This window comes from Streptomyces sp. NPDC019531 (assembly GCF_044903305.1).
Classification (GTDB): domain Bacteria; phylum Actinomycetota; class Actinomycetes; order Streptomycetales; family Streptomycetaceae; genus Streptomyces.
The window spans coordinates 244617-302287 of record NZ_JBJDQL010000005.1; the positions used below are offsets into that span (position 1 = coordinate 244617).

42 protein-coding genes, 2 tRNA genes and 2 pseudogenes (1 of these 46 only partly in view) are annotated in these 57671 nt (G+C 71.7%); 26 read left to right on the forward strand and 20 right to left on the reverse strand.

What is annotated here, in order from left to right; all coding sequences use genetic code 11:
• Nucleotides 1-2: 2 nt before the first annotated feature.
• Entirely contained in the window at nt 3-2057 is a 2055-nt protein-coding gene (malQ, locus tag ACI2L1_RS09050) for a 4-alpha-glucanotransferase (protein ID WP_404738642.1), read from the reverse strand.
• On the reverse strand, nt 2058-2270 hold the full coding sequence (locus tag ACI2L1_RS09055; protein WP_404738643.1) for a hypothetical protein: 213 nt from the start codon (nt 2268-2270) through the stop codon (nt 2058-2060). It lies immediately after the preceding gene.
• A gap of 197 nt (nt 2271-2467) precedes the next feature.
• On the opposite strand from ACI2L1_RS09055, the gene ACI2L1_RS09060 reads away from it, so the two are divergent.
• The 3 genes from ACI2L1_RS09060 to ACI2L1_RS09070 all read left to right on the forward strand — a co-directional run bounded on the left by ACI2L1_RS09060 (nt 2468) and on the right by ACI2L1_RS09070 (nt 5170).
• Nucleotides 2468-3001 (forward strand): PadR family transcriptional regulator, encoded by a 534-nt coding sequence (locus ACI2L1_RS09060; protein ID WP_404738644.1) that lies wholly within the window; start codon nt 2468-2470, stop codon nt 2999-3001.
• Nucleotides 2998-3696 (forward strand): ABC transporter ATP-binding protein, encoded by a 699-nt coding sequence (locus ACI2L1_RS09065; RefSeq protein ID WP_404738645.1) that lies wholly within the window; start codon nt 2998-3000, stop codon nt 3694-3696. Before ACI2L1_RS09060 ends, ACI2L1_RS09065 begins: the two co-directional genes overlap by 4 nt.
• A gap of 85 nt (nt 3697-3781) precedes the next feature.
• Nucleotides 3782-5170, forward strand: coding sequence for an ABC transporter permease (locus tag ACI2L1_RS09070; RefSeq protein ID WP_404738646.1), 1389 nt, complete (start codon nt 3782-3784; stop codon nt 5168-5170).
• Nucleotides 5171-5256: 86 nt separating this feature from the next.
• Here the strand turns inward: ACI2L1_RS09070 and ACI2L1_RS09075 are convergent, their stop codons facing one another.
• The gene (locus ACI2L1_RS09075; RefSeq protein ID WP_404738647.1) at nt 5257-5793 is read right to left on the reverse strand and encodes an HNH endonuclease; all 537 of its coding nucleotides are present in this window, start codon (nt 5791-5793) and stop codon (nt 5257-5259) included.
• 282 nt (nt 5794-6075) lie between these two features.
• On the opposite strand from ACI2L1_RS09075, the gene ACI2L1_RS09080 reads away from it, so the two are divergent.
• A complete protein-coding gene (locus tag ACI2L1_RS09080) occupies nt 6076-7179 on the forward strand; it encodes a mechanosensitive ion channel family protein (protein ID WP_404738648.1) in 1104 nt (367 codons plus the stop codon).
• 54 nt (nt 7180-7233) lie between these two features.
• On the opposite strand, the gene ACI2L1_RS09085 is transcribed toward ACI2L1_RS09080, so the two are convergent.
• Nucleotides 7234-7509 carry a hypothetical protein gene (locus ACI2L1_RS09085; protein ID WP_404738649.1) on the reverse strand — a complete coding sequence of 92 codons (276 nt, stop codon included), beginning with the start codon at nt 7507-7509 and terminating at the stop codon, nt 7234-7236.
• 660 nt (nt 7510-8169) lie between these two features.
• On the opposite strand from ACI2L1_RS09085, the gene ACI2L1_RS09090 reads away from it, so the two are divergent.
• The 3 genes and pseudogenes from ACI2L1_RS09090 to ACI2L1_RS09100 all read left to right on the forward strand — a co-directional run.
• The gene (locus tag ACI2L1_RS09090; protein WP_404738650.1) at nt 8170-8790 is read left to right on the forward strand and encodes a Uma2 family endonuclease; all 621 of its coding nucleotides are present in this window, start codon (nt 8170-8172) and stop codon (nt 8788-8790) included.
• 140 nt (nt 8791-8930) lie between these two features.
• Entirely contained in the window at nt 8931-9770 is an 840-nt protein-coding gene (locus ACI2L1_RS09095) for a hypothetical protein (protein WP_404738651.1), read from the forward strand.
• A 217-nt stretch (nt 9771-9987) separates the two neighbouring features.
• Nucleotides 9988-10110: pseudogene (locus tag ACI2L1_RS09100) on the forward strand (MarR family transcriptional regulator); the annotation flags it as partial.
• A 238-nt stretch (nt 10111-10348) separates the two neighbouring features.
• Here the strand turns inward: ACI2L1_RS09100 and ACI2L1_RS09105 are convergent.
• Nucleotides 10349-10446 (reverse strand) — tRNA-Leu (locus ACI2L1_RS09105).
• 57 nt (nt 10447-10503) lie between these two features.
• Between ACI2L1_RS09105 and ACI2L1_RS09110 the strand changes: the two genes are divergently transcribed.
• The 6 genes from ACI2L1_RS09110 to ACI2L1_RS09135 all read left to right on the forward strand — a co-directional run bounded on the left by ACI2L1_RS09110 (nt 10504) and on the right by ACI2L1_RS09135 (nt 16733).
• The gene (locus ACI2L1_RS09110; protein ID WP_404738721.1) at nt 10504-11151 is read left to right on the forward strand and encodes an ROK family protein; all 648 of its coding nucleotides are present in this window, start codon (nt 10504-10506) and stop codon (nt 11149-11151) included.
• 54 nt (nt 11152-11205) lie between these two features.
• A complete protein-coding gene (locus ACI2L1_RS09115; RefSeq protein ID WP_404738652.1) occupies nt 11206-12549 on the forward strand; it encodes an ABC transporter substrate-binding protein in 1344 nt (447 codons plus the stop codon).
• 2 nt (nt 12550-12551) lie between these two features.
• Nucleotides 12552-13520 carry a carbohydrate ABC transporter permease gene (locus ACI2L1_RS09120; protein WP_404738653.1) on the forward strand — a complete coding sequence of 323 codons (969 nt, stop codon included), beginning with the start codon at nt 12552-12554 and terminating at the stop codon, nt 13518-13520.
• Between the two features lie 2 nt (nt 13521-13522).
• On the forward strand, nt 13523-14416 hold the full coding sequence (locus ACI2L1_RS09125; RefSeq protein ID WP_404738654.1) for a carbohydrate ABC transporter permease: 894 nt from the start codon (nt 13523-13525) through the stop codon (nt 14414-14416).
• Nucleotides 14417-14505: 89 nt separating this feature from the next.
• The gene (locus ACI2L1_RS09130; protein WP_404738655.1) at nt 14506-15771 is read left to right on the forward strand and encodes a 6-phospho-beta-glucosidase; all 1266 of its coding nucleotides are present in this window, start codon (nt 14506-14508) and stop codon (nt 15769-15771) included.
• A complete protein-coding gene (locus ACI2L1_RS09135) occupies nt 15762-16733 on the forward strand; it encodes an N-acetylglucosamine kinase (protein WP_404738656.1) in 972 nt (323 codons plus the stop codon). The genes ACI2L1_RS09130 and ACI2L1_RS09135 overlap by 10 nt, the downstream gene beginning before the upstream one ends.
• Here ACI2L1_RS09135 and ACI2L1_RS09140 read toward each other — a convergent pair.
• A complete protein-coding gene (locus ACI2L1_RS09140) occupies nt 16721-17308 on the reverse strand; it encodes an AAA family ATPase (protein ID WP_404738657.1) in 588 nt (195 codons plus the stop codon). The genes ACI2L1_RS09135 and ACI2L1_RS09140 overlap by 13 nt on opposite strands.
• Before the next feature lie 254 nt (nt 17309-17562).
• Between ACI2L1_RS09140 and ACI2L1_RS09145 the strand changes: the two genes are divergently transcribed.
• From ACI2L1_RS09145 to ACI2L1_RS09175, 7 genes and pseudogenes are all read left to right on the forward strand, one after another.
• Nucleotides 17563-18978, forward strand: coding sequence for a hypothetical protein (locus tag ACI2L1_RS09145; RefSeq protein ID WP_404738658.1), 1416 nt, complete (start codon nt 17563-17565; stop codon nt 18976-18978).
• Between the two features lie 14 nt (nt 18979-18992).
• Nucleotides 18993-20057, forward strand: coding sequence for a glutamate ABC transporter substrate-binding protein (locus tag ACI2L1_RS09150; protein ID WP_404738659.1), 1065 nt, complete (start codon nt 18993-18995; stop codon nt 20055-20057).
• A gap of 52 nt (nt 20058-20109) precedes the next feature.
• Nucleotides 20110-21426, forward strand: coding sequence for a hypothetical protein (locus tag ACI2L1_RS09155; RefSeq protein WP_404738660.1), 1317 nt, complete (start codon nt 20110-20112; stop codon nt 21424-21426).
• Between the two features lie 22 nt (nt 21427-21448).
• On the forward strand, nt 21449-23944 hold the full coding sequence (locus ACI2L1_RS09160; RefSeq protein WP_404738661.1) for a tetratricopeptide repeat protein: 2496 nt from the start codon (nt 21449-21451) through the stop codon (nt 23942-23944).
• 3 nt (nt 23945-23947) lie between these two features.
• A pseudogene (locus tag ACI2L1_RS09165) lies at nt 23948-25254 on the forward strand (PP2C family serine/threonine-protein phosphatase).
• Nucleotides 25255-25354: 100 nt separating this feature from the next.
• Nucleotides 25355-26701 carry a VWA domain-containing protein gene (locus tag ACI2L1_RS09170; RefSeq protein ID WP_404738662.1) on the forward strand — a complete coding sequence of 449 codons (1347 nt, stop codon included), beginning with the start codon at nt 25355-25357 and terminating at the stop codon, nt 26699-26701.
• A gap of 49 nt (nt 26702-26750) precedes the next feature.
• A complete protein-coding gene (locus ACI2L1_RS09175; protein ID WP_404738663.1) occupies nt 26751-28610 on the forward strand; it encodes an FHA domain-containing protein in 1860 nt (619 codons plus the stop codon).
• Nucleotides 28611-28685: 75 nt separating this feature from the next.
• On the opposite strand, the gene ACI2L1_RS09180 is transcribed toward ACI2L1_RS09175, so the two are convergent.
• Nucleotides 28686-29672 carry a methyltransferase domain-containing protein gene (locus ACI2L1_RS09180; RefSeq protein ID WP_404738664.1) on the reverse strand — a complete coding sequence of 329 codons (987 nt, stop codon included), beginning with the start codon at nt 29670-29672 and terminating at the stop codon, nt 28686-28688.
• Between the two features lie 68 nt (nt 29673-29740).
• On the opposite strand from ACI2L1_RS09180, the gene ACI2L1_RS09185 reads away from it, so the two are divergent.
• From ACI2L1_RS09185 to ACI2L1_RS09200, 4 genes are all read left to right on the forward strand, one after another.
• Nucleotides 29741-30154 carry a globin gene (locus ACI2L1_RS09185; protein WP_404738665.1) on the forward strand — a complete coding sequence of 138 codons (414 nt, stop codon included), beginning with the start codon at nt 29741-29743 and terminating at the stop codon, nt 30152-30154.
• 170 nt (nt 30155-30324) lie between these two features.
• On the forward strand, nt 30325-33549 hold the full coding sequence (locus ACI2L1_RS09190; RefSeq protein ID WP_404738666.1) for an FtsX-like permease family protein: 3225 nt from the start codon (nt 30325-30327) through the stop codon (nt 33547-33549).
• Nucleotide 33550: 1 nt separating this feature from the next.
• Nucleotides 33551-36322, forward strand: a complete 2772-nt coding sequence (locus ACI2L1_RS09195; RefSeq protein WP_404738667.1) for an FtsX-like permease family protein — start codon at nt 33551-33553, stop codon at nt 36320-36322.
• 148 nt (nt 36323-36470) lie between these two features.
• On the forward strand, nt 36471-37433 hold the full coding sequence (locus tag ACI2L1_RS09200; RefSeq protein ID WP_404738668.1) for an ABC transporter ATP-binding protein: 963 nt from the start codon (nt 36471-36473) through the stop codon (nt 37431-37433).
• Here the strand turns inward: ACI2L1_RS09200 and ACI2L1_RS09205 are convergent, their stop codons facing one another.
• Genes ACI2L1_RS09205 through ettA form a run of 3 tightly spaced genes read right to left on the reverse strand, consistent with a single transcriptional unit; the run spans nt 37434 to nt 40186 of the window.
• Nucleotides 37434-38102, reverse strand: coding sequence for a hypothetical protein (locus ACI2L1_RS09205; RefSeq protein ID WP_404738669.1), 669 nt, complete (start codon nt 38100-38102; stop codon nt 37434-37436).
• Nucleotides 38099-38515, reverse strand: a complete 417-nt coding sequence (locus ACI2L1_RS09210) for an acyl-CoA thioesterase (RefSeq protein WP_404738670.1) — start codon at nt 38513-38515, stop codon at nt 38099-38101. Before ACI2L1_RS09210 ends, ACI2L1_RS09205 begins: the two co-directional genes overlap by 4 nt.
• Nucleotides 38516-38521: 6 nt before the next feature.
• Nucleotides 38522-40186 carry an energy-dependent translational throttle protein EttA gene (gene ettA, locus ACI2L1_RS09215; protein ID WP_404738671.1) on the reverse strand — a complete coding sequence of 555 codons (1665 nt, stop codon included), beginning with the start codon at nt 40184-40186 and terminating at the stop codon, nt 38522-38524.
• 264 nt (nt 40187-40450) lie between these two features.
• On the opposite strand from ettA, the gene ACI2L1_RS09220 reads away from it, so the two are divergent.
• Nucleotides 40451-41023, forward strand: coding sequence for a hypothetical protein (locus ACI2L1_RS09220; protein WP_404738672.1), 573 nt, complete (start codon nt 40451-40453; stop codon nt 41021-41023).
• A 281-nt stretch (nt 41024-41304) separates the two neighbouring features.
• On the opposite strand, the gene ACI2L1_RS09225 is transcribed toward ACI2L1_RS09220, so the two are convergent.
• From ACI2L1_RS09225 to ACI2L1_RS09245, 5 genes are all read right to left on the reverse strand, one after another.
• Nucleotides 41305-41688, reverse strand: coding sequence for a hypothetical protein (locus tag ACI2L1_RS09225; RefSeq protein ID WP_404738673.1), 384 nt, complete (start codon nt 41686-41688; stop codon nt 41305-41307).
• Nucleotides 41689-41721: 33 nt separating this feature from the next.
• Entirely contained in the window at nt 41722-43134 is a 1413-nt protein-coding gene (locus ACI2L1_RS09230) for a TQXA domain-containing protein (protein ID WP_404738674.1), read from the reverse strand.
• 265 nt (nt 43135-43399) lie between these two features.
• Entirely contained in the window at nt 43400-43861 is a 462-nt protein-coding gene (locus ACI2L1_RS09235; RefSeq protein ID WP_404738675.1) for a single-stranded DNA-binding protein, read from the reverse strand.
• A 220-nt stretch (nt 43862-44081) separates the two neighbouring features.
• The gene (locus ACI2L1_RS09240; RefSeq protein ID WP_404738676.1) at nt 44082-46199 is read right to left on the reverse strand and encodes a GTPase; all 2118 of its coding nucleotides are present in this window, start codon (nt 46197-46199) and stop codon (nt 44082-44084) included.
• A gap of 3 nt (nt 46200-46202) precedes the next feature.
• Nucleotides 46203-47810 (reverse strand): dynamin family protein, encoded by a 1608-nt coding sequence (locus ACI2L1_RS09245; RefSeq protein ID WP_404738677.1) that lies wholly within the window; start codon nt 47808-47810, stop codon nt 46203-46205.
• A 321-nt stretch (nt 47811-48131) separates the two neighbouring features.
• Between ACI2L1_RS09245 and ACI2L1_RS09250 the strand changes: the two genes are divergently transcribed.
• Nucleotides 48132-48204: transfer RNA gene (locus tag ACI2L1_RS09250), tRNA-Arg, on the forward strand.
• A 264-nt stretch (nt 48205-48468) separates the two neighbouring features.
• On the opposite strand, the gene ACI2L1_RS09255 is transcribed toward ACI2L1_RS09250, so the two are convergent.
• The 5 genes from ACI2L1_RS09255 to ACI2L1_RS09275 form a co-directional block, all read right to left on the reverse strand.
• The gene (locus ACI2L1_RS09255; RefSeq protein WP_404738678.1) at nt 48469-49734 is read right to left on the reverse strand and encodes a TIGR02679 family protein; all 1266 of its coding nucleotides are present in this window, start codon (nt 49732-49734) and stop codon (nt 48469-48471) included.
• A gap of 28 nt (nt 49735-49762) precedes the next feature.
• Nucleotides 49763-53914 (reverse strand): TIGR02680 family protein, encoded by a 4152-nt coding sequence (locus tag ACI2L1_RS09260; protein ID WP_404738679.1) that lies wholly within the window; start codon nt 53912-53914, stop codon nt 49763-49765.
• A 61-nt stretch (nt 53915-53975) separates the two neighbouring features.
• A complete protein-coding gene (locus ACI2L1_RS09265) occupies nt 53976-55202 on the reverse strand; it encodes a TIGR02678 family protein (protein WP_404738680.1) in 1227 nt (408 codons plus the stop codon).
• The gene (locus tag ACI2L1_RS09270; protein WP_404738681.1) at nt 55195-56829 is read right to left on the reverse strand and encodes a TIGR02677 family protein; all 1635 of its coding nucleotides are present in this window, start codon (nt 56827-56829) and stop codon (nt 55195-55197) included. The genes ACI2L1_RS09265 and ACI2L1_RS09270 overlap by 8 nt, the downstream gene beginning before the upstream one ends.
• A gap of 112 nt (nt 56830-56941) precedes the next feature.
• Nucleotides 56942-57671 carry the 3' portion of an McrC family protein gene (locus ACI2L1_RS09275; RefSeq protein ID WP_404738682.1) on the reverse strand. 593 nt of this gene lie beyond the right edge of the window, so the window shows 730 of its 1323 coding nt (coding positions 594-1323); its start codon lies beyond the right edge, outside the window; its stop codon occupies nt 56942-56944.

Genomic DNA, 57671 nt, shown 5'->3' on the forward strand with positions numbered 1-57671 from the left:
GCCTACGACTGCCGAAGCACCTCCACCAACGCATGCAACCGAGGCGACGACGCCAGATCCTCCAGCGTCACCACCCGCCCCTCCCCGTCCGCGATCGGCAGCCGCCAGTTCGGGTACTGGTCCCACGTCCCCGGCAGATTCTGCGGCCGACGGTCCCCCACCGTGTCCGGAAGCCAGATCCCCACCATCCGGGACGGCGTGTGCAGCAGAAACCGGTGCACGGCCTGGATCTGGGCCTCCTCCGAGGAGGGGTCGGCACCGCCCCCCGTGCCGTGCAGCAGCCCGAGGCGGGCCAGCAGCTCCAGCCACTCCCCCGTGTCCGCCGACGCCTCCGCCCGCTCCTCGTCCAGCGGCCGGGTCAACAGGCCCAGGCTGTCCCGGAGTTCGACGTGTTCCCCGGTGAGGCGAGAAGCCGTGGGCGGCAGATCATGCGTCGTCGCCGTCGCCAGACAGTCCGCGCGCCACCGCTCGGGCGGCAAGGGACGCCCGTCCCCCTCCCAGTCCCGCTCGAACCACAGCACCGACGTCCCCAGCACCCCGCGCTCACGCAACACCTCGCGCACCCCGGGCTCGACGGTCCCCAAGTCCTCCCCGATCACCACCGCCCCGGCCCGCGAGGCCTCCAGGACGAGGACCGCGAGCATGGCCTCGGCGTCGTAGCGGACATAGGTGCCCTCCGTCGGCGGGTGTCCCTGGGGGACCCACCACAGCCGGAACAGCCCCATGACGTGGTCGATGCGCAGCGCACCGGCGTACCGGAAAAGCGCCCTCAACAGCTGCCGGTACGGGGCGTACCCCGACTCCGCCAGCCGGTCCGGGCGCCACGGCGGCAGCCCCCAGTCCTGGCCGCGCGCGTTGAAGGCGTCCGGCGGCGCTCCTACGGACATCCCGGCCGCGTAGTACGCCTGCTGGGCCCACGCGTCCGCGCCCTCGGGATGCACGCCCACCGCGAGGTCGTGGACGACGCCCACCGGCATCCCCGCCTCCCGCGCGGCCCGCTGGGCGGCGGTGAGCTGGCTCTCGGTGAGCCAGGCGAGGCGGGAGAAGAAGTCGACGCGGTCCATCAACTCACCGCGCGCACGCGCCGTTTCGGGCGAGCCCGGGTCACTGAGGCCGGCCGGCCAGCCGCGCCAGTCCGAGCCGTGCGCCTCGGCCAGCGCACACCAGGTCGCGTGGTCCTCCAGCGCCTCGCCGCCCTCGGCGAGATAGTCGGCGTAGGCGGCACGGCGACCGGGCCCGAGGGGCACCTCGGCGACGAGCTCCAGGGCCTCCCGTTTCAGCTCCCACACCGCGTCCCGGTCGATCAACGCGCCCTTCTCCAGTACCGATTCACGCAACCGCTCGGCCCGTTCGCGCAGGGCCCGCAGCCGGTCGGGGTCGGCGACATGGGCGTACTCGGGGATGTCCTCGATCCGTAGGTGCACCGGGTCGGGGAAGCGCCGCGAGGAGGGCCGGTAGGGGGACGGGTCGGTGGGGGCGCCGGGCACGGCCGCGTGCAGCGGGTTGACCTGGACGAAGCCGGCGCCGAGGGCACGCCCCGCCCAGGAGGTCAGTTCGGCGAGGTCGCCGAGGTCGCCCATGCCCCAGGAGCGGTGGGAGAGAAGGGAGTAGAGCTGGACGAGGAGTCCGTACGACCGTCGGGGCGGGGCCGGCAGCCGGGGCGGGGCCACGATCAAGTGGGCCTCGGCGCTCCGGCCGTCGGGGGCTGTGGCGGTCAACCGGTGTACACCGGGCGGGAGTTGGTCGGCGGCGGCGCGCGTCTCGCCCTGTTCGGTCGCGATGCGCAGCCGGGTGCCCTCGGGCAGGTCGGCCACGAAGCCGGGCGGGCTGCCGCTCCAGCACACCACGGTCGGCGGCAGCAGGCGCTCGCTCAGCTCGCGCTCCCGGGCCGCGAGCGCGGCGGCGGGGTCGCCGGCGTCGACGCCGAGGGCGGCCAGGGCCAGTGTGACGGCGGTGGCGGAGGCGGCGACCGTACGGTCCGGAGCGGGCCGGTAGGAGGTGGCGACGCCGTACGACTCGGCGAGCCGGGACAGCTCCGGACCGGGGGGCTCCGCCATCTAGGGCTCCAGGTGGGCGTCGGACTCGCTGGTGAGGGGGGCGGCGTCGGCGAGGGGCGGTTCGCTGGTGAGGGGTTCGGCGTCGGGATGCGGCGGTTCGCTGGTGAGGGGGGTCTCGGTGCAGGCGCCTTCGGCGCTGAAGACACAGAAGTGTTCAGCGGGCGCCTCGGGTTTGGACAGGGCCGAGAGCAGAAGCTGAGCCGATGCGGCCACGGGGGCCTCCTTGTCGAGTACGACGACGGGATTACCGCAGCCCTACCCAGAGGACGCGACGGCAGACGTACAGGAGAGGAGAACGTGCTTTTCGTCATGTTCCGTGCCTCGGTCGCCGCCGTCCACCGAACGTCCGCCGGTCATCTACCTCTGATCACTATTCACTCAGTACATGTATGTGATGCATACTCATCGCCATGAGCACCCGCCACATCCTGTTGGGGCTGCTCGCCGGTGGGCCGAGCCATGGCTACGACCTCAAGCGACGCCACGACGACCGCTTCCCGCAGGCCCGCCCGCTGGCCTACGGGCAGGTCTACACGACCCTGCAACGCCTGGTGCGGGACGGTCTCGCGGAGATCGACGGCACCGACTCGGACGGCGGTCCGGAGCGCACGAAGTACCGCTCGACCGACGAGGGGACACGTGAACTGGCCGAGTGGGCCGGGCAGATCGCCCCGCCCGCGCCCTTCGTGACGAACGAGATCTTCGCCAAGGTCGTCGTCTCGATCCTGTCCGGCGGCGACCCGGACGCGTATCTCCGGGCGCAGCGCGCCGCCCACATGGAGCGGATGCGGGAACTCACGGCGGTCAAGACCGCCCGGGGGGCCGACCTCGCGACCGTGCTCTCGGCGGACTACGCCCTCAACCACCTCGATGCCGACCTCCGCTGGATAACCACCACGGCGGCCCGGCTCACCACCCTGACCGCGGAGGTCGACCCGGCATGAACACAGAGGGGGGAATCCCGGTGCCGCTTCTTACGGCCCGTGACCTCGTCAAGTCGTACGGCAGGACGGAGGCCCTGCGCGGTGCCTCGGTCGGTCTTGACGCCGGCGAGATCCTCGCCGTCACCGGTACCAGCGGCAGCGGGAAGTCGACGCTGCTGCACTGTCTGGCCGGGATCGTACGCCCGGACAGCGGTTCGGTGTCCTACGGCGGTGAGCGCCTCGACCGGCTGCCCGAGAAGCGGCTGAGCGAGCTGCGCCGTACGGAGTTCGGTGTGGTCTTCCAGTTCGGGCAGCTGATCCCGGAGCTGACGGCGCTCGACAACGTGGCGCTGCCGCTGCTGCTCGCGGGCGCCTCCCGGACGGACGCCCACACCCGGGCCGGTGAGTGGCTGGAGCGGTTCGGAGTGCGCGGCCAGGCCGGCCTCAGGCCCGGCGAGATGAGCGGCGGCCAGGCCCAACGCACCGCGCTGGCCCGCGCTCTGATCACCGGCCCGAAGATCGTCTTCGCGGACGAACCGACGGGCGCGCTGGACTCCCTGGCGAGCGAGCAGGTCATGACGGCCCTGGTCCACACGGCCCGCGAGTCCGGCACGGCGGTCCTGCTGATCACGCACGACGCCCAGGTGGCGGCGTACGCGGACCGCGAGGTCCGGATGAGCGACGGGGCCGTGGCCGCGACGGGGGTGACGGCGTGAACAGCGACGTCCTGGGCGGGCCGGGGGTGGCGAACTACGCCGTACCGGCCCTGCCGCTCACTCCGACCCCACTGGAGGTGGCCGCATGACCGCCGACCTCACGACACGGCCCAGCGGCACCCTGCGCGCCGATCTCCGTATGGCCTGGCTGCTCACCCGTGGTTCCGACCGGCGGGAGTGGTGGCGGGTCGCGCTGACGGCGGTCGGGGCGGCGCTCGCGAGCGGGTTCGCGCTGGCCGCCGTCACGCTCGCCTCGCTCGACGGGCGGTACGACGTCCCCGTGGGCGCGGGCATCCTCGACGAGCCCGGCACCCGCTCCGGCGTGATCGTCACTCTGCTGCTTCTGCTGATCCCCGTCCTCGGCTTCCTCGGTCAGTGCGCCCGTATCGGAGCCGTGCACCGCGACCGCCGTCTGGCCGCGCTGCGGCTGGCCGGCGCCTCGCCCGCCCAGGTACGGCGGATCTCCGCGCTGGAGACGGGGCCGGCCTGTCTGCTCGGCTCGGCGCTCGCGACGGTCGGCGCCGTCGTGGTGCTGCTGGGCCTGTGGCAGAGCCCGACCGCTCTCGCCTGGGCCGGGGTCGCGGTGGTCGGCCTTGGCGTGCCGGTACTGGGCGCAGCGGCCGGGGCGCTGGCGCTGCGCCGCGTGGTGACCTCACCCCTCGGCTGGGTACGGCGGACACGGCCGCGCTCGGGGCGGGGGCCCGGACTGCTGTTCGCGGCGGGCCTGCTGGTGGTGGCCGGGGTGGCGATGGCCGCCGACGGAGGCACGTCCCGCGGACTGTCGTACACGCGGGGCCCGCTGACCGTCGCCGGGGCGCTGCTCGTGGTCGGCGCGGGCGTGGTGGTGCTGACGGGGGCAGCGGCGGGGCTGCTGGGCCGGAGGCTGGCGGCCCGGGCCCGGTCGGCGGCGGTGCTGATCGCGGCGGAACGGCTGCGCGAGGATCCGTGGGCGGCGGCCCGTACACATGCCGCGGTGCTGCTGGTGACGGTCGTCGGCACGGGCTACCTGGGCATCCGCCGGGCGCTGCTCGCCGATCTCGACAGCAGGGGCCCTGATCATCTCGCCGCGAGCATGTCGTACTACGAGGCGGGCCTGGACCTGACCGCCGCCGCGATCCTCGTCGCCCTCGCGATCACCCTGTGCGCGCTCGCCGTCGGCACGGTGGAGTCGCTGGCCGCCCGGCGCCGAGGCCTGGCCGCGCAGACCGCCGCCGGGGTACCGCGGTCGGTGCTCGGCCGGGCGCTGCTCCTGGAGACCGCCCTGCCGCTCGCGCCCGCGCTGCTGCTGGGCGGTGCCGGGGGCATGGCGATCGGCGTCCGCTACGCCGGTCTCGCCGGCGACGGCGGCCCGGGGACGCCGTACGCCGCCCTCCTGGTGCCCCTCGCGGTGTACGCGGCCTGTCTCCTGGCGGCCGCCACCTCACTGCCCCTGCTGCGCCGCTCGCTCCGACCGGCGGAGCTCAGGTACACATGACCGGATGATCTTCCGGTCCCGGAGGTACGGGGGGCCTCCGGGGCCGGAGCCGGCCGTGTGCGGCTACACAAAGGCCCGGATCGTCGTCAGGCTGAGATGCCGTCGATCCGGGCCATGGCGTCTTCCGCGCCGTACGGCTGCAAGTAGGGCAGCCAACGCGGGTCCCTATGCCCGGTGCCGATGATGCGCCAGGCCAGACCGGTGGGTGGAGCGGGTTTGTGGCGCAGCCGCCAGCCGATTTCGAACAGGTGCCGGTCGGCCTTCACATGGTTGCAGCGGCGGCAGGACGCCACCACGTTGTCCCAGACGTGCTTGCCCCCGCGGCTGCGCGGAATGACATGGTCGACGCTGGTTGCGACGCCACCGCAGTACATGCACCGGCCCCCGTCGCGGGCGAAGAGCGCCCTGCGGGTGAGAGGAACGGGCCCCCGATAGGGAACCCGGACGAATCGCTTGAGCCGGACCACGCTGGGTGCGGGGACTGTGACGGTTGCGCTGTGCAGATAGGCGCCGGATTCCTCCAGGGAGACCGCCTTGTTCTCCAGAACGAGGATGAGCGCGCGGCGAAGCGGTACGACGCCGAGAGGCTCGTACGACGCGTTGAGTACCAGGACATGCGGCACGGATGCCTCCTTGGGCGTCGGCGGCGCGTGGCTCGCGCCGGGACGATCTGAGGTCAGTCTCCCCTCTTGGCCGGGAGAAACGCCACCATGTCCCGGTAACGGGCTGGGAGTGTTTTCGACCACACCCACCTGCATTCCCAGGTGAGTAGCGTCTCTCCCCCGAACATTGCAACGATCCACACACGATGCACCGTTAGTGTGGTGAGCCTGCCCTACCGGTGACCTTTTCGTGACCTTGACCGCTTGGCCGGGAGGCAGACGCAGCACCTGGAGGTACCTGCCGTGTCCTTGTCCGCCGTACTGCTGGCCGCGAGTCCGTCGCCGTCGCCGTCCCCCTCGGGCACCTCGACGCCGGTCGTGCCGAGTCTCCAGGACGCCCAGGAGAGCGCGACGAACGCCGCCGGCTGGGTCGAGCAGAACTGGTCGACGTGGCTGGCGATCAGTCTCAGGGTCCTGCTGATCCTGGTGATCGCCGGGGTGCTGAGAATGGTCGTGCGGCGGGCCATCACCAAGCTGATCGACCGGATGAACCGCACCGCCCAGGCGGTCGACGGCACCGCGATCGGCGGTCTGCTGGTCAACAACGAGCGGCGCCGTCAGCGCTCGCAGGCGATCGGCTCGGTGCTGCGCTCGGTGGCGAGCTTCATCATCATGGGCACCGCCGCCCTGATGATCCTCGGCGCCTTCGAGATCAACCTGGCCCCGCTGCTGGCGTCGGCCGGTGTCGCGGGTGTGGCCATCGGTTTCGGCGCCCGGAACCTCGTCACGGACTTCCTCTCCGGTGTCTTCATGATCCTGGAGGACCAGTACGGCGTCGGCGACAGCATCGACGCGGGCGTGGCCTCCGGCGAGGTCATCGAGGTCGGACTGCGCGTGACCAAGCTGCGCGGCGACAACGGCGAGATCTGGTACGTCCGCAACGGCGAGGTCAAGCGCATCGGCAACCTCTCCCAGGGCTGGGCGACGGCCGGTGTGGACGTGACCGTGCGGGCCTCCGAGGATCTCGACAGGGTGAAGCGGGTGCTGGGCGAGGTCGCCGAGAAGATGACCAAGGAGGAGCCCTGGAACGAGCTCCTCTGGAGCCCGATCGAGGTCCTCGGCCTGGACAGCGTCCTGCTGGACTCCATGGTCGTACGTGTCTCCGCCAAGACGATGCCCGGCAAGTCCCTCACGGTCGAGCGCGAACTGCGCTGGCGCATCAAGCACGCCTTCGACGTGGCGGACATCCGCATCGTCGGCGGCACAACAGTCCTCACGGCCGAGGAGGCCGGCGACCCGACCGCGGCGGTGGAGGCCCCGTCGGTCTTCGCCAACTCCGAGTCCGCCCAGTCGGCGGCGGCGTCCCCGATCGCCTCGACCCCGGCACAGCGGCCTGCGGCGAGGTAGGGCACGGAAGGCGGAGAAAGACCGCTTGTTCACACGACCGGCCACAACCCGCCTTCACGTTGCCACGTCTGTGCGTGCTTCCTGCGGTGACGCCCCCTCTGGCCCCATGACCAGGCCGGGCACCTTGGGAAGGGCAGCGCGGACAGCTTCGGTCACACAGGACATATCGACGCCGAGGCGGACGAGCCTGGGAAGAAGGTCGTCCAGGGGGAGGCCGGCGAAGCGGACAATGCGAAGGAAGTCATGGACCGGGTGCTCCAGGGCCAGGGGGAGGTATATGCCGTCGTCGCCCTGCTCATGTTCTTCGAGACACAGGCGGCGGTCGATCACGTCCAACTCGTCCGGAGGAACCGGTCGAGAAGGGCCACCCCCGTCTGGTCCGCCACCACCGCATCAGCGGGCCGCCCCGGGGCCGGCAGGCCCAGCCTGTGCATGCGTGACAGGACTTCCGTACGGCACTCCACAGGCCGTGGCCACGGAGAGAGCGTGCCCAGGGTGGGTCATGTCGTGGGCGTAGTCTTCCGGGTGGATCCAGTACCCGTGGTTCCACGTCCCGGAGACCGTGGAACGCAGCAGAACGTCCGAAGGCCGCGCGGCAAGCACCGCCTCCACCTGGGACAGTTCTGGAACGACCTCGGTAAGCGCGGACAGTTCGACGTTGGGCCTGTGCGCGAGAAGTCGCCACAGCGGTGTGACGTCGTCAGGGGGCTGCTGATCCGACCTGCCGGAGTCTCACCGCTTCTCGCGCTGTGCTCCGAAATCCCCGAATCCGCCCGATAGACGCGCATCGGCAACCTCCCCCAGAGCTGGGGCTCGCCGAACAGCGCTCCCCGGTCGGCGGCGCGGAGATCAGCGGAACGGGTTCGGCACGCTCGTTCGAGTGAACAGGTGGGGCATTCCGGCGCGGAGGGCACTCAGGGTGCCCCATCGTTCTGCCGGGGCACCCGGCGCGGGCTTAGCCTGGCATCAACGTGACGAGGAGAACCAGCGATGAGCGCCGAACCGATCTTGGAGCCGGTGATGACGCAGGTGGACCCCATCGATCTGTTGATCGCGATCGAAGAGGCATATCCCATGCCGATTCGACCCGAGTACGTCGAGGGGATGGCCATCGTGCCGCCGCAACCGAGCGACATCCACAACGACGGCGCCGGCGAGCTGTTCTACCAATTCCGCGCCGCCGGAATCCGCCTCGTGGGCTTCGGAAACGGTTACCGTGCCGCTCACAAGGACGGCAGGACCATGGCGCTGATCGTCCCGGACTTCTACGTCCGCCGCCGCAGGCCGACCGAACTCGACGAGTCGTACCGCAAGGCTCACAAGGGCTGGTATCCCATCGACATGATCGCACTCGTGGGCGAGGTCACCTCCACCAACCACGAGACGGACACCGGCCCCAAGTTCCGCACCTACGCCGCCGCCGGCATCCCCGCCTACGTCCTCGTCGACCGCCACAGCGGGACAGCCCACTGTTACGCGGACCCGGTCGTGCCCGGCGATGACCCGACCGAGGCGTACTACGCCACCGACACCAAGGTGGATCTCGGTGAGCCCCTCCCTCTTCCCGAGCCGTACCCCACGCTCGACACGGCCCCCTTCCTGGAGAGCTGAGCCCGGACGGGGCGAAACTCTCACTGTCTTCACATGAACACCCCATTTCCCCCGCAAGCATGATCGCTTAGGGTCACCCCACAACGGGCCCTGTTCTGGAGCGCAACGCCCAGGGGCCCGTTTCGAATGTGGGGAAACACATGAGGAAGCTCGCCATAGGCGCCGCCGTGTCCGGCGCCCTGGCCCTGGCCGGTCTGGTCGCGCCCGCCGCCTCGGCGGCCGACACTCCGGACCTGGTCTTCTCCGGCGTCACCGTGAACAAGGGGAAGGCGATCGTCGCGGGGACGACGGCCACGGTGAAGGTTCCGGTCACCTACACGCTGACCCGGCCGACCGACCTGACGATCGACTACAAGACGACCTTCGCGGGCGTCATGCTCTACCGCGGCACGCTCAAGTCGCTCCAGAACACGATCGAGCCGGACACCACGCCCGCGTGCACCACCACCGCGACGACGGACACCATGGTGACCGAGGCCTGCACGGAGACGCTGGCCCTCGATCCCGCGGACTACCTGTTCGAGGCGGCGGACGCCACCACCTGGAAGGCGGCCGGCATGTACAGCCGCGTGGACCAGGACGCCGACGACTCCGACGGCCACATCAGCTTCGGCTTCAACTACGACGTGTGGGGCCCCCTCGGCAGCGGCGTCCAGATCAAGCGCGCCGCCAGGCTCACCGTCAACGCGTCGCCCGAGCCGGTGAAGAAGGGCAAGACCATCACGGTCACCGGAAAGCTGACCCGGGCCAACTGGGAGACCGGCGGGTACTCGGGTTACACCTCCCAGAAGGCAACTCTTCAGTTCCGCGCCAAGGGCTCGAACACCTACAGCACGGTCAAGACGGTGACCTCCGGCACCGGCGGCGCGCTCAAGACGACGACCAAGGCGTCCAAGGACGGCTACTACCGCTATGTCTTCGCGGGCACGTCCACGACCGGCACCGCGACGGCCGCCGGCGACTACATAGACGTTCAGTAGCCCCACTCGCACCACCCTCACCGCCCCCGCAGGTAACGACTCCGTTTCCTGCGGGGGCGGTTTGTTCTCTCCCCCTTGACTCCCTGGTGGTCCAGACCTATGTTCCCTGCATCCAACAGGAAACTTTCCTAACAGTCACCTTCCGTAAAGTCTCACCTTCGGAAGCAGTCCTGGGAGAGGGGCACCCATGGCAGGCACACCGCGCACACTCCGCGCCATGAACGACCGTGCCGCGCTCGACCTCCTGCTGGAGCACGGCCCCCTCTCCCGCACCCGGATCGGCAAGCTCACCGGCCTCTCCAAGCCGACCGCGTCCCAGCTCCTGGCCCGCCTGGAGGCGTCCGGGCTCGTCCTGGCCACCGGCACCAGCGAGGGCAGGCCGGGGCCCAACGCCCAGTTGTACGAGGTCGACCCGACCGCCGCGTACGCTGCCGGGCTCGACGTCACCCCCGAGCGCATCCTCGCCGCCGTCGCCGACATCACCGGCCGCACGGTGGGCTCGTACGAACTCCCGACACCCGGAAGGCGGCCCACCCAGCCCGTCGTCCGGCAGGTCACCGACGCCCTCGACGGCGCCGTGAAGGCGGCGGGACTCGCCCGCGGCGACGTCCACCGACTCGTCATCGGCACCCCGGGCGCCTTCGACCCGGGCACCGGCCGGCTGCGCTACGCCTCCCACCTCCCCGGCTGGCACACCCCGGCCCTCCTCGACGAACTCGCCGCCGCCCTGCCGATGCCGGTGGAGTACGAGAACGACGTCAACCTCGTCGCCGTGGCCGAACAGCGGCTCGGAGCGGCCCGGGGTCACGAGGACTTCGTCCTGCTGTGGAACGAGGGCGGTCTCGGTGCCGCCCTGGTCCTCGGCGGACGGCTGCACCGCGGCTGGACCGGCGGTGCGGGGGAGGTAGGTTTCCTGCCGGTTCCCGGAGCGCCTCTGGTGCGACAGGTGACCAAAGCCAACAGTGGCGGCTATCAGGAGCTCGCGGGCTCCCAGGCCGTCCCCCGTCTCGCCCGCGAGCTCGGCATGTCGGACATCCCCTCGGGGCCGTACGCCGAGGTCGCTGCCGCCCTGGTCGAGCGCGCCGCCGCCGAGGACACCGTCCTGCACCGACTGCTCCTGGAGACCTACGCCACCCGTCTGGCCACCGGTCTCGCCTCCCTCGTCTCCGTCCTCGACCCCGAACTCGTCGTGCTCAGCGGTGCCTCGCTGACCGCCGGCGGCGACACCCTGCGCGCCCTCGTCCAAGCCGAGCTGGAGGAACTGGCAGCCTCCCGGCCCCGGCTGGTCGTCGGCGACGTCCGTGAACACCCCGTGCTGCGCGGCGCACTGGAGAGCGCGCTGGCGGCCACCCGCGACGAGGTCTTCGACACCTCTCGCTGACCCCCTCACTCCCCCACACCCTCACCTCACCGCCCGTCCCTGGGAGATCCCGTCATGCGCACAGCCATACCCTCGCCTGCCCGAAAAGCGGCCTTTGCCCTGACCGTGTCCGCCGTGCTCGTCACCACCGCCTGTACCGGTCAGGCCTCCTCCGGCGCCGACGACGACGCGTCGAAGGAGACGACCATCAACTTCTGGCACGCCTGGAGCGCGGACTCCGAGGTGGCCGGAGTGAAGGCGCTGGTCGCCGGCTTCGAGAAGGCGCACCCCAACATCCACGTCAACGTCGTCGGCAACATGACGGACGACAAGATCAACCAGGCGCTGCGCACGGGCGGCGACAAGGCCCCGGACGTCATCTCCTCGTTCACCACGAACAACGTGGGCAAGTTCTGCTCCTCGGGCGCGCTGGTCGACCTGAACCCCTTCTTCAAGAAGTCGGGGATCGACCCGGACAAGACCTTCCCGGCCGCGATGAACCAGTACACGCAGTTCGACGGCGACCGCTGTGCCGCGCCGCTCCTCGGCGACGCGTACGGGCTCTACTACAACAAGACGGCGTTCGAGAAGGCCGGCATCACCTCGCCGCCCAAGACGTGGTCCGAGTTCGAGGCCGACGCCAAGAAGCTGACGATCACCCAGGGCGACACCTACAAGCAGCTCGGTTTCATGCCGAACTACCACGGCTGGGAGACCACGACCGAGCACTACATGGGCCAGTTCTCACCCACCTACTTCGACAAGTCGGGCAAGTCCACGGTCGCCTCCGACCCGGCCGTCTCCGCCGCCTTCACCCTCCAGAAGAAGCTCGTCGACGAACTCGGCGGCTACCAGAAGCTGGAGAAGTACCGCGCCGGGCTCGGCGACGAGTGGGGCGCCAAGCACCCCTTCCAGACCGGCCAGGTGGCCATGCAGCTCGACGGTGAGTGGCGCCTCGGCATGGCCGTGGACGCCAAGCCCGGCTTCGACATCGGCGTCGCCCCGCTGCCCGTCCCCGACGACCAGGCCGACCAGTACGGCAAGGGCTACATCACCGGCACCATCGCCGGCATCGCCGCCAACAGCACCAAGCAGAACGCGGCCTGGGAGTTCCTGAAGTACATCACCACGGACACGGACGCGGTGGTCGGCTTCTCCAACGCCATCCACAACGTCCCCTCGACGCTCGCGGCCCTGAAGTCCCCGAAGCTGAAGTACGACCCGCGCTTCAAGACCTTCCTCGACATCGCCGCGAACCCGAACTCGACGACCGCCCCGTCCTCGATCAACGGCGGTGTGTACCTCACGACGATCCAGGAGCTCGGCTACGGCTACGAGAGCGGCAAGGTCACCGACCTGAAGAAGGGCCTCGCCGCCGCGGCCAAGCAGATCGACACGGACATCGCGCAGGCGAAGTGACGATGAGCACCCTCACTCTGGCGTCGAAGCGCCGCCGGTCCGGCCTCGCTGCGAAGCAGCGGAAACAGGCACTGCGTACGGCCGCCTTCATGTCGCCCTGGCTGATCGGCTTCACGGTCTTCTTCGCCTATCCGCTGCTCTCGACGGTCTACTTCTCGTTCATGCACTACGACGGCTTCAAGCCGCCGACCTGGAGCGGGACGAAGAACTGGACCTACGTCTTCGAGCACTACCCCTTCTTCTGGCCGGCCCTGCGCAACACCCTGTGGCTGGTCGTGGTGATGGTGTCGCTGCGGGTCGTCTTCGGACTCGGGGTCGGTCTGCTCATCACGAAGATCAAGACGGGGACGGGCGTGTTCCGGACCCTGTTCTACCTGCCGTACCTGGCCCCACCCGTCGCGGCCACCATGGCCTTCGCGTTCCTCCTCAACCCCGGTACGGGACCGGTAAACTCGATCCTTGAGAAGGTCGGCATCCCGGCGCCGGGCTGGTTCAACGACCCCACCTGGTCCAAGCCGGCCCTCACCCTGCTCGCCCTGTGGGGCATCGGCGACCTGATGGTCATCTTCATGGCCGCGCTGCTCGACGTGCCCCAGGAGCAGTACGAAGCCGCCGAGTTGGACGGGGCTTCGGCGTGGCAGCGGTTCCGGTTCGTCACCCTTCCCAACATCTCGCCGATCGTGATGTTCGCCGTGGTCACCGGCGTGATCCAGACGATGCAGTACTACACACAGCCACTCATCGCCGGAAAGGTCGCCTCGGGTGTGATCCAGGGCGCGGGCACCCAGTTCGAGCCCGGCTACCCGGACAAGTCCACGCTGACCCTCCCCCAGCTCGTCTACAACCTCGGCTTCCAGCGCTTCGACTACGGCTCCGCGTGTGTCGTCGCCCTCGTCCTCTTCGCCCTGTCGATGGTGTTCACCGCGTTCCTGATGCGGCGCCGGGGCGGTCTCATCCAGGCAGGTGACTGACCATGACCCAAGTACTGGACCGGCCGGTGGAGTCGAAGGCCCCTGCCTCGCCCGCCGAACGCACCGCCCGCCGCAAGGCACTCCTCGAATGGGTCGCGATCCACTCCCTGGGGATCGCCGCCGCCCTGTTCTTCACGCTGCCCTTCGTGTTCGTGTTCCTGACCTCGCTGATGAGCGACACCCAGGCCCTCAGCCGGGATCTGATCCCGCACACCTGGGAGTGGGGCAACTACAAGCGGGTCTTCGACACCCCGGGCTTTCTGACCTGGTGGCGCAACACGCTGGTCTACGCGGGACTGGGAACAGTCCTTACAGTCGTGTCGTCGATCCCGGTCGCCTACGCGCTCGCCAAGTTCCGCTTCCGGGGCCGCAATCTCTCCCTGATGCTGGTGATCTCGATGATGATGCTGCCGCCGCAGGTCGTCATCATCCCGATGTACCTGTTCTGGGCGAAGCAGCTCGACCTGTCCGGCACACTGTGGCCGCTGATCATCCCGATGGCGTTCGGGGACGCCTTCTCGATCTTCCTGCTCAGGCAGTTCCTGATGACGATCCCCAACGAGTACGTGGACGCGGCGAAGGTCGACGGCTGCGGCGATCTGCGCACCCTGCTGAAGGTCGTCGTCCCCATGGCCAGGCCCGGGATCGCGGCCGTCGCGCTCTTCCAGTTCTTCTACGCCTGGAACGACTACTTCGGCCCGCAGATCTACGCCTCGGAGAACCAGAACGCCTGGACGCTGAGCTACGGCCTGGAGTCCTTCAAGGGCATGCACCACACCGACTGGAACCTCACCATGGCCGCGACCGTACTGGTCATGGCCCCCGTGATCGTCGTGTTCTTCTTCGCGCAGAAGGCGTTCGTCGAGGGCGTCACGCTGACCGGAGTGAAGGGTTAAGCAGGCATGCCGCATCTCCCCGGGGGACAACCCCCGGACCCCCGGCCGATGAACACCGGCACCCGCGCCCGGAAGCGAGGCAGCCTGCAGTGAAACTCACAGTGGTCGGCGGAGGCTCGACCTACACCCCCGAACTCATCGACGGCTTCGCCCGGCTCAGGGACACCCTGCCCGTCGAGGAACTCGTCCTCGTCGACCCGGCCGCCGAGCGTCTGGAACTGGTCGGCGGCCTGGCCCGGCGCATCTTCGCCAAGCAGGGCCATGACGGCCGTATCGTCACCACGTCCGATCTGGACGCGGGCGTGGACGGCGCCGACGCCGTGCTGCTGCAACTCCGCGTCGGTGGCCAGGCCGCCCGTCAGCAGGACGAGACCTGGCCGCTGGAGTGCGGCTGCGTCGGCCAGGAGACGACCGGCGCGGGCGGCCTCGCCAAGGCGCTGCGCACGGTCCCGGTGGTCCTCGACATCGCCGAACGCGTCCGCCGCACCAACCCGGGCGCCTGGATCATCGACTTCACCAACCCGGTCGGGATCGTCACCCGCGCGCTCCTCCAGGCCGGGCACAAGGCGGTCGGGCTGTGCAACGTGGCGATCGGCTTCCAGCGGAAGTTCGCCGGGCTGCTCGGCGTCACGCCCGCTGACGTGCACCTCGACCACGTGGGCCTGAACCACCTCACCTGGGAGACCGGCGTACGGCTGGGCGGCCCCGAGGGCGAGGACATGCTGCCCAAGCTGCTCACCGAGCACGGCGAGGCGATCGCCGGCGACCTGCATCTGCCGCGCCCGCTCCTCGACCGGCTCGGGGTGGTCCCGTCGTACTACCTGCGGTACTTCTACGCACACGACGAGGTCGTACGGGAACTGCGCACCAAGCCGTCCCGGGCCGCCGAAGTGGCCGAGATGGAACGGCGGTTGCTGAAGATGTACGGCGACCCGGCCCTGGACGAGAAGCCGGAGCTGCTCGCCAAGCGGGGCGGCGCCTACTACTCGGAGGCGGCGGTCGACCTGGCCGCCGGGCTGCTCGGCGGGGGCGGCAGCCCCTACCAGGTGGTCAACACCCTCAACCGGGGCACGCTGCCCTTCCTGCCCGACGACGCGGTGATCGAGGTGCCGGCGGCGGTGGGTCCGAAGGGGCCTGCCCCGCTGGCGGTGCCCTCCGTGGACCCGCTGTTCGCGGGGCTGATGGCGAACGTCACGGCCTACGAGGACCTGGCGCTGACGGCAGCCCTGCGCGGCGGCCGGGAGCGGGTCTTCAAGGCGCTGCTCGCCCACCCCCTCATCGGCCAGTACGAGTACGCCGAAGCCCTCACCGACCGACTGATCGCACACAACCGGGAGCATCTCGCGTGGGCCTGACCGCATGTGTCCTAGCCGTCGACGCGGGCAACAGCAAGACCGACGTGGCGGTCGTGGCGGCCGACGGAAGCGTCCTCGCCACGGCCCGCGGCGGTGGGTTCCGGCCGCCCGTGGTGGGGGTCGAGACGGCGGTGGACACCGTCGCCGACGCGGTGGAGCGGGCCTTCGCCGCGGCCGGGGTGAGCTCGGTGGAGCACGTCTCGGCGTGTCTGGCCAACGCCGACTTCCCGGTGGAGGAGGAGCAGTTGGCGGCGGCACTGCACGCACGTGCGTGGGGGGCTGCCGTCGAGGTCCGCAACGACACCTTCGCGATCCTCAGGGCCGGGGTCACCGAACCGCGCGGGGTCGCCGTGGTGTGCGGCGCCGGCATCAACTGCGTCGGCATGCGCCCCGACGGCCGTACCGCCCGCTTCCCGGCGCTCGGCCGGATCTCCGGCGACTGGGGCGGCGGCTGGGGCCTCGCCGAGGAGGCGCTGTGGCACGCGGCCCGCGCGGAGGACGGGCGGGGCGTCGACACCGACCTCGCGCGCGTGCTCCCGGCTCACTTCGGACTGCCGTCCATGTACGCCCTCGTCGAGGCCCTGCACCTGGAGGACATCGCCCCGGCCCGCCGCCACGAACTCACGCCGGTGCTCTTCGCCACGGCCGCCGCCGGTGACCGCGTGGCCCGCTCGCTCGTCGACCGCCTGGCCGAGGAGGTGGTGTCGATGGCCACGGTGGCACTGACCCGCCTCGATCTTCTCGACGAGGCGACCCCGGTCCTGCTCGGCGGCAGCGTCCTGGCCGCCCGGCACCCCCAACTGGACGACGGCGTACGCGAACTCCTCGCCGTGCGCGCCCCCAAGGCCGTACCGCGGGTGGTGACGGCCGGCCCGGTCCTGGGCGCCGCCCTGCTCGGCCTTGACCGGGTGGGGGCGCCCCCGGAGGTGCAGGCGCGAGTACGGGCGTACTACGAGAACTGACCGAGCACCGCGTCGGCGAGCGCGGACACGGACTCCGTCCCGACGTCGACGCGGGCCAGTCCCAGTCGGTCCACCGCCTCCACCATGAGCTCCTGATACCGCACGCTCCGTGCCAGGAACTTGTCCATCAGGGCCCGCTCCCCCTCCGACGCCTCGTCGTAACACCCACCCGCACGGATCCGGGCGCGCACGACGCCTTCGTCAGCGGTGAGCCATACGGCGGCCGTGTGCGGGGCGTCCAGCAGCGCGACCCGCTCCGGCCAGAGCGCGGAGCCCTCCAGGACCAGGCCCGGTCCGGTGGCGTGCGCCCCGACGAGTTCCTCGATGCGGGGCCACAGACGCTCGTAGTGGGCGAGGACCGAGTCGATCAACTCGTCCACGTCGAGGGTCGCGTAGTGCTCGGCCACATGGGGCGGCACCTCCCGCTCCGGCGTACGCCACGGCCGCCCCGGGTGTCTCGCCAGGAGATCCGTCGACCGGTGCTCGAAGCCGAGCCGCTCGGCGATCGCCCCGGCAACCGTGGACTTGCCGGTATTGGACGTTCCGCCGATCATCACCACACATACCCCGCGCACGACGGCGACCCTACGCGCCCCCAGGGGGAACCGAACCGATTCCCATGGCGTATTCATGGGCAAGGGGTGGTGCGGGGGCGCGGCCGGGCCGTGCGCAGGCGATCCGATGCGATCCGATCAAGATCCAGCCAAGGCCGGTGCGGATGTCGGTCCCGGCAGCGATACTTGCGGCGACGGATGACCATGGGGGAGGTCAAACAGTGACACACCCGCCGAAGAGCAGCGCGGCGCCACCGGGTTCCGGGGTGCCCACCATGCCGTCCGTACCGCCGCAGCCGGGCCCTCCGGCTCCGGCCTCCCAGGCACCCCCGCCCGCGCCGGCGCCGGAGGCGGCACCCGCCCGTCGTACGGCCTTCGCCGAGGGCTTCGACCAGGTGCGCGCGGCCGCCACCACCGAACCGGGCCGGCTGCGCATCATCGGCGCGGCACTCGCCCTGCTCGTCGTCCTCTTCGGCGCGGTGACCGCCTGGCAGACCAACGACCGGGCCGCCGCCGCGGACGACGTGCTGAACAAGAGCCAGCCGCTCAGCAGCGCCGCCGCCGACATCTACCGGTACCTGGCCGACGCCAACACCGCGGCCTCCAGCGGCTTCCTCGCCGGCGGTCAGGAGACGCCCGACTCCCGCAAGCGGTACGAGGACGACATCGACCTGGCCGCGGCCGGTCTGGTCAAGGCCGCCTCGAACTCCGACCCGGACTCCCCGGCGGCGAAGACCGTGGCCGAACTCAACACCCTGCTGCCGGAGTACAAGGGCCTGGTGGAGCGGGCCCGTACGTACAACCGCCAGGGCTTCCCGGTCGGCGGCGCCTATCTGCGCTACGCCAACGAGAAGATGCAGGAGGAGATGCTCCCGAAGGCGCAGAACCTCTACACGAGCGAGAACCGGCGGCTGCGCGCCGACTACGCCGACGCCACGCCCTACCCGTGGGCCGCGATCGGCCTCGGCGTGCTGGCCCTCGCGGGGCTCGCGTGGGCCCAGCACCGCAACTACCGGCGCACCAACCGGGTCCTCAACCACGGTCTGGTCGCCGCCACGGCGACGGCCACCGTGGTGCTGCTGTGGCTGGTCGTCGGCCACACCGTCGCGCGCGCGGGTCTCAACGACTCCTACGACCACGGGGTACGCTCGCTCAACGTGCTGCACGACGCCCGGATCGCCTCCCTGAAGGCGCGCGGCAACGAGAACCTCACCCTGGTGGCCCGCGGCGCGGAGACCATCACCAAGAAGAACGCCCAGGGCGAGGACGTCACGTACGACGCCTACGACTACGACTTCGACCAGGACATGAACACCCTCGGCAAGGGCCTGGCCGAGGCGTCGAAACTCGCCGACGACAGCAGCGGCGAGAAGCCGGTCACCGCGGCCGAGGGCAACATGACGGTGTGGAAGCAGCGCCACACCGCGGCCCGCGCGCAGGACGACAACGGCAACTACGAAGAGGCGCTCACCCGGGTCATCGGCGGCAAGGGCGCGACCGGCGAGTGCTTCGACAGCGTCGACAAGAACCTCGCCACGGCCCTGACGCATGAGGAGGCCGAGTTCAAGCAGTCGGCCGGCGACGGTCTGGACGCGATGACCGGTCTTTCGGTGGGTGCCGCCGTACTGGCCGTGCTGGGCGCGGCCGGTGCGGTGCTGGGCATCGGGCGCAGGCTGTCGGAGTACCGGTGAGAGGGGGCGTGACGATGCGGATGCGTGGACGTGTGCGGGCCGGTCTCAGGGGCTGGGGCGGTGTCGGGGCGATGGCGGTCGTCTGCGCCCTGGTGTTCGCCTTCGCACTGCTGCTGCCGCTGACCCAGTCGCACGGCGACGGCGGCATGGGCACCGGCGGCACGCGCGTGGCCCACGCCGAGCAGGCGGCGGACGACGATCCGTGCGACAACCCGACGATCAAGGCGCACCCTGAGGAACAGACCCTGTCCCCTTCGAGCGCGGACGGCCCGACCATCGACAAGATCAAGGCCCGCCAGGGCGAGAAGCGCAAACTGATCGTCGGTGTCGACCAGAACAGCTACCGCTGGGGCTACCGCAACCCCAACGGCGGCGCCGAGGCCGACCTGGAGGGCTTCGACATCGACCTGGTGCACCGGATCGCCCAGGACATCCTCGGTGACGCGAACGCCGTGCAGTTCAAGGCGATCCCCACCAACCAGCGCATCCCGGCCATACAGAAGGGCCGGGTGGACATGATCGTGCGCACGATGACCATCAACTGCTCCCGCCTGTCCGACGTGGCGTTCTCGGCGCCGTACTTCAAGACCGGCCAGCAGGTCCTCGCCCCCAAGTCCTCGGACATCAAGGGCTACAACAGCACTCTGGCGAACAAGAAAATCTGCACGGCGGAGGGCTCGACCGCCTTCAGCAAGCTGGACGAGGACAAGGATTCGGGGGATCTCGTCACCTCCGCGAACATCAGGACCACCGTCCCCAACCAACTCGACTGCCTCGTCAGGCTCCAGCTCGGCGAGGTCGACGCCGTGGTCACCGACGGCGCGCTGGCCGCCAGCCAGGCCGCCCAGGACCCCACGGTCGAACTGAAGGGCTCTCCCTTCACCACCGAGTACTACGGCGTGGCGATGAAGAAGGACGCCGACGACCTGGTACGCCGGGTCAACCAGATTCTGGTGGACTACCGAAGGGACACCACCGACGGCTGGCAGGCGTCGTACAACAGGTGGCTGTCCGCCACACTGGACGAGGACTCGGCGAAGTCGGAGCCGCCCCCACCGCGGTACCTGCGCAAGAGCTGACAGACAGGCAACCAGCCTCAATACGACGACGACTCGCAGCGAGAGGTGATCGATGGGCGTCACGGGACCTCCCGGGCCGGTGATGGACCGGGACGAGGTGGACCGTGCGCTGGCTCGGCTCGGGGCGGAGCACGAGGCGATCGAGACCTCGCTCCTCGCCTTGCAGGACCACGCGGGCCGCAGGCTCCTCGAAGGAGCCGACCTCACCGGCGTCACCAAGGAGTGCTGGACGTCCGCCGACGCCTCGATCACCCTGCTGTGGGCGTACTTCGACGCGTACACGGACGCGCTGCGCTCCGCCCGGGAGATCCGCTCCCGCCGCCGCTGGTCCAGCCGCGAGGACCTGGTGGAGCTGACCGAGCTGCTGCGCGGTGAGGCGGTCACGATCGCGGGTTCGGCGACCGCCACGGCCAACGCACCCACTCTGCAGGGCAGTTCGAGCAAGCTGAGCGAACAGTTCTCGCTCGTCACACTCGTCGAGCGGATGAACGAGCTGTACGCGACGAGCCTGGACATGGTGGTCGCCGCCGACGCGGTGTGGTCGGCGCTGCCCGCCCGCATCGACTTACTGGCCGCCGAACTCCAGCGCACCCGACAGCTCGCGCACTCCGTCGGCGTGCGCCCCGGAGAGCACCCGGCCGGGGACGACCTGGAGCGCATCACCCGCACCCTCACCTCGCTCCGCGAGCAGGTGATCTCCGACCCGCTGGCCTTCTGGCAGCGCGCCCAGGGCAGTTCGGCGCCCGGTGGCGGAAAGCCGGACACCACGTCCTACGACCGTGAGGCGCGGGCCCTTGAGGACGTGCGCCGGGAGATCGACGCCGTGCTCACCGTCCGTCAGGACGCGGAGGCCCGGCTGGTCAGGCTGCGGGACGTGCTCTCCCGCGCCGACCGCACACTCGCCGAGGCGCGCACCGCGCGCGGTGAGGTCCTCGCGAAGATCGCCGCGACGGAGGTGCCTGTTGTCGGCGGACCGCCGACCGTGCTGCAGGAGCAGCTGGCGACGGCCGCCGAGTACCGCAGACACGCCCAGTGGCACCGCCTGTCCCCGCTCCTGGAGTCCCTGGAGCAGAAGGCGGAGGACGAACTGCTGCGCGCCCGCGAGTCGTTGACCGCGGTCACCCAGCCGCTCGCGGTCCGCGCGGAACTGCGTGGCCGCCTGGACGCGTACAAGGCGAAGGTCGCGCGGCACGGCCTGGCCGAGGACCCGTTCCTGATCGAGCGCTACGACGCGGCCCGGCGGATGCTGTGGAGCGCGCCCTGCGACCTGCGGGTCGCCGAACAGGCCGTACTGCGCTACCAGCACGCGGCCGCCGAACTGCTGGGCGCCCCGCGGGTGCCGCAGGACCGTAGGGGGCCCGGAGCGTGAGTGACCAAGGGGGTTCAGCGTCATGAGTCAGGCACAGCAGCCCTGCCAGCGCCCCGGCTGCGAGGGTGGTTACGAGGACATGGGCGGCGGCGAGCTGTACTGCGACACCTGCGGCCTCGCGCCGGTCGTCTCGGCCGGAGGCGCGGGCGGTTCGGCGCCCACCGGCTTGACCGGAGGCGGCAAGGGCTCGCAGGGCAGCGGCAGTTCCCGTTCCACCAGCCGTGGTTCCTCGCGTACGTCCTCGCACTCGTCGAAGTCACGACGCTCGGTGTCGGGACGGCTCTCGCGCTCGGTCTCCGGGAAGTCCACGAGCCGTTCGGTGTCGGTGCGCAGCTCCGGCTCGTCCGCCGGTTCGACCGGGCGGGGCCGGCTCGGTGCGGGCCTCGTCGAGGTGCCCGGGGTGCCGCGGCCCGACCCGCGCGAGATGGTCCTGGAGAACCCCGAGGTGCCCGAGCGCAAGCGGTTCTGCTCACGCTCCGACTGCGGGGCCCCGGTGGGGCGTTCGCGCGGGGACCGGGCCGGGCGCACGGAGGGGTTCTGCACGAAGTGCGGCCACCCGTACTCGTTCGTGCCGAAGCTGAAGTCCGGCGACATCGTGCACGGCCAGTACGAGGTCGCGGGCTGCCTCGCGCACGGCGGCCTCGGCTGGGTCTACCTCGCCGTGGACCGCGCGGTGTCCGACCGCTGGGTGGTCCTGAAGGGCCTGCTGGACACCGGTGACCAGGACGCGATGGCCGCCGCGATCTCCGAGCGGCGCTTCCTCGCGGAGATCGAGCACTCCAACATCGTGCGGATCTACAACTTCGTGGAGCACCTCGACCAGCGCACCGGCTCGCTCGACGGCTACATCGTCATGGAGTACGTCGGCGGCAAGTCGCTCAAGGAGATCGCCAACGGCCGCCGCTCGGCCGCCGGCAAGCGGGATCCGCTGCCGGTGGAGCAGGCCTGTGCCTACGGCATCGAGGCCCTGGAGGCGCTCGGCCACCTGCACAGCCGCAACCTCCTGTACTGCGACTTCAAGGTCGACAACGCCATCCAGACCGAGGACCAGCTCAAGCTCATCGACATGGGCGCGGTGCGCAGGATGGACGACGAGGAGTCGGCCATCTACGGCACGGTGGGCTACCAGGCGCCCGAGGTCGCGGACGTGGGCCCGTCCGTCGCCTCCGACCTCTACACGGTCGCCCGCACCCTGGCCGTCCTCGCCTTCGACTTCCAGGGCTACACCAACGTCTTCGTCGACTCGCTCCCCGACCCCGACAACATCGAGGTCTTCCGCCAGTACGAGTCCTTCTACCGCCTGCTGGTCCGGGCGACCGACCCCGACCCGGCCCGCCGTTTCGCCTCCGCGCAGGAGATGTCGGAGCAGCTGACGGGGGTTCTGCGCGAGGTCGTCTCGCTGCAGACGGGCCGCGCGCGCCCGGCCCTGTCCACTCTCTTCGGTCCCGAAGTCCGGGTCACCGACACGGAGTTGTTCCCGAGGCTGGACGGGGAGGTGTCACGGTTGGGAGTGCGGGTGTCGCCGTCGCGGAAACCCTCTGTCAGTGCAGTCGGCGCCGGAGCCGTCAAAGCGCTCGTCAAGCCGGCCGACGCTGCCGTCGCCGCCCTCGCGCTCCCCGTCCCCCACGTCGACCCCTCCGACCCCAACGCCGGTTTCCTCGCCGGGCTCATGACCACCGCGCCCGCCGAGCTGCTCGGTGCCCTCGCGGCCGCGCCGGCGGCCTCCGCGGAGACGCGGCTGCGGCAGGTGCGGGCCTGGCTGGAGAACGGCGACGCGCACACCGCGGACGAGGCGCTGCGACACCTTGAGGACGAGCGGCCCGACGACTGGCGGGTGGTCTGGTACCGGGGTGTCGCCGCGCTGGTGACCGGCGACCACGAGGCCGCCGCACTCGCCTTCGACGCGATCTACGACGCCTTCCCCGGCGAACCCGCCCCCAAGCTCGCCCTAGGCCTGTGCGCGGAGGTGCTCGGCCAGCTCGACAACGCCGCGGAGTACTACCGCCTGGTCTGGTCGACCGACCCGAGCTATGTGAGCGCCGCGTTCGGCCTGGCCCGCGTACAGCTCGCGACCGGGGACCGCCGTAGTGCCGTGAAGACGCTGGAGTCGGTGGCGGAGTCCTCCATCCACTACACCGCCGCCCGGGTGGCTGCCGTCCGCGCACGGCTGCGTCAACGCACCGCGACGGCGGCCGACGTACCCTTCCTGGACGACCTGACCGCCGCCGCCGGGCAGGTCGAGGCGCTGGACGCGTACGGTCTGGATCCGGCGCGCCGCGAGCAGTTGTCGGCGGAGGTGCTGGGCGCGGCCCTGGACTGGATACTCTCCGGTGGCCAGGAATCCGTCGCTCCCGCCGCCGGGGGACGGGCACTGCTCGGCAGCGGACTGGACGAGCGAGGACTGCGCTTCGGCCTGGAGCGTGCCTACCGCACGCTGGCCCGGCTCGCGCAGGGCGGCGAGGAGAGGATCGACCTGGTGGAACGAGCCAACCGTTACCGCCCCCGGACGTGGGTGTAGTTGATGTCGCAGATGCCCCAGCAGACCGCCCTGTCGAGGTGCCCGAGTTGCGAGGAACCCCTTGAGTCGGGCGACCGTTTCTGCGGTGCGTGCGGATACGACCTGTCCGCGGTACCGGCGCAGCCGGACGACCACCCGACCATCGCCATGAACGGCGCGCCCCCGGGCGGCCCCTGGCCGGAGGTCTCGCACCCCCCGGCCGAGCTCCATCTGCCGACCGACCTCCAGGGCTCCGCCTCCGGCGATCATGAACTGCCCCGGTCGGGGCCGGTCGTCGGGTCGCCGGTCTCCCCCGCCTCCGGTGTGCGCTTCGACCGCCCGCCGGAGCCCGACGAGTACGTTCTGCAGGCGCCGACCCACGGGTGACCGCCGAACTGCCCACCCCAGCCGAAGGAACCAAGGTGTGCGTGGCCTGCCGGGCCGGCCGAGTCGACCACGACGGCTACTGCGAGAACTGCGGTCACGCCCAGCCCCGCGAGCGCGATCACATGGAGCAGGAGGCCGGGCCGATCGCCGCCGTCAGCGACCGCGGCCTGCGCCACCACCGCAACGAGGACGCCTTCACCCTCGGCAACACCCTCCTGCCCGACGGCTCGCCGGCGACCTTCGCGGTCGTCTGCGACGGCGTGTCCTCCGCGACCCGCCCCGACGACGCCTCCCTGGCCGCGTCCCGGGCCGCGGCCGACGCCCTGCTGACCGCCCTGCCGCAGGGCACCCACCCCCAGCAGGCCATGCACGAGGCGATCGTCGCCGCCTCCCGCGCGGTCAACTCCCTGGCCAACGAGCCCGCCACGGCCCGTGAACACCAGCCGCACCAGAACGCCCCCGCGTGCACGATCGTCAGCTCGGTCGTCACCCCGAGCCTGCTGGTCGTCGGCTGGGTCGGCGACAGCAGGGTCTACTGGGTTCCCGCGGACCGCAGCTCACCCCCGGCCCGGCTCACCGAGGACGACTCGTGGGCCGCGCAGATGGTCGCCGCGGGCCTGATGAACGAGGCCGAGGCGTACGCCGACGAGCGCGCCCACGCGATCACCGGCTGGCTCGGCGCGGACGCCTACGAACTCGACCCGCACACCGCTTCCTTCAAGCCGGACCGGCCTGGTGTGGTGGTGGTGTGCACGGACGGCCTGTGGAACTACGCGGAGGCGGCCGACGAGATGGCGGAGGCCGTGCCGGCCGACGCCGCCGCGCGCCCCCTGCACAGCGCCCGGGTCCTGGTCGGCCACGCCCTGGACGGCGGGGGCCACGACAACGTAACAGTGGCCGTCGTGCCGTTCCCCATCCCCTCGCAGGGGGCAGGATCGGCCTGAGGCCACACACACGGGGGTACCTCGGCGGACCGGAGGGGACCGGTCCGCGATCAGCCATCACCTCACGACTGTGAGGTTTCCGAGGGGGATTTGAGTAGGCATGGCCAATTTCTCGAAGTCGAACGTGCCGCAGTTCTCGATGGACGTCTACCAGAACGAGTTCCTGCCGGAGGGCGGCCGCGAGGTCAACGCGATCGTCACGGTGACCGTGACCGGCGGCGGCACGATCGGAAGCGCGGTCGCCGCACCCCATCTGTACGCGGCGGGCCAGGGGCCCTCGGCGGCGGTCGCGGTCATGGTCGACTGCTCGGGCTCCATGGACTACCCGCCGACCAAGATGCGCAACGCCCGCGACGCCACGTCCGCCGCGATCGACACCCTGCGCGACGGCGTGCACTTCGCGGTGATCGGCGGCACACACGTGGCGAAAGAGGTGTACCCCGGTAACGGCCGCCTGGCGGTCGCCGACGCCACCACCCGCGATCAGGCCAAGCAGGCCCTGCGCAAGCTCAGCGCAGGCGGCGGTACGGCCATCGGCACCTGGCTGCGCCTCGCCGACCGCCTGCTGTCCTCGGCGGACGTCGCCATACGCCACGGCATCCTGCTCACCGACGGCCGCAACGAACACGAGTCACCGGAAGACCTCAAGGCCTCCCTCGACGCCTGCGCCGGGAGCTTCACCTGCGACGCCCGCGGGGTGGGCACCGACTGGGAAGTGAAAGAAGTCACAGGGATCGCCTCCGCCCTGCTCGGCACCGCCGACATCGTCGCCGACCCGGCGGGGCTCGCCGCCGACTTCACGCAGATGATGGAGGCGGCCATGGGCAAGGAGGTCGCGGACGTCGCCCTCCGGGTGTGGACCCCGGTCGGCACCACCATCAAGTTCGTCAAGCAGGTCGCGCCCACCGTCGAGGAACTCACCGACCGCCGCACCGAGGCCGGTCCGCGGGCCGGGGACTACCCCACGGGCTCCTGGGGAGACGAGTCCCGTGACTACCACGTCTGTGTCGAGGTCCCGTCCGCGAACCTCGGCCAGGAGATGCTCGCCGCCCGGGTCTCGCTGGTCGTCCCACAGCCCGACGGCACCGCCCAGAACCTGGGCGCGCAGGGCCTCGTACGGGCCGTCTGGACCGACGACATGGTCGCCTCGACGTCGATCAACCCGCAGGTCGCCCACTACACCGGCCAGGCCGAACTGGCACAGGCCATCCAACAGGGCCTCGATCTGCGCAAAGCGGGCGATATCGATGGAGCGACGGCCAAACTGGGCCGGGCCGTCCAGCTCGCGAACGACTCGGGGAACGCCGATACTGCGAAACTGCTTTCGAAGGTGGTCGACGTGGTCGACGCCACGACAGGTACTGTGCGACTGAAGGCGAAGGTCGAGGAGGCCGACGAGATGACTCTCGAGACACGGTCGACAAAGACAGTTCGTGTAAAGAAGTAGACAGTTACCGACGTAGAAGTTCCCTGATCCGAGAGGGGGAAGCGCCGACATGCCGACCTGCCCGAACGGACACCAGTCGGGTTCCGACGACTGGTGCGAGGTCTGCGGTCACCGCATGGCCGGTGCCGTACCTCCGCCCCCTCCGCCGCCGCCCGCACCGGGTGGGGGCGGCTACGGCTTCCCGCCGCCCGGCGGCCCCGGGGGCCAGCCCGGCGGACGTCCGCATCTGTCCGCCGTACCGGACGCCGAGCCGGAGCTCTGCCCGCAGTGCCGTACGCCCCGTGAGGGCGGTGCGCCCTTCTGCGAGGAGTGCCGGTGGAACTTCCTGACGAACACGGCGACGTCATACACCCCGGCCGCCCCGCGCCCGCCGGCCGGCTCCGGGGGCCCGCCCTCGCACTTCCAGCAGCAGCCGGCGCCGGGTCCGTCCTTCGGCGGCGGCGGTGACTCGTACGAGTACCAGGGCTCGCGCCCGTCCCAGGTGAACCGCCCCGCCGAACCGATCCCGTTCGGCTCGGAGCAGTCGGGCCGCTCGGGTCCGGGCGGGCCTGGTGGTCCCGGTGCCGGTCCTGGTGGTTTCGGTGGGCCCGGAGGTCCCGGTGGCCCCGGTGGTCAGTCCGGGTTCCCCGGTGACCCGGGACGGCCCGGAGCTCCTGGCGGCCCCGGCGCACCTGGCTCCTCCGGCCCTTCCGGTTTCCCTGGCGGCCCCGGCGGCCCCGGGCCTTCCGGTTACCCCGGCGAGCCGTCCCGTCCCGGTGGCCCCGGACCTTCCGGTCCTGGCGGCCCGCAGGGCTTCCCGGGCGACCCCGGCCGCCCAGGCTCACCCGGCCCCTCCGGTTTCCCCGGTGACCCCTCCCGACCCGGCGGCCCCGGCCCCTCCGGTTTCCCCGGTGACCCCTCGCGACCCGGTGGTCCCGGCGGCGGTCCTGGCGGTCCTGGCGGTCCCGGCGGCTACGGCTATCCGCAACCCGGCTCCACCCAGCCCGGCCCCTCGGGCCCCGGCGCTGGTCCTGGCGGCCCTGGCGGCCCCGGCGGCCCGCAGGGCTTCGGTGGCAACCCCACGCAGCCCGGCCCCTCGGGTCCGGGTGGCCCCGGCGCCCCGCAGGGCTTCGGCGGCGGTCCTTCGCAGCCCGGTCCGTCCGGTCCTGGCGGCCCGCAGGGCTTCCCGGGCGGCCCCTCCGGTCCTGCCGGTGGCCCCGGTGGTCCGCCGAACTTCGGCGCCGACCCCTCCCGCCCGGTCCCGCCGCCCCCCGGCCCCGGTGCCACGAGCGGAGCCCCGCAGGCCTTCCAGGCACAGGGCGCACCGGCCCCGCCCGCCTTCCCGCAGGAGACCGGCCGGCCCCAACAGGGCGGCCCGTCCTTCGGCGGCGGAGCCGACGACTGGGTCATCTCCCCGCCCGGTCCCGGCGGCGGTCCTGGTGGCCCCGGCGGCTACGGCTACCCGCAGCCCGGTTCCACCCAGGCCCCGCCCGGCCCGCCCGGCCCGTCCTTCCCGCAGCAGCCCGCGACCTGGACGGCGACGATCGGCCCGGACCGCGACTACTTCATGGCGATGATGCAGCGCTCGGGCCCCGAGGCCGCGGGCCTGAACCTGCCCGCGTACTCGCCCGAGCAGCAGCGCGCCCTCACCGGCAACCAGATCACCATCGGCCGCCGCCGGCACTCCACCGGCGACACCCCCGACGTCGACCTGTCGGTGCCGCCGGAGGACCCCGGTGTCTCGCACCAGCACGCGGTGCTGGTGCAGCAGCCGGACGGTTCCTGGGCGGTCGTCGACCAGAACTCGACGAACGGCACCACGGTCAACGGCGCGGAAGAGCCGATCACTCCGTTCGTGCCGGTTCCGCTGCAGGACGGCGACCGGGTGCATGTGGGGGCGTGGACGACGATCACGATTCGGCGGGGCTAGGGCTGCCCCAGGGCGGTCTGTCGGCTGCGGGCCGGTGGGGGCTGGTCGCGCGGTTCCCCGCGTCCCTGGGTCGGCTCAGCCCAGGAGGGGCCAGGTGTACGGTCCCTCCGGCTGGTCCAGCCACGCCCACTGCCGTTCCGCCTCGACCGTGACGCCGTAGCGTTCCCGAGGCGGCCGTCCCTCACGCTCCCACAGCGCGTACGCCTCCCGTGGCTCCAGGCTGCCGCGGCTCAACGCCAGCAGGAACCGGAACAGTTCGCTCTCCCTGGCCCGGCGCGGGATCCCGCCCAGCTCGACGAACTCCTCGTCGTGCCGGTCGCCACCGCGCAACGGCACGAAGTAGGCGGGCGTATGCAGGAACCGCCCCTCCGCGTGCCCGGCGTCCCGCACGGTCAGGGCGATCAGGCCGGTGGCGAGCGGGGCCAGGATCCGGGCACCGGGCAGGCACTGCGCGAGCCAGGCGACCGGGACCGACGACAGGGTGCAGGTGGCGATGATCCGGTCGAAGGGGGCGCGTTCGGGCACCCCGCGCGCGCCGTCGCCGGTGACGACGACGGGGTGGTACCCGGCGGCGGCCAGATGTCCGCGCGCCGCCTCGGTGATCTCCGGCTCCAGGTCGACGGTGGTGACGAGCGAGTCGTCGCCGAGCCGGTGCGCGAGCAGCGCCGCGTTGTAGCCGGTGCCTGCGCCGATCTCCAGGACCCGGTCACCCTCCCGCACCCGCAGCTCGGCCAGCATCATCGCCATCAGCGAGGGCTGGCTGCTGGAGGAGACCAGTTCCCCGTCGCGCAGCCGGGTCGCCAGCGGGGCGTCGCCGTAGGCCCCGCGCACCCAGCGCTCACGGGCGCGCGGGTCGGGGTTCTCGCCCCACCGCCGCTCGTAGCCCCCCATGACGCCGACGTAGTAGTACGGCACGAAGAGATGCCGTGGCACCGCCTCGAAGGCCTCCCGCCACACCGGGTCGGCCGCCCAGGCCCCACTCGCGTCGATCTCCCGCACCAGCGCCGCCCGTGCCGAGGCGGCGAGTTCGGCGAGGTCCCTGTCGAGAGCATGCGCGCTCATACCTCCACTCTGCACCCTGAGCGCGAGAGGTCCTAAGCCTTGAGTCCTGGTCCACCCCGTCTGAGACCATGGGTGGTGTGAAAGAGATCCGGCGCGGCACGCTTCAGACGCAGACCTTCTACGAGCAGGTCGGCGGGGAGGAGACCTTCCGCCGCCTCGTCCACCGCTTCTACGCGGGAGTCGCCGAGGACCCCATACTGCGGCCCATGTACCCCGAGGAGGACCTCGGGCCGGCCGAGGAGCGGCTCGTGCTGTTCCTGATGCAGTACTGGGGCGGTCCCACGACGTACAGCGACAACCGCGGCCACCCCCGGCTGCGCATGCGCCACGCCCCCTTCACCGTCAACCGCGAGGCGCACGACGCCTGGCTGAGGCACATGCGGGACGCCGTGGACGAGCTCGGTCTGTCCGAGGAGCACGAGACGGAGCTGTGGAACTACCTGACGTACGCGGCCGCTTCGATGGTGAACACCGCAGACTGAACACCGCAGCCTGAACACCGACCACTGAGTCCCGGATTCCGGTCGCTTTCCGGGCAGCGGTCGCCGGATTCCGGTCACAATCCGGTCAAGCCCGCGCTACAAGCGCTTACCCCTGACCGCCCCCTCTGACATCCTCGCCCGGAGGTCTGGACAACACGGTGGGGGACCGGGTGACGGGGTTCGGGGGAATCGCACGCTTCGTGTTCCTGCGCGCGCGGGCGCACCGCCTGCTGCTCGCCGCCGCGTTGCTCACGGTCCTGCTGACCACCGCGGTCCTGGCGACCCTCACCGCCTACTCCGGCGCGATCGGCGACGCGGCCCTGCGCCACGCCCTCCAGGACCCGCGCAACGCCGCCGACACCGCCCTGGTCGTCAAGGCCGACGTACCGAAGGACCGTCGTACGGCCGCCGACACCGCCGTACGCAAGGTGGCGCGGCGGACGTTCGACGGGTTACCGGTGACCGTGCGGACGTTCCTGCGGTCGGGCCCGTACGCGCTGCCGCGGTCGTTGCAGCCCGAGTCCGCGCGTTCCGGGGACCCTGATCTCACCCACTTCGCGGCGCTGGACCGCAGCCGGGTGCGGCTGGTCGAGGGGCGGCTGCCAGGCCCCGCTGACGGGCTCGTCGAGGTGGCGCTCCCGCAGTCCGCCGCCCGCGCCCTCCGCCTCGGCCCCGGCGCCCGCCTCACCCTCGCCGACCGGCTGCGCGGCCCGGCGGTGCGGGTCACGGTGACCGGCCTGTACCGGCCCGTCCGCGCGGACGACCCGTACTGGCTCCTCGACGACCTGCACGGGCGGGGCGTCAACAAGCTCGACTTCACGACATACGGCCCCCTGCTCGCCGATCCCGGTGTGCTGACCGCCGGGACGGTGAGCGCCGGGGCGTCGGGCTGGCTGGCGTCGGCCGACTTCGCGGCGGTGACGACCGCGCGCACCCACGCGCTGCGCGAGGCGGCCCTCGCCGGGAACGCGGCGCTGCGCAAGGAGTCGTCGCTGGGCGGCGCGACCACCGCCGCCACCTCCCTTCCCGAGGTCCTCGACCGCACCGACCGCTCCCTGCTCGTCTCCCGCTCCACCCTTCTGATCGTCGCCCTGCAACTGGTGCTGCTCGCGGGCTGCGCCCTGCTGCTGGTGGCCGGCCTGCTGAGCAGTGAACGCAGCGGTGAGAGCCGGCTGCTGCTGGCGCGCGGCTCCTCCCGGGCCCGGGTAGCGGGCCTCGCCGCCCTGGAGGCCCTGCTCCTCGCACTGCCCGCGCTGCTGTGTGCCCCGCTGCTGGCGGGCCCGCTGACCCGGCTGCTGGCCGAGCGTGGTCCGCTGGCCCGGATCGGGTTGCACCTGGAGGTGCCTGGGAGCGGGCGGCCCGCGGTGTGGCTGGTGGCCGCGGGAGTGGCGCTCGGGTGTGCGCTGGCGGTGACCGTGCCGGCGCTGACCTCGTCCTTCGCGCGCGGCCGGGCACGGTCGCTGCCCGGTGCGGTGCGCTCGGGCGCGGACCTCGGGCTGCTGGCCGTGGCCGGGGTGGCGTACGGTCAGCTCAGCCGTCAGACCTCCGGTGCGGTGTCCGACGACACCTCCGGCACGCTGGGCGTGGACCCGCTGCTGGTGGCCGCGCCCGCGCTCGCGCTGTTGGCCGGCACGGTGCTGACGCTGCGGCTGCTGCCCCCGCTGGCCCGGCTCGCCGAACGCCGGGCGACCGGCGGGCGTGGCCTGACCGCGGCCATGGCGGGCTGGCAGATCGCCCGCCGCCCGATGCGCGGGGCGGGACCGGTGCTGCTGCTGGTGCTCGCGGTGGCACTGGGCATGCTGGCGATCGGACAGGGCGCCTCCTGGGACCGCTCGCAGTCCGACCAGGCCGACTTCCGGGCCGGGGCACCGGTGCGGGTGCTGACCTCCGGGGACGCGGGTCTCGGCCGTACCGAGCAGTACGCGGCCGTGCCGGGCGTACGGCGGACCGCCCCCGGCGCCCGGTCCGAACTCCCGCTGTCCGGTAGCCGGGTGGCGACGGTGCTGGCCCTCGACACCTCGCGCGCCTCGATGCTCATCCGTCCCGACCTGCACTCCGGGCCGTTCCTCCAGGGCCTCGGCCCCAAGGGCTCGACCACGGGCGTGAAGGTGCCCGCGGACACGGCCCGGCTGCGGCTGACGGCATCCCTGCGGGGTTCCGTCCCGAGTACGACGGCACAGGTCGCCGTCACCCTGGAGGACCGCTACGGCACTCCCTACCGGCTCCCGGCCGGCCAACTCCCCGCCGACGGCCGCGCCCACGCCCTGGACGTCCAGGTGTCCGGGGGCCCGCTGACCCTCACCGATCTGGAGCTGGTCGTCTCCGTACCGAACGGAGAGGCCGAGCAACACCGCTTCACCGTGACCGAGTTGACGGTTACGAGTACCGAAGGGACGGTACGGCGGCTGCCGTTGCCCACGGCGTGGACGGTCGCCTCGCGGAGCGACGGGGTGTCCTCGACGCCGGATCCGAGGCCCAAACCGACCGCGCCACACCTGAGTTCGGGATCCGGACGGCTGACCGTGGACTACGGCACCGGGTACATCCCGTCCGACGACACCTGGAGTGTGGGATCGCTGACGGTCCGGATGAAGGCCTCGCAGCCGAAGCCGGCCACGATCACCGCCGTCGCCACCGAGCGCTTCCTCGCCTCGGCGGGCGCCTCCCTCGGAGACAGCCTGGACGTGCCCCTGGGCGGCGAGACGGTGTCGGTGCGGATCGTGCGCTCGGTGAGCGAGTTGCCCACGGCCGCGGACACCGGCGGGGCCCTGCTGGTCGATCTGCGGTCCGTGAACCGGGTGCTGCAGGACCGGTACGGCCATGGCGTGGAGCCCACCGAGTGGTGGCTGACGACGGAGCCGGGCGGGTCGGAGAAGGTCGCGGCGGCGCTGCGGGCCCGGCCCGACATGGACCCCGCGCAGGTCGTGGTGCGGGACGAGCTCGCCGGGCAGCTGCGCGACGACCCGTTCGGCGCGGGCCCCGAGGCCGCGTTCACCGCGGCGGCCGGGGTGGCGGCGGCACTGGCCGCGGTCGGGTTCGCGGTGAGCGCGGCGGGGTCGCTGCGAGAGCGGGGCGCCGAGTTCGCCGTACTGCGCGCCCTTGGGGCCCCGCGCCGCCGGCTGGCCCGCGCGGTCGCCGTGGAACAGGGCGTCCTGGTGGTGCTGGCGCTGCTCGTGGGCGCGCTGCTGGGCACGGTCCTGACCCGGGCGGTGGTCCCGCTGATCGTGCTGACGGACGAGGCGACCAGACCGGTCCCGCGGGTCCTGGTCCAACTCCCGCTCCCGCAGGCGGCCGTACTGCTGGCGGCGGTGGCCCTGGCCCCGCTCCTGGTCACGGCGGCACTCGCGCTGCGGCGGGCGGATCCGGCGCGGGCGTTGCGTGAGGGGGGTGAGTGAGATGAGGCGTCTCACCGTGCGCGGGACGGGGGTCCCCTCGGTGACCGTGCCCTGGGTCCGCACCCGGCTGCGGACCGCACCCGGCACCGCGTGCGCGCTCGCGCTGCTGGTCGCGCTGACGGCGTGCCTCGCGGCCGCGTTCCCACGGGCGGTCGACCGCTACGAGGACGCCGGACTGCGCCGCGCCGCCGAGCAGGCCCGTCCCGACCGGACCGGCATCGAGGTGTACGCCCCGCAGCCGTCCATGATGCTGTCCCCCGCCCAACGGGAGGACACCCTGCGCCCGGACGTACTGGCCGGGCAGTACGCCGAGGTCCGCGCCGGCGTCCCGCGCCCGCTCGTCCTCGACCCGGGCCAGTCGACGTACGGCGTGCGCACCACCGTGAACATCCCGGTACCGGACCTGTGGCTGCCGAGGCCGACCGGCAAGCCCGCGGAAGTGACCCTGGTCGCCCAGGCGGGCCTCGGCGCCCACTCCTCGGTCGCCAGGGGACGGCTGCCGCGTGCGGACCGCCGAGTGACCGCCACGGCACCCGAGCTGGAGGCCGCGGTCACCGCCGAGACCGCCAAGTCCCTCCACATCAAGGTCGGTTCGGTGATCCACTCACCCGCCGCCGGTCGTACACTCCCCATCCGCGTCACGGGCATCGTCACCCCGCACGACCCCGAGGGCGCCTACTGGTCCACCCATTCCCTCCTGCGCACCCCGACCCTGATCCACGAGCCCGCGCCGTCCGTGGACATGTACTGGTCCGGCGCCCTGCTCATCGCCCCCGAGGCGGCCCCGGTCCTGCTGGCCACCCCGGGACGCCCGGAGCGCTACTGGCAGTTGGCGCCCTCCGAGCAGGCTCTCCGGGCCCGTGACACCCCGGCCCTGCGGTCCGCGCTCGCCTCCCTTGAGGCCGGTCCGGCGCTGCGGGAGCTGCGTATGGAGATCGACGGGCCGGTGACCGAGCTGACGGCGATCGACGGCCAGACCGAGATCATCACCGACCTCGACGAGGTCCTCATCGCCTACGACCGGCTCCGCGAGAGTGTCGCCCCGCTGGTGGCGGTCGCCGCGGTGGGCGCGGGCGCGGTCGCCGCCGTCGTCCTGCTGATGGCGGGCGGCCTCACCGCGGACCGCCGCCGCACCGAACTCGCCCTGCTGCGCGCCCGCGGTGCCTCCCTGCGGGGTCTCACGGCCCGCCTGTTCGCCGAGACGGCGGTCGTGGCCGTCCCGGCGGGCGCCCTGGGCCTCGGCGCCGCGCTGCTCGCGGTTCCCGAGGGCCGCTTCCGGTACGCGATCGCGGCCGCCACGGCGGTCACCGTCGTCACCTGCGCGGCCCTCCCCCTGCGAGCGGCGGCCGCCCACCGCCGGGTCCGCGTCCACACCGGCCGCGAGGACGTGTCGTCGGTACGGCCGTCCCGGCGCCGTACGGTCGCCGAGCTGACGCTGCTGGTGCTGGCGGCGGGGGCGGTGGAGTCGCTGCGTCGGCGTGGCACCTCGGGCTCCTCCGACGACCTCGTCTCCCTGGCGCCCGTGCTGGTGGGAGTGATCGCCGCCCTGGTCCTGGTCCGTCTGTACCCGCTCCCGCTGCGGGGGCTGGCCCGTCCGGCCGCCCGCCTGCGCGGCGCGGTGGCCCATCTGTCCCTGGCCCGGGCGGGCCGCACCTCGGCCTCGGCGGTGCTGCCGCTCCTGGCCCTGCTGACGGCCCTGACCACGGCGGCCTTCGGCGGCTCGGTCCTCGCGGGCGTGCGGGAGGCCCGCGACCACGCGGCCCTCCTCGCGATCGGCGCCGACGCGCGCGTGGAGACGGCGGCGCCGCTCCCCTCGGGGCTGCCGGACCGGCTGCGCCGTTCACCGGGAGTGAGCGCGCTGTCGGCGGTGAGCGTCACCGCCGAGGCGAAGCCGGAGAACGGCGCGCAGTCGCTGCCGCTGGTCGGGGTGAACCCCGTGGACTACGCGGCACTGTCGTCCCGTACGGACATGGGCGCCTTCGAGGCGGCCCGGTTGGGAGAGGGGACCGCCGGGAACGCGACCCCTGCCCTGGCCGCCACGGCAACCGCCCGAACGTACGGCACCCGCCCCTTCCCGGTCCTCCTCCCGGACGGCAGCACGCTCACCGTCCGCATCACCACCGTCGTCGACCGCACCCCGGCGGTGCCGGGATCGGACTTCCTGGTCGTGAACCGTAAGGCGTTGAGCCCGGCGGCGGCCCGGCCGACGACGGTGCTGCTGACGGGGAAGTCCCTGGACGGGGCCGCGATACGCAAGGCCGCCCCGAAGGCGGCGTCCGTGCACCTGAAGTCCGAGGAACGCGAACGCTACGTCGACTCCCCGCTCCAGTCCGGCGCGGAAGGCGTCTACGCGACGGCGGTTGCGGCGGGCACGGGATACGCGGTCCTGGCCCTCTTCCTGTCCCTCCTCCGCTCGTCCCCGGAACGTACGGCCCTGCTGGCCCGCCTCCGCACGATGGGCCTGACCCGAGCGGCGGGCCGCCGCCTGCTGATCCTGGAGTCCCTCCCCCAGGCGATCCTGGCCGCACTGGGCGGCACCTTGACGGGCTGGGCCACGATCCACCTGCTGTCCCCGGGCATCGACCTGACGGCGATCGCGCTGCCGTCGGCCCAACCCTCCTCGGTCGGAGCGGAGTTGCGCACCGATGCCCTGTCCCTGGCGATCCCGGCGGCGGCCGTCCTGCTGCTGGCGGTGGGGATGGGGGTCGGACAGGCATGGTGGTCGGGGAGGCGGGGGTCGGTGCGGGAGCTGAGGGCGGGGGACGCGAGATGAGGCTCCGTCATGACGTACGCAGCCTGCACGCACCCAGGGGCGCGGGGCTGTATCGACATGCGGCTCCGCCGCGCAGGCACGACCAGCCCCCACCGACCCGCAGCCGCCCGCAACCCGACCGCCAGGGCAACTGTTCAGGAGACGCGCCATGACCACGAACCCCACCCTCACCGACCTCGCCCACAAGGCGAACCAGGCCCGCTCCCGCCCCACCTACGGCCATGACGCCCTGATCACCTGCGACAGACTCGTCCGCGTCTTCACCACGGACGGCGTGGAGGTCCAAGCCCTCCAGGGCCTCGACCTCCTCGTCCGCAAGGGCGAACTCCTCGCCCTGGTGGGCGCGTCCGGCAGCGGCAAGTCCACCCTCATGAACATCCTCGCCGGCCTCGACACCCCCACCGCCGGCGCGGCCAGAGTCGCGGGCCACGACCTCCTGACCATGACCTCGAAGGACCGCCTGGCCTACCGTCGCGCAACCGTGGGTTTCGTCTGGCAGCAGACCTCCCGCAACCTCCTCCCCTACCTCACCGCGGCCCAGAACATCACCCTCCCCCTCCAGCTCACCGGCACCAGGAGGTCCCGCCGCGTCCACATCGAACGCGCCCTGGAACTGCTGGAGTTGCTGGAGGTGGCCGGCTGCCGCAACCGCCGCCCCCACCAGATGTCGGGCGGCCAGCAGCAACGCGTGGCGATAGGGGTCGCGTTGGCCAACAACCCCGCGGTCCTGCTGGCCGACGAACCGACCGGCGAACTCGACTCCCACACCGCGGAACAGATCTTCGCCGCGTTCCGCACGGCCAACGAACACCTCGGCACGACGATCGTCATCGTCACCCACGACCAGGCGGTGGCGGGCGAGGTCCGCCGCACGGTGGCGATCAGGGACGGCCGTACGTCCACGGAGGTGCTGCGCCGCAGCGAGGTGGACGCGACGACGGGCCACGAGACGCTGGTGGCGAGGGAGTACGCGATGCTGGACCGCGCGGGCCGCCTCCAGCTCCCGAAGGAGTACACGGAGGCGCTGGGCATGCGGGACCGGGTGGCGCTGGAACTGGAGCCGGACCACATCGGTGTATGGCCGGACGACAGCGCCGACCTCGACCGGTGATCAGCGCACGCTGACGCCGAGCGCCCCAAGTCCCCCTTGCCGTACGGCGATCGACCCGAAGGGCGTCCGCAGCCGCAGCCACGCCCCTGACGAGAACAGCCCCAACTCCCCGCCTGCGCGGAGGAACCCAAGGGACTGGGCCGCGTGCACGGCCCGTACCGGAAGCCGGGTGTCCGCCACGGTCCGGGACCAGATCTCCCGCCCGATGCGGTCGAGTTCGGCCCGTGTACGCCCCTCGGGGCCCAACTCCTCGGTACGGGACCGGAATTCGGCGACTCCGGCATGGACGAGCGCCCGCAGTGCCTCCGGTTCCGGCAGCCCGGTCACCGCCCGCCAGCCACCGCGCGGCGGGAGCATCCCGGCCCACGGCGGTCCGGTCACGGCCTGCGGCACGACAGCCGTACCGGCAGGCTCGTCGATGGACTCCAGCAACTCGCCCGCGGACACGGTGACATCGAGTGTGACGTCCAGTCCGTTCTCGTACGGCTTCGCCAGGCGCACCGCCCGGATCGCCAGTACCTCGAAGGACGGCGGCCGCCCGAACACGGCGAGGGCGGTGCCGGCGCCCTGGAGGCGTACGGCGGCCGAGCGGTCGTAGTGGAGCAGCCGGGAGAGGAAGGCGGCGAGGTCGGCCGCCTCCGACTCATCGGCGAGATGGAGCACCGTCATGCGGCGACGGCCTCCTCCTTGCTGTCGTCGTCCGTGTACTCCTCAAGGAACTCCCGCTCCTCCGAGGTGATCCGGCGCGGCCGCTGGGCCTCGAAGTCGAACGGCACGACCACCGTCGAGGCCCGTACGTAGACCAGGTCGTCGTCCTTCACCTCGTAGGTGATAGTGAAGGACGCCGCCCTTATCTGCGAGACCCACAGCTCGATGTCGACCGGGTGGTGCCGGTGGACGAGCTGCCGCTTGTAGTCGATCTCGTGGCGCGCCACCACCGACCCCTGCTTGAAGTCCTTCTCCGGCCGGAAGAGGAAGTCGATCCGGGCTTCCTCCAGGTAGCGGATGAAGACGGCGTTGTTGACATGACCGTAGGCGTCCATGTCGGACCAGCGCAGCGGGCAGCGGTAGAGGTGACGCAAGATCGATCAGCCCCGGGTCAGCTTCTTGTAGGTGGCGCGGTGCGGACGCGCGGCGTCCGGGCCGAGCCGCTCGATCTTGTTCTTCTCGTACGACTCGAAGTTGCCCTCGAACCAGAACCACTTGGACTCGCCCTCGTAGGCGAGGATGTGCGTGGCCACTCGGTCCAGGAACCACCGGTCGTGGGAGACGACCACGGCCGCGCCCGGGAACTCAAGCAGCGCGTTCTCCAGGCTGGACAGGGTCTCGACGTCGAGGTCGTTCGTCGGCTCGTCGAGGAGCAGCAGGTTGCCGCCCTGCTTGAGGGTGAGCGCGAGGTTGAGGCGGTTGCGCTCACCGCCGGAGAGGACACCGGCCGGCTTCTGCTGGTCGGGGCCCTTGAAGCCGAAGGCGGAGACATACGCCCGGGACGGCATCTCGACCTGGCCGACGTTGATGTAGTCGAGCTCGTCGCTGACGACCGCCCAGAGGCTCTTCTTCGGGTCGATGTTCTCGCGGCTCTGGTCGACGTAGGAGATCTTGACGGTGTCGCCGACCTTGATCGAACCGGAGTCGGGCGTCTCCAGACCCTGGATCATCTTGAAGAGCGTGGTCTTGCCCGCGCCGTTCGGCCCGATGACCCCGACGATGCCGTTGCGCGGAAGCGTGAAGGAGAGATCCTCGATGAGGACCTTCTCACCGAAGGCCTTGGAAAGGTTGTTGACCTCGACAACGACGGAGCCCAGGCGCGGGCCCGGCGGGATCTGGATCTCCTCGAAGTCCAGCTTCCGCATCTTGTCCGCCTCGGCGGCCATCTCCTCGTAGCGGGCAAGACGCGCCTTGGACTTGGCCTGCCGCCCCTTGGCGTTGGAGCGCACCCACTCCAGCTCTTCCTTGAGCCGCTTGGCGCGCTTGGCGTCCTTCTGCCCCTCGACCTTCAGACGGCTCGCCTTGGTGTCGAGGTAGGTGGAGTAGTTGCCCTCGTAGGGGTGGGCGCGGCCGCGGTCGAGTTCGAGGATCCACTCGGCGACGTTGTCGAGGAAGTACCGGTCGTGGGTGACGGCGACGACGGTGCCGGGGTACTTCGCGAGGTGCTGCTCCAGCCACTGGACGGACTCGGCGTCCAGGTGGTTGGTGGGCTCGTCGAGAAGCAGCAGGTCGGGGGCCTCAAGGAGGAGCTTGCACAGCGCTACGCGGCGACGCTCACCACCGGAGAGGTTGGTGACGGGCCAGTCGCCGGGCGGGCAGCCCAGGGCGTCCATGGCCTGCTCCAGCTGGGTGTCGAGGTCCCATGCGTTGGCGTGGTCCAGGTCCTCCTGGAGCTTGCCCATCTCATCCATGAGCGCGTCGGAGTAGTCGGTCGCCATGAGCTCGGCGACCTCGTTGAACCGGTGCAGCTTGCCCATGATCTCGGCGGCGCCGTCCTGCACGTTCTGCAGGACCGTCTTGGACTCGTCGAGCGGCGGCTCCTGGAGCAGCATGCCGACGGTGAAGCCCGGCGACAGGAACGCGTCCCCGTTCGACGGCTGCTCAAGCCCCGCCATGATCTTCAGAACGGTGGACTTACCAGCACCGTTCGGCCCGACCACACCGATCTTCGCGCCGGGCAGGAAGCTCAGCGTCACGTCGTCAAGGATCACCTTGTCGCCGTGCGCCTTACGCGTCTTGCGCATGGTGTAGATGTACTCAGCCAAGAGAAACCGTCCGGCAGCTTGAGATCGGCAGTGGGGAGATACACCCCATCTTGCCTGAGGTCCAGGCTTGGGTGGTAACCCGTATGGGCGGACCTCTGTGACCTGGGGTTTCCGTCTCGACTTCGGTGACGCGTCCGTCACCGAAGGTCGCCGCCCGGGTGCCTACTGGGTCCGCGTCGGGCAGGACACTGCTGGAACGTCCGCTTCCCGGGCATCATGCAGGCGGAGCGTCGAAGTACATCGGGGCGACCTGTGGGGGCAGGCATGGGGGACGGTCTGACCGCGTTGATCGCCGCGCTCGTCGGTGTCACGGGGACCTTGCTGGCACCCCTCTTCTCCCAGCGGATCGTGACGCGGGTGCAGGGGGAACAGTTCGAGCGCCAGCGGCAGGCCGTGCAGGCACAGTGGGCGCGGGACCGTGAGGAGGCCCGGCTCTCGGAACGTCGTGCCTGCTACGTCGCGACCAATGCGGCCTGTCGCCGCTATCGGATCCAGCTCATGAACTACCTGTGGGACGTCCGCCTCGGCACGGTCACGAATGCGGCGCGCGACGAGCTGGAAGCGGCACGCCACGCCCATCACGCCGGGTTCGCGGAGGCCCAGCTGACCGCGTCCGCCCTCGTACTCGCCGAGCTGGACGCCGTGGCGAAGGAGCTCGCCGGCGCCTACCAGCGGATCAAGTGCCTGGAGGAGGGGAACCCGATGGCGAACGGCTCCTTCGACGAGATCGAGGCCGATCTCCAACGGCTCTGGGAGCGCTGGAAGGACATGCGCACGCTGATGCGTACATGCCTCGGCGTCGAAGAAGCCGGGCGGACGCCACGACTGGACCCGTGAGCCGGTGACGACACGACCCCCTGGGCCCGACGCCTCCTCCCCAACAGAAGCTGCGGCGCCGGACGGAGCCGTGGTGGCCGAGCGGGAGCGGGGACGACCTGGGCCGGGATCGGGGAGGTCGCCGGGGTGACCCGGCAGTCTGCGCACGAGAAGTGGTACGGCGATGTGCACGCCGGGACGCGTGCAGTCACGTCGGGGCTGGACGCCGTGCGCTTTCCCGGGACTCGAAGCTCAACGAGGCACAGAGCGCGCTGCATGCGCGAGGCCCCGTCGGCAACTCCTCACCGCCGAGCCCTCCCCGCGGAGGGCGGTTCACCGGTGCTCCTCCGCGCGGCCAGCAACACGGCGCCCGCCACGGCCACCGCCCCCGCGGACCGCATCAGACCGTGGGAGCCGCGCCACGACAGCACCGACCACTTCGACTGTGCCGAGAAGAGCGAGCCCGTGCTCAGCCATGAGCCCGTCGAGATCAGGGACAGGGCCGAGCCGATCGAGCCGACGGACAGGGCGCTGCCGATCGAGCCGACCGAGAGGGCCGAGCCCACGGAGCCGATGGAAAGCACCGAGCCCACCGAACCGATCGACAGCACCGAGTCGTGCGACCAGAGAGACAGCACGGACTCCGAGGAGGTGTGACGCGCCGGTGATGCGGATGGCTTGGTCATGACGCCATTCTGCCCGGCACCGACGCGCCGCGGTCAGTCCTGAGGCCGGTTCTGCTTCCTGCCCGTGAGGACCAGGGCAGCTCCCCCGATCACGACCAGCCCGATGGCGGTACCGGCGATCAGCGGGGTCGTGGCGGAACCGCCGGTCTCGGCGAGGTTCACGTCGGCGGTGGGGGCGGCCACCGTCGCCGGGCTGGGCTCACTGAGGGTCTGGGTGGTGGTGCCCGTCTCGCTGCTGCGGGTACGGCAGTCGAGGACTCCGGTGAAGCGCTGCGCGAAGCCGCCGGGTCCCTTGATCGTGAAGTCGTACGCCTGGTCCTCCTGGAGCGGGACGGTCACCGTGCGGGTCTCGCCCGCCGCGATGGCGTACTCCGTGCCCATCAGCTCGAACCCGAACTCTTCGTCGCCCTGGTTGGTCGCCGTGATGTCCAGGCCGCCCTCGGTGCAGTTGCGGGCCGCGGACAGGGCCGGTACGGCACCCTGCTTCGCCCAGGTCGCGCTCGCAGTCGCCGAGACCGTCGACTCGCTGGAGCCGGCGAGGATCTGGGTCTGGCTGCGGCTCTCGGAGGCGAAGGCACGGCCGACCGGCACGGTGGTCGAGGCCTGCACGGTGAGGTCCGCCGCACCGGCCGCCGCGTCCTCGGGGACGTCGAAGTAGAGCTGACTCCCGTCGGCCGCGAAGGTCACCGGCCTGCCGTCCTTGCCGACGATCCGCACCCCGGTCGTGGCCGCGTCCGCCGGTGGTGTGACGGTCGCGCCGGCCGCGTTGGTGTGCACGGTCACCGGGCCGAGCAGCTCGCCGGGGTGGCCGGAGACGGCCGGCGGGTCGAGTGTCAGCGAGGCCGCCGGCTCCACGAGGTCACGGGCGCTCTTGGCCAGGTAGTCCGCGAGCTTCTCGGCCTGCGGGTCCACGGCGTCGACATCCGCGTCGTCCGAGTAGCGCCAGATCGCCACCTGGGTACCGGCCGCCGCGTCCTGCTCGGTCAGCCCCGAGGAGATACCGGCCTTGGCGGCGAGCGCCGCGAGGTCGTTGACCTGGGGATAGGAGTTCTGCAGGATCCAACCGATCTTGCCCGCACCCTTGTTGGCGCCCAGTGAGGTGCCGCTCCAGTCGGTCTCGTGGTACTTGGCGTCCTTCTGCGTCGGGTTGTAGAGGTCGACACAGTACGTCTGCAGGGTTCCGCCGCCCTCGACGGACATCTCGAACAGCCCGGCCGACACCTGGAGATCGCCGTCGGTGTCGTGTATCACCGCGTCACCGTAGGTCTTCAGGCCTCCTATGGTGGCGGTCGCCCCTCTCTGGTTCTGCGCCGTCTCGTCCGCGGCCGCCGTACCGGCGGCGGCCACCGTGGCCCCGACGGAGAGCAGGCCGGAGACGAGCGTGACGGCCGCGAGGCGAGCCGCCCCCCGTCCGCGCACGGACAGCGCAGAGAACGCAGAAAACACGTAATTCCCCTTCGAGCAGGACCCGTTGACGAGCGGGGTGGCGGTCCCACCAGCACAATCAGTAGCCCCGAGAGCCGTGTTCGGCATCCTAGGGACGCGGCCGCACCCGTCTTCCCGGAGATGCTGTCGGAAGATCGATCCGACTCGGAATCGTTATCGCCAGGGCCCGTCACCGGCAGGGCTTATCGACAAATCGACCGACGCCGTCCGGAACGGATTCGCCGATAAGCCGCAGTTCGGTCAGAGCCGCCCCGACGGCCCGCCGTCATGTCACCGCGACGGCCTCCTGTCGCTCCGCGGTCTCACCGGGCGGTGTCTCCCAGGCCGGCTCCGGCTGCGCGGACGCACCGGTGACGACGCTCTCCGACCGCTGTGCACGCCGGAAGGCCGAGGTCCCGCGCGCCAGGTCGTGGCCGATCGCCACCGCGTCGATGTCGGCCGAGGTCCAGGCCGGCTGCCCCTCACGCCCTTCCGAACGCACCTTCAACCGGCCGTGGACGACCACGGGATCACCGACGTTGATCGATCCCGACACGTTCGTGGCGAGCTGGCGATTGGCCCACACCGTGAAGAAGTTGGTGTGCCCGTCCGTCCATTCGTTCTTCTCGCGGTCCAGATAGCGCGCGGTCGCCGCCAGCCGGAACCGCACCGACGCGCCCGTGGCCAACTCCCGGTACACCGGCTGTGTCGCCACGTTGCCCACCGCGCAGATCATCGTCTCGTTCATCGCAGGGAACTCCTCCCGGACATGCGTACGGGCCCGTCCCGTACGGCTGCTGCTGTCTGCGTGCCGACCGCGTCCCCGCGATCGCCGCGAAGCCAGACTGCCTCCGCCGGGCCGAGCCCGCTGAGCCCTGTGGACCGTCCACGGGCTGTGGAAAACCCCGTCACCCGAACGAGGGCCCCGATCCACGTGAACGCCCGTCACCCGCCCCCCGAAACACCCGTCACCCCACTCCGACAACTCTTGCGTACTGCTCCCGGACCTCCCGGTACCGCAGCAGCTCCGCCGCCACCGGATCCAGGACCCGTGCCCGCCCGCACGCGGAGGCGGCCTCCCGCAGCCGCCGTTCCGCCTCGACGCCGTACCGCCGTGCGGGCCCACGCGCCGCGATCCGGCAGCTCCACTCGACGAGCGGACCGCCGATGATCCCGGCCACCATCAGCAGGACCGGAACCCCGAGGTTCGGCGACATGACCCCGACGATCTGGCCCACCAGCCACAGCCCGCCGACGATCTGAAGAAGCGTCATGGAAGCCTGCGCCAGTACGGCAGCCGGCCACCAGCCCGGACGCGGCGGCCTGCCCGGGGGCAGCCCGGCCCGGGCCGTCAGCTCGTCCAGCGCCTCCGGCAGCCCCTGGGAGCCGCGTACGGCCGCCTCCCGCACCGCCTGCGCCCACGGCGCGGGAAGTCCCGCCGAGGCCCGGTCGGAGAGCGTTCGTACGGCCTGCTCGACGCGTTGCCGCGCGGTCGCCTCCTCGTCGGCCTGGGCGCGCAACGGCAGCCGTCCCGTGGCAGGCTCCCGCCGGTCCTCGTACCAGCGCCACAGCCGCAGCCAGGGCGTTCCGCACGCCCGGTTGGCGTTGCGCAGCCAGGCGCGTTCGGCGGCCTCGCCCGCCGCGGTGGCGCCGACCGCGTCGGCGAGCCGGGCGGCGAAGTCGTCGCGCGCGTCCTCGCTCAGGCCGATGCGCCGCCCGGTCGCGTAGACGGGCCTCAGCCGCGAGGCAGCCGCGTCCACGTCGGCGGAGATACGGCGTGCCGCGGCCCCGCGCTCGGCGACGAACTGACCGAGCGACTCCCGCAGTTCACCGACGCCGTCCCCGGTGAGCGCCGACAGGGCGAGCACGGTGGCGCCCGGTTCGCCGTACTCCCCCAGCGCGATCCCGTCCTCGTCGAGAAGTCGCCGTAGATCGTCGAGGACCTGCTCGGCGGCCTCCCCGGGCAGACGGTCGGTCTGGTTGAGGACGACGAACATGACCTCGGCGTGCCCTGCCATGGGCCGCAGATAGCGCTCGTGCAGCACGGCGTCGGCGTACTTCTCGGGGTCGACGACCCAGATGACGGCGTCGACGAGCGCCAGGATGCGGTCCACGTGCTCGCGGTGCTGGACGGCGGCCGAGTCGTGGTCGGGCAGGTCCACCAGCACCAGCCCGCGCAGCTGGGCCTCCGTCTCGGCGCTCTGCAACGGGCGCCGCCGCAGCCGGGGCGGGATGCCGAGCCGCTCGATGAGGCTGGCCGAACCGTCGCTCCAGCTGCACGCGATCGGCGCGGCGGTGGTGGGCCGTCGTACACCGGTCTCCGAGATGGTCACTCCGGCGAGCGCGTTGAACAGCTGCGACTTGCCGCTGCCCGTCGCGCCCGCGATGGCGACGACCGTGTGCTGCCCGGAGAGCCTGCGCCGGGCGGCCGCCTCGTCCAGGACCTGCCCGGCCTCGGCGAGCGTCCGGCTGTCCAGGCGGGTCCGCGAGAGCCCGATCAGCTCCCGCAGCGCGTCCAGACGTGAGCGCAGGGCTCCCTCGTACGCCAGCGGGGTGGCCGGCGGCGCGTTGTGACCGCGGGCCTCCACGACGGCGACGTGCTCGTTCTCGGCGGAGACGCGCCGCGCGATGAGCCCGTCGTCCCAGGCGTCGGCTGAGTCGGGGTCGTGATCGACGGGGCCGCTGGAGGGGCCGGCATCGACCGGACGTCCGGAGCGCGCCGCGGCGGACACGCGCGCATGGTCGGCTGCGGCGCGCGGATGGCCGGCCTCCGCGCGCGCGGGACGGGCCGCGTCGGCGCGATCGGCGTCCTCACACGCGTGCGTGGACCGCGGACGCCCCTGGCGGGGCTCCTGGGGCCCGTCGCCGTCCTCCCCGGGCCCGTCGCCGTCGCTCGTGCGCCCGGGCCCGTCGTCGTCGTTCACGCGCCCGTCGTCCGTCTCCACGCGCGCGTGGAGGTCCGCCGGCGGGATCGGAGTCTTCGCCGAGGGCTCCTCGCCGGGCTCGTCGGTGCGTCGGCTCTGCTCGTCCTCGGACACGGCGTCCTCCGTCCGCTCCGTGTGGTCATGGTCCGTGACGGCGGTCATCGGTCACCTCTCCTTCTGCAGTACGGACAGCGCGGCAATGAGTTCAGCCTGGGGTTCGGGGCGTACGTCGAGTGCGTCGAGCGGGGCGAGCCGGCGCTCGCGTTCGATGTGCACGACCTGGTCGAGGTGGTCGGCGAGCAGCCGTCCGCCCCGGTCCCGCAGCCGCAGCGCGCCGTGGGCCCCGATCCGCTCGGCGAGCCCCTCGCCGGCGACCCGTGCCCGGCGTCCGCCGAGCAACGCGATGGCGACGAGGGCGGCGACCGTCTCGGGGTCGGGCGCGGCACCGCGGTCGAGGTCGCGGACCTCGTCCTCGGCGTATTCCTCCAGCTCCCGCCGCCAGCGTCGTACGGCCATCCCGATCCGGTGCTCGGCGCGCTCCGGGGCCGGGTCAGGGCCCGTCAGTTCCGGCGCCCCCGCGGCCGGTTCGCGCCGCCAGGCCTCGTCGACGCGCTCGTCGGCCGCGGTGACCGCGCACAGCAGGAGGGCGCCCAGGCTCTCCACGAGGGTGTCCAGGAGCTCGGCGGCGGTGCAGTCGAGGGGGAAGGCCCGCCAGCGCTTGAGGGCGTCACCGGCGAGCACGGCACCGGCCTGCAGCCGGCCACGCAGGCGCGCGTACTCGCTGTCGTACGCCCCGTCGACGGCCGCGGTGAGCCGCAGCGCGGCCGCGTACTGGGCGGCGGCCGCGCCGGCCAGCTCCGGCATCCGGGACTTGAGTGAGGCGAGGATGCCGTGGGCCGTACGGGTGATGGCGTGCCGCCGGGCCGCGGGGTCCTGCACCTGGTGGACGAGCCAGGTCCGCAGCGGTGCCACCGCGGTGGCCGGGAGCAGGCCGCCGCCCCAGGCCGACTCGGGCAGCTCCGGCACCGTGAACCGGGGCACCTCGCCGAGGCCCGCCTTGGTGAGCAGGGCGCCGTACTGTCGTGAGACCTCGGAGACGACCTGGTGCGGCACCCGGTCGAGGACGGTCACGAGCATGACGTCGTACTCCTTGGCGGTGCGCAGGAGATGCCAGGGGACGGCGTCGGCGTAACGGGCGGCCGTGGTGACCATGATCCAGACGTCGGCCGCGCAGATCAGTTCGGCGGCGAGGACGCGGTTGTCGGCGACAAGGGAGTCGACGTCGGGCGCGTCCAGGAGCGCAAGGCCGGGCGGGAGGGTGTCTGCGGTCTCGATGCGCAGCACGCGCGCGGGGTTCTCGCCGGGCAGCAGGAGGTCGTCCCCGGCTTCCCGGTGCGGCACCCACACGCGTGTGAGGTCGGGCAGTACACGCATCCCGCTGAACCAGTGATGGTCCTCCGGATGGCAGACCAGCACCGGTGTCCGGGTGGTCGGCCGCAGCACGCCCGCCTCGCTCACCCGCCGCCCCACAAGGGAGTTGACGAGGGTCGATTTGCCTGCCCCGGTGGAACCACCCACCACGGCCAGCAACGGCGCTTGGGCGTCCCTCAGACGGGGCACCAGATAGTCGTCGAGCTGGGCGAGGAGTTCGTCGCGGTTGGCACGCGCGCGTGGGGCCCCCGCCAGGGGCAGCGGGAAGCGTGCGGCGGCGACACGGTCGCGCAGGGCGGAGAGTGCGTCGAGCAGCTGAGGCCGTACGTCCAAGGTCACCACATGCGAAGAATGCCCAATTTTAGGGGAATTCTGAAGCATATGAGCATGTCTGCGCGCCGACCGGACACAAGGGATGGAAGGGGCGACTGGGACGCAGGCACAGTCCAGGCATAACGAGTGCACAACACCCGGTGCGCGAGCGGCCAAAAGCGATGCACGATTCGTACCTGCCTGCGATTATCAGGACCGCTTCACCGAACCTCCACATCGAGCCACGGAGGCGAAGCAACAGGGACAAGGTTGTGGGAGCCCTATCCTTGTCCCCGGCAACGTCACGGATCAGCCCACACCCGGGCACCCACGACAGAGGCCACACACCCGGCCCCCGTAGCTCAGTGGATAGAGCAGGCGCCTTCTAAGCGCTTGGCCGCAGGTTCGAGTCCTGCCGGGGGCGCGTATTTTTGCAGGTCAGAGCCGTTTCCCAGCCCTTCACGAGATCAGTCGTGGAGGGTTTTTTTCGTTGCCGGGGATGCCCGTTTTGCCCTGCTTCGCACCCCTGAATCAGGCTCCCCGTCCCACGTACGTCCCCGGGTTCGGGAGTCACTCCACAGCCAGTCACCGTCTGCGGGCGAGTAACGCCTGGTCAGAGCCATTCTGACGCTCCATTGGGAAAATATCGAGCAGGCGCCAAAGCGGCACCTGCCCAGTTCTCCCCATCTCAGCGAACTGGCTTGAGATCGCCCAAGAGGTCGTCAAGGACGGTCTCTTCTTCTATGCGGACGCCCAGTTCGGCAAGCGACTGCGCGAGAGGCGGGTCCCAGGGCGCGTCGGTCGGTGTTCCGGTCAGGTCCAGCGAACTGAGACCCGAAGCGACGGCGGCACGGTAGTGGGCGGTCGTGAAACGCCAGGGAGACCACGGAACGCTCCGGAGCAGTCTCGAGGCGATGCGCAGACCGCCCCAGTCGAAGTCCCCGTGGTACATGAGGGCTGTTCCCCGGTCGTGCATCCGGCGCAGCAGGGTGAGCGCCGCGGCGGACGGTTGACCCTGGACGCAGACCATGGGCGGGCATTCCGGCCCGAACGCTTCCGCCGCCGCCACGAGGACGGTCGGGTTCTCACACACGCGAATCCGCTCTAGGCCGGTCCGTGCTTCTGCAGCTGTCGGGGCCATCGGCTGCCGGACCAGCTGGCGCAGGGTCAGCACCACGGGCTCCCCCATGTCCGCCATCCAGTCCAGGGCTGGTGTGCCACGAAGATTGAGGGTGAGAACCGTCGACGACACGTCGTCTTTCAGGAGCCCCACCGAGGCCCACACCTGTCGCTGTCGACGGGTCCCCTTCTCCTCCGCAATCCCGGTCAGCGCGTGCGCCGCGGACCGTACGACGGTCGTCAACGGTCTTCCGTCGTCCAGGGCGTGGGCGTCTCCGAGGACCTGTGCCGCGAAAGCCGTGACGGAAACGGCGGGGTCCGCAGGCAGCGCGCCGAGCGCCTTGACGGCGTTCTCCAGGAGGACACGCGAGGCTTCCGGAGTACGGGCGAGTCGTCGCACCTGGCCGCTACCGGTCACCCGCGCCGCCCAATCCGCCAGGTCAGGTCCGAGCAGCCGCAGCGGAGCGTACGCCCACTCCCACGCTCGGGCCTCCCTGGCCCTCCGCTCGACGACCGGGTCCACCCGGCCGGTCAGGGCGACGACAGCGGTGGCGAGACCGTCCAGGCTCACCCCGGAACGGCGCAACACCGCGTCCACGTCCTCCAGCCGTACGGTCAGCGAGCCCTCGCTCGGGCCGCGCCCCAGCAGGCGTTCGGCCGCGCGCCTCTGGGCCTCTGTCGGAGCGGTGAGCGTGGCGGTGCCGGTGAGCGGCTTCTCGTGGGCCATGCGGTGACGGACGCGCTGGACCAGCCAGGACAGTTCCGGACCGCCCAGGAGGCGCCGCAGACGCTCCTCGTCGACATCTTTCGGGGGTCGCTCGGCGTTTTCGGTCATGTCCACCGCTTCATGGCCACCGTTTCAGTCATGTCCACAGTGACTCCTGGGCCTGCGCGCCGATGGCTGATCTCCCCTGGCCGCCGTCCACAGCCACTGTCGCCTCCCACCCGGTGCCGTCCGGCTCCGCACCACGCATACGCTCGGTGCCGTCCCACTCCCACCGGGTGACCAGGACCGCCGCGATCCCGTCGACCCGCGAGAGCTGCGCGATGGCGATGCCCGGAACCTGCGGATAGCAGGCCCACTCGCGTTCGCTGGTCATGACGACGTCGAGGTCGAAGGCGTGGAGCAGGCCGAGGCACTTGGCCCGGGAGTCGTCGTCCACTCCGGCGAACGCCTCGTCGAGCGTGACCAGCCTGGGAGCGTACGGCGCCCGCGCACTCGCGTAGTGCGAGGACGCCGCCGCGAACAGGGGTACGGACACGGCGAGTACGCGCTCCCCGCCCGAGGCGGGCCCGGTGGCGGAGACCCACTTGCCGTGCTGCTGTCGCTCGATGCCGAACTCGTGCCAGGCACGGTAGTCGAGCGCGACGGTCAGGTCCTCCAGCCAGCTGCCGGAACTGCCGTCGGCCTGCTGGCGGGCGATCTGCGCCTGCAGGAACTCCCCGACCGCCGCCCGGTCCTCGGGAGACCAGGCGTCCGCGGACTGCCGTAGCCGCTCGCGGGCCTGTGCGAGCCCCTGCGGCGCCTTGCGGGAGCCCCGCCACACCAGCCGCAGCCGCATCCCGGTCGAGGTGGGTCGCTCCTCCAGCTCCGCGTTCATGGCCCGGACCTGCCGTTCGGCGGCGCCGATCAGCTCCTGGAGGGTGCCGGCGACCTCGGTGATCAGGTGGGTTTCGAGCACCTCGCGCTCGTGCGCGGACAGGATCCGGGTCAGCTCCTCGACCTCCGCGGCGAGCGCCTCGCTGATCTCGGGGACGGCCCGCTCGCGTCCCTGGTACACGATGTCGACGCGCATCCCGTCCTCACTCGGATACGCGGAGGCACTGTGCCCGTTGCGGGACAGGGCGTCCTGGAGCCGGGCGAACTCCTCGCTCAACCGCTTCTGCACGCGCTCCCAGGCGCCGTCCGAGTCGTCGACGCCGGAGAGTCCCGCCTCGACGGCGCGGGCCAGGGCGATCGCGGGTGTGGCCGCCCAGGCCCCGGCCTCGGTGTCCGTCTCCGGGACGTCGCTTCCCGGCAGGGCCACGTCCAGCAGTCCGGTCGCGGCGAAGCGGCGCAGGGCGGCGATAGCCCGTTCCCGGGCCGCGGTCGCCTCGGTCAGGTCCTTGCCGAGCTGTTCGGTACGGCCCTCGGCGTGACTGGCCAGCCGGTCGGCGTCGGTCCAGACCTTCCGGGTCGCCTTCAGGTCGTCCGTGCAGTTCCTCGTCGCCGCGACAGTCTCGGCGAGGCGTCGCTGGACTTCGGCGACGGCGGCGCCCACGGTGGAGAGCAGCGTCGTATGGCGTTCGTCGGCCGTGTCCGCGGCACGGGCGGCCTCACCGGCGCGTGCCGCGAGTTCGGCGGTCCGTGCCGCGGCCTGGTCGGTCTCCGTCCGCTCGGTGGCGACGGCCCTCCCTGCCTCGGCCCGCTCCCGCAGGGCGGGCCAGAACGTGGCCAGCAGTGTGGCGAGTTCGGTGAGGGCCCGTCTTACCGCGGCCAGGGCCTCTCGGTCGGCGGGGAGCCCGACCTCGGCGGCGGTGTCGGTCAGTGCCGCCGTCGCCGAGTCCGCGACGCGGATTGCCTCGGCCAGATCCAGGGTCCGTTCCTCGTGCCGCGCGCGGGCCCGGTGCGTGGCATCCACGGCCGCCGCAACGAGCGCGTGGGCGGTGCGTAGGGCGTCGTCGTCGGGGAAGGACGCCAGTTCGTCGTCGAGGGTACGGCGGAGCAGGGCCATCGCCCGCAGCGCGTCCTGTACCGCCTCCGTCCGCTCGCCCAGAGCGGCGAGTTCCGCGTGCAGTTCCTCGATCCGTGACCGGCGGGCCGCCTCCCGCGCGCCCTCGCCCACGTACTCGGCGGCAGGCTTGGTCCAGCTCCCGGTCAGCGCGCCGGTCCGGAAGCGGCCGTCGCCGGACACCCAGGATCCCGCGACGCGGGCTTCGGGAGGTTCACCGCCACCCGGCACCAGGCCGATCGCGGCGAGCAGGCGTCGCACCACCGGCTCACCGACGGTGGCCGCCCACCCGTCGCCGTGATCCACCGCCGGCCGCAGCGCATCCGCGAGAGTCAGCCCGAAGACGGCCGCGTTCGGTTCCAGGAGAACGTCATGGCCGTCCGCCGCCACCGCTGTACCGTCCGGCCGGACCCAGGCGTCGAGCAAGCCGGACGCCTCCAATGCGGCTTCCAAACCCGCTCGTTCGTGGTCTTCGACGGTGTCGTGGAACTCGACGAGCCGCCATAGTGGTGCTCCGTCCAGCTGTTCCCGTACACCGGGTGTGCGGGTGTGAGGCCGTTCGGGAACAGGCTGTCCGCCCTGCTCAAGAGAGGTCAGCTCGCGCTCGAACAACGCCTGCAGGTCCGCCAGTTCGCCACGCCGACGGCTCAGTTCGGCGCTGCGGTCGGCCAGTTCGGCGGCACGTGCCCGGTGGGCCCCGGCCGCGGTAGCACGGGCGGGGTTGGGTCCGTCCAGGGTGACCACCCAGTCCTGGAGGCCGTCCAGCAGCCCGGGGAGGTCGGGGACCGGCAGCTCCTGGCAGCCGGTGAGGTGTGCGCGGATTCGGTCGATCAGGGCCTGTCCTTGACCCGCGGCGTTCTCCTCGGCCTCGGCCTGCCGGACGCCGCTGTGCACGACCTCCTCCTGCGCCTCGTCGGCCCGCCGCAGCGCCGCCCGGCGCTCGGCCTCCGCCCAGTCCACGCGGTCCGCGAGCTGCTCCAGGTGCTCGACCGTACGACGCCGACGATCCGTCGACTCCCCGCTCGTGCGGCGCAGTTCGGCCTCTGTGGGGCCGTCCGGCACGAGCGGATCGGTGATGCGGGCGGCTCGGGCGGTCTCCTCGATCAGGTTCCGCAGACCGGTCAGCGCCCGCTCGGCGGCGGCCTGCCGGTTCCCGGCGGCGTCCAGCCGACCGGCGGCCCGGCGATGTGCGCTCTCGGACTGCCCGAGATCCTCGTCGGCTCGGATCCGCTCTGCGGCGGTACGGGAGGCGTCGGCCGCTGCCTGTTCCAGCGCCCGCGCGTCACGCATCTCCGGGCCGGCCCGCAGCGCCGCTTCCTGCGCGGCGAGGCGGGCGATGCGCTCCTCCAGCGCCCCGGACCTCTCCTCGGCCGCCGCCCGCTCCGCCACGGCACGCTCGTGGTCGGCGTGCGCGTGCGTCAGGTCGCGTTGCAGTTGCTCGTACCGGGCGTGCTCGCTGCGGGGCAAACGGGAACGTCTGCGGGCGGCGACGCGCGCGTAGCGCCGGTAGTGGTCGAGGAAGGCGGTGGCCGCCCGCTCCGCCTCACTCGCCGCACGCAGCTCCTCCTTCTCCTCGTCCAGGGACCGGAACGCTTCGGCCACGTCGGCGATCACCGCCTGGTCCATGGGCGGGAGTGCCTCGGTGAGCGCGCGGGAGAGCGCCGCTTCGTTGGGTCGCTTGGACAGCTGCGGCTGACGCAACTGGATCAGCAGGTCCACCAGTGCGCCGTAGCGGCGCTCGCCGAGGCCGAAGAGGGTCTCGTCGACGGCCCTGCGGTACGCCTTGGCCGTGTCGTAGACCATGCCGTGCGCGCCGACGGCCTCGGCGAGCCGGTCCCGGGACAGCGCGGTTCCCGTGGCGTCCAGGAGGCCGAGCCCGGGGCCCACACGCTGGTCGGTGACGGCGAACCAGTGCCGGGCGATGCCCCGCCCGCTCACCGCCTTCATTCCGCACAGCAGGGTGCAGAAGTGTTCCTCTCCAGTCGTGTCGTCCCGGCGCCCGAACTCGATCCAGGTGTACCCGAGCCGTTCGGGGTGCGGGTGTTCCCCGCCCAACAGCAGGTTCCACTCCATGCGCTTGCCTGGATCGCCGTCGGGTTCCACCCGGCGGGCAGAGAGGTCGCCATCGAGGAGGAAGGGGAGGGTCAGGGCGAGCACCTTCGACTTGCCGGTGCCGTTGTTGCCGCGCAGCAGGAGCCTGCCGTCGTGGAACCAGAACTCCTCCACGTCGTAGTGGAAGAGGTCGACGAGCCCGATGCGCAGGGGGCGCCACCGACCGGGGGCGGGGGTGGGCAGTGCGGTCACCGGCGGGCCTTTCGTCGTGCGTTTCGTTGTACGGGGATTCGGTGAGCGGTCGGCTGGAAAGTCACTGGCGGCCTCCACCGTCACGGTCGCGGTTTCCGCTCTCCCTGATCTGCGGGACGCCGACCGCGTAGCGGGCGAGTGCGGGCCGGGACCGGATTCCGTCGGCTGTCCGGGTCACCAGTCCGAGGGCCACGAGCCGTTCCACGGCCCAGGCGACCGATTCGCCCTCGGAACCGGCCTCCTTGACCGACTTCGACCAGAAACTCCCGTACTCCACGGCCAGTTCGCGCACCTTGCGCTCCAGATCCTCCCAGCCGACGCGTCCCTCACGTGCGGCCAGGTGTCCGGCGAGCAGCAGTGTGATGTGCCCGCGGGTGCCCTGTTCCGGCATGCGTACGTCGGTGAGGTCGTCCAGCGGGTCGACCATGGCGATGCCCTCGGCGCGCACCTCTGGGACGAGTCCGGTCATCTGGGTGATGCGTGCGGTGAGGAAACCGCGCTGCCGGGTGAGGTAGGACAGCTCGTCCTCGGTCAGCTCGTCGTAGTAGAGGACGGGGTCGTCGAGCAGGCGGCGGGTCAGTTTCCAGCGGATCGCCCGGAACCGGAGTTCGTCGCTGTCCAGCGCGGCCTCAGCGGTCAGTTCCGTCAGCCGGTCGTCGAGAGCGGTGGCGGTCACCATGGACGGCCCGCGGCGGGTCGTGAGCAGCCCGGCCAGCACCCTGCGCTGCACGTCGTAGAGCACATCGCCCGCCCCGTTGACGTACGCCTCCTCGTCGCCGGCCACCCTGCGCAGCACTCCGAACCGCAGCAGCAGCCGTACGACGGCGGCGAGGTCGAGGCGTTCGTCCCGGCGCTCCAGGGTGAACGTGATGCCCGCGTCGGCCAGATGGGGGTCGGCGGCGGCCAGCACCACCTGCTCGGCGAGCCTGCCCAGGGCGACCTGTGTCTCGCCGCGTTCGAGGGAGGCCAGGGTCAGGCAGAGCAGCACGTAGCGGCGGCGGGTGAAGGGCATGGCCGCGCGGCTCGGCTCCCGGGCCGGGTGGGTGGCGTCGGTGAGTGTGCCCGGGTTCTTGCGCAGCCGGGCCGCCTCCGCGTCCACTCGCAGGGACCAGCCGACGTTACGGTCGAACCACTCGCGCAGCTCCGTCTCGTACCGGCGGACCAGGCGGAACTCGTCCGGGTACGGTCCGTCCACCGTCAGCAGCGGTTCCTTCAACAGGGCGCGGGCCGCCTTCTGGAGGTCGGCGGCCCGCTGGCCTTCCAGTACCTCGGCGAGCTGCTCAGCCATGGAAACCCTCCGGGTCGTCGGGCGGCGTACGGTCCACGGGGCCGTCGTCCCGGCGGACCTCGGTCAGGTCGACGATCTCCACGAGGTGGTCCGGCCCCCGGAACACGCCGACCGGGGTGCGGATCTCAGCCCGGCTCCCGTCGTCGAGGGCGATCAGCCGGATCTCCATCGAGCCGTCGCCGCTGGTGGTCACCGTGCGGGTCATACCGGGCCGCCAGGTCGAGAGCGCGTCGCCGAGCAGCCGCAGGAACAGGGCGAAGGCTGTCGGGTCCAGTTCGCCGAGCCAGGACAGCCGTGTCTCCCCGCCGGTGGCGAGCGCCGCGCGGGCCTCAGCCGTCTGTCGGGCCTGCCGCGCGGCGAGTTCGGCCAGTTGCCGACGGGCCTCAGTGCGGTCGGCCACCCGGCGGGGCTTGCCCCGGCGTTCGTAGCTGCCGGTGCGGCGCAACTGTGGGCTGATGCGGACCGGTTCGGCCTCCCGCCAACGGGTGGTGGCGGGCACCGGGTCGGCCGCGCGGGCCGCCAGGGTGTCGCCGTCCACGGTCAGGTGCCGCGCGGGGTGCAGTCCGAACGCCACCCGCCACAGGCGGTGCCGTGCCTCGTCGTCGGGGGCTTCGGCGAACCAGCGGGCCAGCTCCCGGAAGTCCGCCGAACGGTCCGTCCGGCCCGCCCGCCGGTCGTTCAACTGGCGTACGACAGAAAGGAGTTGCGGAATCGACCCGAGCGCCCGTCGGCGCAGCAGACCGGCCTGCGACTCCCGGCCCTCCTCCGACACGAACCAGTCGGCGAGCCCGCGCCAGCGGACCCGCCAGCGCCGGTACGCCTCCCCTTCGGCCGCTTCCGCCTCGCCAGGGGCCGCGTCAACAGCCTCCCGGCCCGCCGCGAGGCGCAACAGCAGCTCCACACAGCCCTGTTCGGTGAGCGTCCCGATGAGCGAGGCGATCCGGCCGCCCAGCGTGATCAGGTCCTGGATGAACCGCTCCAGGTACTGGATCAGACGGTCCTTGTAGGCGAGAAAGGCGTCCACCTCTACGCCGTGCAGGTCGATGGTGCGTTGCAGGGAGCCCATGAAGGCGCGCGCGTTGTCGGCGAGGGCGGTGAAGCGTTCGGTGAGTGCCACCAGGGTGAGGTGGGTCTTCGCCGGGTCGGGTTCGTCCTGCGCGGCGATGACGAGCAGGGCGTGCAACTGGCCGACGATGTCGTGCAGCGCGACGGCCTGGAGTTCGCCCCGCCGGCCGAGCGTCGCCTCGTACGTGCCCAGCGCGGCCTCGGCGGCCTCCCCGGCCTGGGTGAGCTGGTAGATGAAGCGTTTGCGGTAGAAGTCCTCAGGAGTCGTGACCCGGGCCGTGTCCGGGTCGGCGCGGAGGTTGCCCCAGTCGGCCAGGCTGTCGAGCGCCTTGGTGAGGGCGTCGACATCCGAGGGCCGCTCGTGCGCCGTCAGCGCCGCGTACACGTCCTCCGGCCGCAGGTGCACCGCGAAGCGCTCCTTGGCCTCCGTGAACACACGCATCACACTGCGGTAGAGGGCGGTGTTGGGAACGGTGAGGTGCGCGAAGGGGCCGTAGTCGGCACATGCGGCGCCGTCCGCGCGATCGGCGTGTCCTTCGGAACCGGCTGCTGGGGACGTCATAGCACGTCCATGGTCCTCGCGGCCCGGACACGGCCACGCCCGAATGGCCGGATCTTGTGGGCGGTTACCGTGGAACTGTCCGGATTGCGACCCCTACAAGGGCGTACTCCGCTCATGTCACCGCCCTCGCCCGGGGCTGCGGGGCGGTCGTCCGGGCCGCGGCGATCGTCCCGGCCAGTTCGTCGACTCTGGCCGCGAGTTCGGGGTACGGCAGCCTCAGGTCGAGGACGTGCCGGTGCAGCGTGATCGCGCCCCCGGGGACGGGGACACGTACGGGCGTGCCGTCGGTGTCGCCCGCGGCGGACACCAGGTGCCCCTCAGCCAGTCCGAAGCAGGTGCAGTACGCCAGCATCTGGTACAGGTTCTCGCGTTTGATTCCCTCTTGGTATTTCGCGTCCACGACGATCGCGGGGTGGAGACCGCCGTCAGTTCCGGAAAGCCGGTGCACCAGGTCGGGCAGCAGGATGTGCTCATTGTGGTCGTCGAGGTGGTGGGTACGCGGATGGGGCTGGCTGCGTCCACCGATGTGCCGTTCGAGGGCCGCGCCGAGGGTGTTCGCGAGGAAGTCCTCGAAGACCTTCTCCATGTTGAACAGCAGCCCGTCTACGCTGACGTGCCGACCGTCTTCGTACTCGAACGAGGCCCCTCGCAGAACGATCTCCGCGAGCCGCAGCGCGGGAACGTAGTGGGCGTTGAGCCGGTTCGGTGTCCATGCCGCCACCGGGGCGCCAGGGGCCGGTGTGGTGACCCCTTCTAGTCGGGCGTCGAGTCGGCGCAGCCTGGCGCGCAGGCCGGGCGGAACGTCCGCCCGGCGGGCGAGCCGACGGGCAGCGCCGAGCAGG

Bases quoted from the DNA above. Each gene is read 5' to 3' on its own strand.
- ACI2L1_RS09160 (WP_404738661.1), top strand. From the start codon at position 21,449: ATGAGTCAGGCACAGCAGCCCTGCCAGCGCCCCGGCTGCGAGGGTGGT.
- ACI2L1_RS09175 (WP_404738663.1), top strand. From the start codon at position 26,751: ATGCCGACCTGCCCGAACGGACACCAGTCGGGTTCCGACGACTGGTGC.
- ACI2L1_RS09255 (WP_404738678.1), bottom strand. From the start codon at position 49,734: ATGACCGAAAACGCCGAGCGACCCCCGAAAGATGTCGACGAGGAGCGT.
- ACI2L1_RS09090 (WP_404738650.1), top strand. From the start codon at position 8,170: ATGAGCGCCGAACCGATCTTGGAGCCGGTGATGACGCAGGTGGACCCC.
- ACI2L1_RS09110 (WP_404738721.1), top strand. From the start codon at position 10,504: ATGCCGGTGGAGTACGAGAACGACGTCAACCTCGTCGCCGTGGCCGAA.
- ACI2L1_RS09185 (WP_404738665.1), top strand. From the start codon at position 29,741: ATGGGTGGTGTGAAAGAGATCCGGCGCGGCACGCTTCAGACGCAGACC.
- ACI2L1_RS09115 (WP_404738652.1), top strand. From the start codon at position 11,206: ATGCGCACAGCCATACCCTCGCCTGCCCGAAAAGCGGCCTTTGCCCTG.
- ACI2L1_RS09270 (WP_404738681.1), bottom strand. From the start codon at position 56,829: ATGACGTCCCCAGCAGCCGGTTCCGAAGGACACGCCGATCGCGCGGAC.
- ACI2L1_RS09235 (WP_404738675.1), bottom strand. From the start codon at position 43,861: ATGAACGAGACGATGATCTGCGCGGTGGGCAACGTGGCGACACAGCCG.
- ACI2L1_RS09240 (WP_404738676.1), bottom strand. From the start codon at position 46,199: ATGACCGCCGTCACGGACCATGACCACACGGAGCGGACGGAGGACGCC.
- ACI2L1_RS09265 (WP_404738680.1), bottom strand. From the start codon at position 55,202: ATGGCTGAGCAGCTCGCCGAGGTACTGGAAGGCCAGCGGGCCGCCGAC.
- ACI2L1_RS09145 (WP_404738658.1), top strand. From the start codon at position 17,563: ATGCCGTCCGTACCGCCGCAGCCGGGCCCTCCGGCTCCGGCCTCCCAG.
- ACI2L1_RS09225 (WP_404738673.1), bottom strand. From the start codon at position 41,688: ATGACCAAGCCATCCGCATCACCGGCGCGTCACACCTCCTCGGAGTCC.
- ACI2L1_RS09220 (WP_404738672.1), top strand. From the start codon at position 40,451: ATGGGGGACGGTCTGACCGCGTTGATCGCCGCGCTCGTCGGTGTCACG.
- ACI2L1_RS09120 (WP_404738653.1), top strand. From the start codon at position 12,552: ATGAGCACCCTCACTCTGGCGTCGAAGCGCCGCCGGTCCGGCCTCGCT.
- malQ (WP_404738642.1), bottom strand. From the start codon at position 2,057: ATGGCGGAGCCCCCCGGTCCGGAGCTGTCCCGGCTCGCCGAGTCGTAC.
- ACI2L1_RS09125 (WP_404738654.1), top strand. From the start codon at position 13,523: ATGACCCAAGTACTGGACCGGCCGGTGGAGTCGAAGGCCCCTGCCTCG.
- ACI2L1_RS09205 (WP_404738669.1), bottom strand. From the start codon at position 38,102: ATGACGGTGCTCCATCTCGCCGATGAGTCGGAGGCGGCCGACCTCGCC.
- ACI2L1_RS09170 (WP_404738662.1), top strand. From the start codon at position 25,355: ATGGCCAATTTCTCGAAGTCGAACGTGCCGCAGTTCTCGATGGACGTC.
- ACI2L1_RS09065 (WP_404738645.1), top strand. From the start codon at position 2,998: ATGAACACAGAGGGGGGAATCCCGGTGCCGCTTCTTACGGCCCGTGAC.
- ACI2L1_RS09195 (WP_404738667.1), top strand. From the start codon at position 33,551: ATGAGGCGTCTCACCGTGCGCGGGACGGGGGTCCCCTCGGTGACCGTG.
- ACI2L1_RS09155 (WP_404738660.1), top strand. From the start codon at position 20,110: ATGGGCGTCACGGGACCTCCCGGGCCGGTGATGGACCGGGACGAGGTG.
- ACI2L1_RS09150 (WP_404738659.1), top strand. From the start codon at position 18,993: ATGCGGATGCGTGGACGTGTGCGGGCCGGTCTCAGGGGCTGGGGCGGT.
- ACI2L1_RS09180 (WP_404738664.1), bottom strand. From the start codon at position 29,672: ATGAGCGCGCATGCTCTCGACAGGGACCTCGCCGAACTCGCCGCCTCG.
- ACI2L1_RS09095 (WP_404738651.1), top strand. From the start codon at position 8,931: ATGAGGAAGCTCGCCATAGGCGCCGCCGTGTCCGGCGCCCTGGCCCTG.
- ACI2L1_RS09070 (WP_404738646.1), top strand. From the start codon at position 3,782: ATGACCGCCGACCTCACGACACGGCCCAGCGGCACCCTGCGCGCCGAT.
- ACI2L1_RS09200 (WP_404738668.1), top strand. From the start codon at position 36,471: ATGACCACGAACCCCACCCTCACCGACCTCGCCCACAAGGCGAACCAG.
- ACI2L1_RS09060 (WP_404738644.1), top strand. From the start codon at position 2,468: ATGAGCACCCGCCACATCCTGTTGGGGCTGCTCGCCGGTGGGCCGAGC.